The sequence below is a fragment of the Microbacterium sp. KNMS genome (assembly GCF_053851835.1).
Window position 1 is genome coordinate 56,798 of record NZ_JBSQBP010000008.1, and the last position, 55,756, is coordinate 112,553.

The 55,756-nt window shown below is 70.6% G+C and carries 49 protein-coding genes, 1 tRNA gene, 1 pseudogene and 1 riboswitch (1 of these 52 only partly in view); of the genes and pseudogenes, 30 read left to right on the top strand and 21 right to left on the bottom strand.

Annotated elements, in window-relative coordinates:
• Positions 1–13 precede the first annotated feature (13 nt).
• Positions 14–1,672 (bottom strand): malate synthase A, encoded by a 1,659-nt coding sequence (gene aceB, locus ACWXWW_RS06800; RefSeq protein WP_455969417.1) that lies wholly within the window; start codon positions 1,670–1,672, stop codon positions 14–16.
• 49 nt (positions 1,673–1,721) lie between these two features.
• Positions 1,722–3,038 carry an isocitrate lyase gene (gene aceA / locus ACWXWW_RS06805; RefSeq protein ID WP_271173645.1) on the bottom strand — a complete coding sequence of 439 codons (1,317 nt, stop codon included), beginning with the start codon at positions 3,036–3,038 and terminating at the stop codon, positions 1,722–1,724.
• Positions 3,039–3,183: 145 nt separating this feature from the next.
• Here aceA and ACWXWW_RS06810 point away from each other — a divergent pair, with 145 nt between their 5' ends.
• The 6 genes from ACWXWW_RS06810 (at position 3,184) to rplA (ACWXWW_RS06835) (ending at position 7,627) form a co-directional block, all read left to right on the top strand.
• Positions 3,184–4,653 carry a helix-turn-helix domain-containing protein gene (locus ACWXWW_RS06810; RefSeq protein ID WP_455969418.1) on the top strand — a complete coding sequence of 490 codons (1,470 nt, stop codon included), beginning with the start codon at positions 3,184–3,186 and terminating at the stop codon, positions 4,651–4,653.
• A 148-nt stretch (positions 4,654–4,801) separates the two neighbouring features.
• A tRNA-Trp gene (locus ACWXWW_RS06815) sits at positions 4,802–4,874 on the top strand.
• A 35-nt stretch (positions 4,875–4,909) separates the two neighbouring features.
• The gene (secE, locus tag ACWXWW_RS06820; RefSeq protein WP_455969419.1) at positions 4,910–5,173 is read left to right on the top strand and encodes a preprotein translocase subunit SecE; all 264 of its coding nucleotides are present in this window, start codon (positions 4,910–4,912) and stop codon (positions 5,171–5,173) included.
• Between the two features lie 98 nt (positions 5,174–5,271).
• Positions 5,272–6,282, top strand: a complete 1,011-nt coding sequence (gene nusG / locus ACWXWW_RS06825; protein ID WP_455969420.1) for a transcription termination/antitermination protein NusG — start codon at positions 5,272–5,274, stop codon at positions 6,280–6,282.
• 206 nt (positions 6,283–6,488) lie between these two features.
• Positions 6,489–6,920 (top strand): 50S ribosomal protein L11, encoded by a 432-nt coding sequence (gene rplK / locus ACWXWW_RS06830; RefSeq protein ID WP_271173641.1) that lies wholly within the window; start codon positions 6,489–6,491, stop codon positions 6,918–6,920.
• A 14-nt stretch (positions 6,921–6,934) separates the two neighbouring features.
• On the top strand, positions 6,935–7,627 hold the full coding sequence (gene rplA, locus ACWXWW_RS06835; RefSeq protein ID WP_271173640.1) for a 50S ribosomal protein L1: 693 nt from the start codon (positions 6,935–6,937) through the stop codon (positions 7,625–7,627).
• Between the two features lie 63 nt (positions 7,628–7,690).
• Here the strand turns inward: rplA (ACWXWW_RS06835) and ACWXWW_RS06840 are convergent, their stop codons facing one another.
• A complete protein-coding gene (locus ACWXWW_RS06840; RefSeq protein ID WP_455969421.1) occupies positions 7,691–7,966 on the bottom strand; it encodes an acylphosphatase in 276 nt (91 codons plus the stop codon).
• A 177-nt stretch (positions 7,967–8,143) separates the two neighbouring features.
• On the opposite strand from ACWXWW_RS06840, the gene ACWXWW_RS06845 reads away from it, so the two are divergent.
• From ACWXWW_RS06845 to ACWXWW_RS06865, 5 genes are all read left to right on the top strand, one after another.
• Positions 8,144–9,196 carry a LacI family DNA-binding transcriptional regulator gene (locus ACWXWW_RS06845; RefSeq protein ID WP_455969422.1) on the top strand — a complete coding sequence of 351 codons (1,053 nt, stop codon included), beginning with the start codon at positions 8,144–8,146 and terminating at the stop codon, positions 9,194–9,196.
• Positions 9,197–9,303: 107 nt separating this feature from the next.
• On the top strand, positions 9,304–10,260 hold the full coding sequence (locus tag ACWXWW_RS06850) for an ABC transporter substrate-binding protein (protein WP_455969423.1): 957 nt from the start codon (positions 9,304–9,306) through the stop codon (positions 10,258–10,260).
• Positions 10,261–10,300: 40 nt separating this feature from the next.
• On the top strand, positions 10,301–11,815 hold the full coding sequence (locus ACWXWW_RS06855) for a sugar ABC transporter ATP-binding protein (protein ID WP_455969424.1): 1,515 nt from the start codon (positions 10,301–10,303) through the stop codon (positions 11,813–11,815).
• On the top strand, positions 11,808–12,818 hold the full coding sequence (locus tag ACWXWW_RS06860; protein ID WP_455969425.1) for an ABC transporter permease subunit: 1,011 nt from the start codon (positions 11,808–11,810) through the stop codon (positions 12,816–12,818). Before ACWXWW_RS06855 ends, ACWXWW_RS06860 begins: the two co-directional genes overlap by 8 nt.
• Before the next feature lie 29 nt (positions 12,819–12,847).
• Positions 12,848–14,200 carry a hypothetical protein gene (locus ACWXWW_RS06865; RefSeq protein ID WP_455969426.1) on the top strand — a complete coding sequence of 451 codons (1,353 nt, stop codon included), beginning with the start codon at positions 12,848–12,850 and terminating at the stop codon, positions 14,198–14,200.
• A gap of 28 nt (positions 14,201–14,228) precedes the next feature.
• Here ACWXWW_RS06865 and ACWXWW_RS06870 read toward each other — a convergent pair whose 3' ends face one another.
• A complete protein-coding gene (locus ACWXWW_RS06870; protein WP_455969458.1) occupies positions 14,229–15,854 on the bottom strand; it encodes a choice-of-anchor G family protein in 1,626 nt (541 codons plus the stop codon).
• 100 nt (positions 15,855–15,954) lie between these two features.
• On the opposite strand from ACWXWW_RS06870, the pseudogene rplK (ACWXWW_RS06875) reads away from it, so the two are divergent.
• The 7 genes and pseudogenes from rplK (ACWXWW_RS06875) to ACWXWW_RS06905 form a co-directional block, all read left to right on the top strand.
• Positions 15,955–16,302, top strand: a pseudogene (gene rplK, locus ACWXWW_RS06875) (50S ribosomal protein L11); the annotation flags it as partial.
• 14 nt (positions 16,303–16,316) lie between these two features.
• Complete coding sequence (gene rplA, locus ACWXWW_RS06880; protein ID WP_271173640.1) at positions 16,317–17,009, top strand: 50S ribosomal protein L1; 693 nt, start codon at positions 16,317–16,319, stop codon at positions 17,007–17,009.
• A 174-nt stretch (positions 17,010–17,183) separates the two neighbouring features.
• The gene (locus ACWXWW_RS06885) at positions 17,184–17,786 is read left to right on the top strand and encodes a SipW-dependent-type signal peptide-containing protein (RefSeq protein ID WP_455969427.1); all 603 of its coding nucleotides are present in this window, start codon (positions 17,184–17,186) and stop codon (positions 17,784–17,786) included.
• A 4-nt stretch (positions 17,787–17,790) separates the two neighbouring features.
• The gene (locus tag ACWXWW_RS06890; RefSeq protein WP_455969428.1) at positions 17,791–18,417 is read left to right on the top strand and encodes a SipW-dependent-type signal peptide-containing protein; all 627 of its coding nucleotides are present in this window, start codon (positions 17,791–17,793) and stop codon (positions 18,415–18,417) included.
• Positions 18,418–18,427: 10 nt separating this feature from the next.
• The gene (locus ACWXWW_RS06895) at positions 18,428–19,030 is read left to right on the top strand and encodes a signal peptidase I (RefSeq protein ID WP_455969429.1); all 603 of its coding nucleotides are present in this window, start codon (positions 18,428–18,430) and stop codon (positions 19,028–19,030) included.
• Positions 19,027–19,656, top strand: a complete 630-nt coding sequence (locus ACWXWW_RS06900; RefSeq protein ID WP_455969430.1) for a hypothetical protein — start codon at positions 19,027–19,029, stop codon at positions 19,654–19,656. Before ACWXWW_RS06895 ends, ACWXWW_RS06900 begins: the two co-directional genes overlap by 4 nt.
• A complete protein-coding gene (locus tag ACWXWW_RS06905; RefSeq protein ID WP_324014095.1) occupies positions 19,653–20,210 on the top strand; it encodes a hypothetical protein in 558 nt (185 codons plus the stop codon). The genes ACWXWW_RS06900 and ACWXWW_RS06905 overlap by 4 nt, the downstream gene beginning before the upstream one ends.
• Positions 20,211–20,221: 11 nt before the next feature.
• Here ACWXWW_RS06905 and ACWXWW_RS06910 read toward each other — a convergent pair whose 3' ends face one another.
• The 3 genes from ACWXWW_RS06910 to ACWXWW_RS06920 all read right to left on the bottom strand — a co-directional run bounded on the left by ACWXWW_RS06910 (position 20,222) and on the right by ACWXWW_RS06920 (position 23,516).
• Positions 20,222–20,755 (bottom strand): MarR family winged helix-turn-helix transcriptional regulator, encoded by a 534-nt coding sequence (locus tag ACWXWW_RS06910; RefSeq protein WP_455969431.1) that lies wholly within the window; start codon positions 20,753–20,755, stop codon positions 20,222–20,224.
• A gap of 22 nt (positions 20,756–20,777) precedes the next feature.
• On the bottom strand, positions 20,778–22,454 hold the full coding sequence (locus ACWXWW_RS06915; protein ID WP_455969432.1) for an MDR family MFS transporter: 1,677 nt from the start codon (positions 22,452–22,454) through the stop codon (positions 20,778–20,780).
• Positions 22,455–22,829: 375 nt separating this feature from the next.
• Entirely contained in the window at positions 22,830–23,516 is a 687-nt protein-coding gene (locus tag ACWXWW_RS06920; RefSeq protein WP_271173632.1) for a YqaJ viral recombinase family protein, read from the bottom strand.
• 334 nt (positions 23,517–23,850) lie between these two features.
• On the opposite strand from ACWXWW_RS06920, the gene rplJ reads away from it, so the two are divergent.
• From rplJ to ACWXWW_RS06945, 5 genes are all read left to right on the top strand, one after another.
• Positions 23,851–24,366, top strand: a complete 516-nt coding sequence (rplJ, locus tag ACWXWW_RS06925; protein WP_271173631.1) for a 50S ribosomal protein L10 — start codon at positions 23,851–23,853, stop codon at positions 24,364–24,366.
• A 51-nt stretch (positions 24,367–24,417) separates the two neighbouring features.
• Complete coding sequence (gene rplL / locus ACWXWW_RS06930) at positions 24,418–24,807, top strand: 50S ribosomal protein L7/L12 (RefSeq protein ID WP_271173630.1); 390 nt, start codon at positions 24,418–24,420, stop codon at positions 24,805–24,807.
• Between the two features lie 172 nt (positions 24,808–24,979).
• Positions 24,980–26,314: an ABC transporter substrate-binding protein gene (locus ACWXWW_RS06935; RefSeq protein ID WP_455969433.1), complete on the top strand. Its 1,335-nt coding sequence runs from the start codon at positions 24,980–24,982 to the stop codon at positions 26,312–26,314.
• A gap of 9 nt (positions 26,315–26,323) precedes the next feature.
• Positions 26,324–27,457: a carbohydrate ABC transporter permease gene (locus tag ACWXWW_RS06940; RefSeq protein ID WP_271173628.1), complete on the top strand. Its 1,134-nt coding sequence runs from the start codon at positions 26,324–26,326 to the stop codon at positions 27,455–27,457.
• Positions 27,457–28,392: a carbohydrate ABC transporter permease gene (locus ACWXWW_RS06945; RefSeq protein ID WP_271173627.1), complete on the top strand. Its 936-nt coding sequence runs from the start codon at positions 27,457–27,459 to the stop codon at positions 28,390–28,392. Before ACWXWW_RS06940 ends, ACWXWW_RS06945 begins: the two co-directional genes overlap by 1 nt.
• 55 nt (positions 28,393–28,447) lie before the next feature.
• Here ACWXWW_RS06945 and ACWXWW_RS06950 read toward each other — a convergent pair whose 3' ends face one another.
• Positions 28,448–29,122, bottom strand: coding sequence for a DUF305 domain-containing protein (locus ACWXWW_RS06950; RefSeq protein WP_455969434.1), 675 nt, complete (start codon positions 29,120–29,122; stop codon positions 28,448–28,450).
• 2 nt (positions 29,123–29,124) lie between these two features.
• On the bottom strand, positions 29,125–29,838 hold the full coding sequence (locus ACWXWW_RS06955) for a DUF3105 domain-containing protein (RefSeq protein ID WP_455969435.1): 714 nt from the start codon (positions 29,836–29,838) through the stop codon (positions 29,125–29,127).
• A gap of 333 nt (positions 29,839–30,171) precedes the next feature.
• On the opposite strand from ACWXWW_RS06955, the gene ACWXWW_RS06960 reads away from it, so the two are divergent.
• The 3 genes from ACWXWW_RS06960 (at position 30,172) to ACWXWW_RS06970 (ending at position 34,190) form a co-directional block, all read left to right on the top strand.
• On the top strand, positions 30,172–31,407 hold the full coding sequence (locus ACWXWW_RS06960) for a multidrug effflux MFS transporter (protein WP_455969459.1): 1,236 nt from the start codon (positions 30,172–30,174) through the stop codon (positions 31,405–31,407).
• 46 nt (positions 31,408–31,453) lie between these two features.
• Positions 31,454–32,110: a phosphatase PAP2 family protein gene (locus tag ACWXWW_RS06965; RefSeq protein WP_271173624.1), complete on the top strand. Its 657-nt coding sequence runs from the start codon at positions 31,454–31,456 to the stop codon at positions 32,108–32,110.
• Positions 32,111–32,246: 136 nt separating this feature from the next.
• Positions 32,247–34,190 (top strand): helicase HerA-like domain-containing protein, encoded by a 1,944-nt coding sequence (locus tag ACWXWW_RS06970; RefSeq protein ID WP_455969436.1) that lies wholly within the window; start codon positions 32,247–32,249, stop codon positions 34,188–34,190.
• Positions 34,191–34,247: 57 nt separating this feature from the next.
• Here the strand turns inward: ACWXWW_RS06970 and ACWXWW_RS06975 are convergent, their stop codons facing one another.
• The 5 genes from ACWXWW_RS06975 to ACWXWW_RS06995 all read right to left on the bottom strand — a co-directional run bounded on the left by ACWXWW_RS06975 (position 34,248) and on the right by ACWXWW_RS06995 (position 41,931).
• The gene (locus ACWXWW_RS06975) at positions 34,248–35,312 is read right to left on the bottom strand and encodes a hypothetical protein (RefSeq protein ID WP_421075427.1); all 1,065 of its coding nucleotides are present in this window, start codon (positions 35,310–35,312) and stop codon (positions 34,248–34,250) included.
• 4 nt (positions 35,313–35,316) lie between these two features.
• Entirely contained in the window at positions 35,317–36,300 is a 984-nt protein-coding gene (locus ACWXWW_RS06980) for a malate dehydrogenase (RefSeq protein WP_455969437.1), read from the bottom strand.
• Between the two features lie 9 nt (positions 36,301–36,309).
• A complete protein-coding gene (locus ACWXWW_RS06985) occupies positions 36,310–37,131 on the bottom strand; it encodes an alpha/beta fold hydrolase (protein ID WP_455969438.1) in 822 nt (273 codons plus the stop codon).
• Positions 37,132–37,169: 38 nt separating this feature from the next.
• Positions 37,170–40,400 (bottom strand): sigma-70 family RNA polymerase sigma factor, encoded by a 3,231-nt coding sequence (locus tag ACWXWW_RS06990; protein WP_455969439.1) that lies wholly within the window; start codon positions 40,398–40,400, stop codon positions 37,170–37,172.
• Positions 40,401–40,764: 364 nt separating this feature from the next.
• Positions 40,765–41,931, bottom strand: coding sequence for an N-acetylglucosamine-6-phosphate deacetylase (locus ACWXWW_RS06995; protein WP_455969440.1), 1,167 nt, complete (start codon positions 41,929–41,931; stop codon positions 40,765–40,767).
• Positions 41,932–41,988: 57 nt separating this feature from the next.
• Positions 41,989–42,072, top strand: a riboswitch (ZMP/ZTP riboswitch).
• A 34-nt stretch (positions 42,073–42,106) separates the two neighbouring features.
• Between ACWXWW_RS06995 and glyA the strand changes: the two genes are divergently transcribed.
• The 3 genes from glyA to ACWXWW_RS07010 all read left to right on the top strand — a co-directional run bounded on the left by glyA (position 42,107) and on the right by ACWXWW_RS07010 (position 46,121).
• Positions 42,107–43,405 carry a serine hydroxymethyltransferase gene (gene glyA, locus ACWXWW_RS07000; protein ID WP_324014105.1) on the top strand — a complete coding sequence of 433 codons (1,299 nt, stop codon included), beginning with the start codon at positions 42,107–42,109 and terminating at the stop codon, positions 43,403–43,405.
• Between the two features lie 120 nt (positions 43,406–43,525).
• On the top strand, positions 43,526–44,407 hold the full coding sequence (locus ACWXWW_RS07005) for a bifunctional methylenetetrahydrofolate dehydrogenase/methenyltetrahydrofolate cyclohydrolase (RefSeq protein ID WP_282979446.1): 882 nt from the start codon (positions 43,526–43,528) through the stop codon (positions 44,405–44,407).
• Between the two features lie 133 nt (positions 44,408–44,540).
• The gene (locus ACWXWW_RS07010) at positions 44,541–46,121 is read left to right on the top strand and encodes an AMP-binding protein (RefSeq protein WP_455969441.1); all 1,581 of its coding nucleotides are present in this window, start codon (positions 44,541–44,543) and stop codon (positions 46,119–46,121) included.
• A 3-nt stretch (positions 46,122–46,124) separates the two neighbouring features.
• Here the strand turns inward: ACWXWW_RS07010 and ACWXWW_RS07015 are convergent, their stop codons facing one another.
• From ACWXWW_RS07015 to ACWXWW_RS07025, 3 genes are all read right to left on the bottom strand, one after another.
• On the bottom strand, positions 46,125–46,565 hold the full coding sequence (locus tag ACWXWW_RS07015; protein WP_282979444.1) for a hypothetical protein: 441 nt from the start codon (positions 46,563–46,565) through the stop codon (positions 46,125–46,127).
• Between the two features lie 32 nt (positions 46,566–46,597).
• Positions 46,598–46,777, bottom strand: a complete 180-nt coding sequence (locus ACWXWW_RS07020) for a hypothetical protein (protein ID WP_455969442.1) — start codon at positions 46,775–46,777, stop codon at positions 46,598–46,600.
• 204 nt (positions 46,778–46,981) lie between these two features.
• Entirely contained in the window at positions 46,982–48,430 is a 1,449-nt protein-coding gene (locus ACWXWW_RS07025) for a helix-turn-helix domain-containing protein (protein ID WP_416383290.1), read from the bottom strand.
• Positions 48,431–48,550: 120 nt separating this feature from the next.
• Between ACWXWW_RS07025 and ACWXWW_RS07030 the strand changes: the two genes are divergently transcribed.
• Positions 48,551–50,407, top strand: a complete 1,857-nt coding sequence (locus ACWXWW_RS07030; RefSeq protein WP_455969443.1) for a phosphoenolpyruvate carboxykinase (GTP) — start codon at positions 48,551–48,553, stop codon at positions 50,405–50,407.
• Positions 50,408–50,512: 105 nt separating this feature from the next.
• Here the strand turns inward: ACWXWW_RS07030 and ACWXWW_RS07035 are convergent, their stop codons facing one another.
• From ACWXWW_RS07035 to ACWXWW_RS07050, 4 genes are all read right to left on the bottom strand, one after another.
• A complete protein-coding gene (locus ACWXWW_RS07035) occupies positions 50,513–51,586 on the bottom strand; it encodes a winged helix DNA-binding domain-containing protein (protein WP_455969444.1) in 1,074 nt (357 codons plus the stop codon).
• Between the two features lie 43 nt (positions 51,587–51,629).
• Positions 51,630–53,687 carry an ABC transporter ATP-binding protein gene (locus ACWXWW_RS07040; RefSeq protein ID WP_455969445.1) on the bottom strand — a complete coding sequence of 686 codons (2,058 nt, stop codon included), beginning with the start codon at positions 53,685–53,687 and terminating at the stop codon, positions 51,630–51,632.
• 76 nt (positions 53,688–53,763) lie between these two features.
• Positions 53,764–55,194 (bottom strand): MFS transporter, encoded by a 1,431-nt coding sequence (locus ACWXWW_RS07045; RefSeq protein WP_421075437.1) that lies wholly within the window; start codon positions 55,192–55,194, stop codon positions 53,764–53,766.
• Positions 55,195–55,430: 236 nt separating this feature from the next.
• Positions 55,431–55,756, bottom strand: the 3' portion of a protein-coding gene (locus ACWXWW_RS07050) for a Fe-S protein (protein ID WP_324014114.1). The gene runs 25 nt beyond the window's last position; the window shows 326 of its 351 coding nt (coding positions 26–351); its start codon lies off the right edge, out of view; it ends in the stop codon at positions 55,431–55,433.

Consider the following 55,756-nt stretch of genomic DNA (forward strand, 5'->3'; position numbering starts at 1 on the left):
CGGGTGCAGGACGTCAGTCCCGCTCGACGAGATGGTCGGCGTAGGCCTTCGTCGTGAGGAAGGCGCGGAACGTCGGGCTCAGGGCCACGTCGCGGAAGACCTCGGCCGCCTCGTCGAAGCGGTCGCCCTCCGAGCGCTCGACCTCGCCGAGCACCCGGTCGACGAGCTCCGACACGTACTCGCGGGTGATCGGCGTGCCCTGCTCGGTGACCTGCTCCTGCCGGATCCACTGCCAGATCTGCGAGCGCGAGATCTCGGCCGTCGCCGCGTCCTCCATGAGGCCGTCGATCGCCACGGCCCCGAGCCCGCGCAGCCAGGCCTCGATGTAGCGGATGGCCACGGACACGTTCCCGTGGACCCCCTCGTCGGTGATCGCGCGCCCGATCCACAGGTTGAGCAGGTGGCGCTCGCGCACCCTGACGTCGTCGCGGGTGCGCTCGAGCTGGTTCGGCCGGTCTCCGAGCACGGCGTCGAACTCCGCCTGGGCGACGGGGATGAGATCGGGGTGCGCGACCCAGGTGCCGTCGAAGCCGTCCGCTGCCTCGCGCTTCTTGTCGGCCGCGACCTTCTCCATCGCCCGCGCATTCGCCTCGGGGTCCCTGCGGTTGGGGATGAACGCGCTCATGCCGCCGATCGCGTACGCGCCGCGCCGGTGGCACGTCTGCACGAGGAGCTCGGTGTAGGCGCGCATGAAGTCGACCGTCATCGTGACCTCGTTCCGGTCGGGCAGCACGAAGCGCGATCCGCGGCCGCGGTAGGTCTTGATGATCGAGAAGATGTAGTCCCAGCGGCCCGCGTTGAGCCCCGCGCAGTGGTCGCGCAGCTCGTAGAGGATCTCCTCCATCTCGAACGCGGCCGGCAGCGCCTCGATCAGCACGGTCGCGCGGATCGTGCCGTGCGGGATGCCGAGGTACTGCTCCGAGAACGAGAAGACGTGGTCCCACAGGCGCGCCTCCTCCGCCGACTCGATCTTCGGCAGGTAGAAGTACGGGCCTGCGCCGTTGGCGATGAGCTGCTCGGCGTTGTGGAAGACGTAGAGGCCGAAGTCGACGAGCGAGCCCGAAGCGGGCATCGTGCGCCCGTGGCGGTCGGTGAAGAGCAGGTGGTGCTCCTCGAGGTGCCAGCCGCGGGGGCGCATCACGATCGTGGGCGTGCGCTCGGCGGTGACCTCGTAGCGGCGGCCGTCCGGGCTCGTGTACGAGAGGTCGCCGCGGATCGCGTCGCGCAGCGAAAGCTGCCCGCCGATGACATTGCGCCAGGTCGGGCTCGTCGCGTCCTCCTGGTCGGCGAGCCACACGCGGGCCCCCGAGTTCAGGGCGTTGATCGTCATGCGCGGATCGGTCGGGCCGGTGATCTCGACGCGTCGGTCCTCGAGACCCGGCCCGGGGCCCGCGACGCGCCAGGAGGCGTCTTCGCGGATGCGCGCGGTGTCCTCGCGGAAGCGCGGGTCCCGGCCGTTGCCGATCTCGTAGCCGCGCCGCATTCGATCGGCGAGACGGTCGTAGCGCGCGCCTGCGAAGAGCTCGTGCAGCTGGGCGAGGAACGCGAGCGCCTCGGGGGTGAGGATCTCCTCGAAGCGCTCGTGGAGGCGGCCGGCGACCTCGATCGACGGGGCGGTGCGTGCGCGGTAGCGCTCGTCGGCGGCGGGCGGGGCGATGTCGGTGATGGTCATGATGACTCCTGAAGGGAAGAGAAGCGGATGGCCTGAGCCGGGTGCGGCATCAGTGGAACTGCTCGGCCTCGGTGGAGCCGACGAGAGCGAGGGTGGCGCTCGAGGGGTTGAGGGCGGTCGACACGTGGTCGAAGTAGCCGGTGCCGACCTCGCGCTGGTGCTTGGTGGCGGTGTAGCCGTCGGCCTCGGCGGCGAACTCGGCGTCCTGCAGCTCGACGTAGGCGGTCATCGCGCGCTCGGCGTAGCCGCGCGCGAGCTGGTACATCGAGTGGTTGAGGGCGTGGAAGCCGGCGAGGGTGATGAACTGGAACCGGTAGCCGAGCTCGGCGAGCTCCTCCTGGAACGACGCGATCTGGCTGTCGGACAGCGCGCGGTGCCAGTTGAAGCTGGGCGAGCAGTTGTAGGCGAGCATCTTGCCGGGGTGCTCGGCGTGGATCGCCGCCGCGAACTCGCGGGCGAGCTCGATGTCGGGGGTCCCCGTCTCGACCCAGAGCAGGTCGGCGTACGGAGCGTAGGCGAGCCCGCGGGAGATCACCGGCTCGATGCCGTTGCGCACGCGGTAGAAGCCCTCGTCCGTGCGCTCGCCGGTCGTGAACGCGCGGTCGCGCTCGTCGACGTCGCTCGTCAGGAGGTCGGCTGCGAGGGCATCGGTGCGCGCGATCTGGATGGTCGGCACGCCCGCGACGTCGGCCGCGAGCCGCGCGGCGTTGAGCGTGCGGATGTGCTGCTGCGTCGGCACGAGGACCTTGCCCCCGAGGTGCCCGCACTTCTTCTCGCTCGCGAGCTGGTCCTCCCAGTGGATGCCGGCGGCGCCCGCCTGGATCATCGCGTGCGCCAGCTCGTAGGCGTTGAGCGGGCCGCCGAAGCCGGCCTCCGCGTCGGCGACGATCGGGGCGAGCCAGTCGCGGGTCACCTCGCCCTCGGCGTGCTCGAGCTGGTCCTGGCGGAGGAGGGCGTTGTTGATGCGGCGCACGACGGCCGGAACGGAGTTCGCGGGGTAGAGCGACTGGTCGGGATACGTCTGCCCGGAGAGGTTCGCGTCTGCCGCGACCTGCCATCCGGAGAGGTAGATCGCCTTGAGCCCTGCACGGACCTGCTGGACCGCCTGGTTGCCGGTGAGCGCTCCGAGCGCGCGGATGTACTCGTCCGAGTTCAGGCGCTCCCACAGGACCTCCGCGCCGCGGCGGGCGAGGGTCGCCTCCTCGCGGACGGTGCCGCGCAGGCGGATGACGTCCTCGGCCGTGTAGTCGCGCGTGATGCCGTTCCAGCGGGGATCGGCGCTCCACTCGAGGCGGAGCTCCTCGGCCGTCTGGGTCTGGTCGCCCGGGCGGCGACCGGCGGTCGTGTTCTCTTCGGGGGTGCTCATCATCGTGCTCCTCGTGGTGAGCGGCGGGTGCCGCGTGCTGTCGTGAACACAACGATCCGAGAAAGTCGAGCGATTCGGGGACGGTTCGTGAGGAGAAGTTCACGAGATCTTCTGCAGATCGGATGTCCTGTGGCATCATCGGCGCATGGTCGCCGCAGAAGAAGTCGAAGAGGATGGGCCCGACGCGCTCGCCGTGGGGCGCCGCATCCGCCAGCTCCGCGCCGAGCGGGGCATGACGCTCGATGCGCTCGCGGCGGCGGTCGGGCGCGCACCGAGCCAGCTCTCGATGATCGAGAACGGGCGGCGCGAGCCGCGCCTGTCGATGCTGCGCACGATCGCGAAGGCGCTCGGCGTGGGCATCGACGCGCTGCTCGAGGCCGACGCGCTCGACGAGCGGGCGGGTATGGAGATCGCGCTCGAGCGGGCGCTGCGCTCGCCGCGCATGCAGACCCTCGGGATCGAGCCCTTCCGCATCCCCAAGGCCGTCCCCGATGACGTGCTCCGAGCCATCCTCCGCCTGACCGGCGAGATCGACCGCCTGCATGACGAGCGCTCGGCGACGCCCGAGGAGGCGCGCCGCGCGAACGTCCAGCTGCGCCGTCTCATGCGACGGCAGGACAACTACTTCCCGGAGCTCGAGCAGAAGGCGCGCGAGCTCCTCGCGGCGATCGACCACCCGGGAGGGCCGCTCACGCAGCGCGCCGCGAGCGACATCGCGGCGCATCTCGGCTTCACGCTCCACTACGTGCCCGACCTCCCGCAGACCACGCGCAGCGTCGCCGACCTCCGCCACGGGCGGCTCTACCTGTCCGACCGGGTGAGCGGCGACCCGCGCACGGCGGTCCTGCAGGCTCTCGCCAGCCGCGTGCTCGGGCACTCGGCGCCTTCGGACTACCGGGAGTTCCTGCGGCAGCGCGTCGAGCAGAACTACCTGACCGGCGCCCTGCTCATCCCGGAGGATCACGCGGTGCCCGTGCTGCGCGACGCGAAGGCGCGACGCGCGATCTCCATCGAGGACCTCCGCGACGCCTATGCGGTGTCGTATGAGAGCGCGGCGCACCGGTTCACGAACCTCGCGACGCGGCACCTGGACATCCCCGTCCACTTCCTCAAGGTGCACGAGTCCGGCACGATCACGAAGGCGTACGAGAACGACGACGTCAACTTCCCGACCGACCGGCTCGGGTCGATCGAGGGGCAGCTGTGCTGTCGGCTGTGGACGAGCCGCGTCGTCTTCGACGTCGACGACCGGTTCAACCCGTACTACCAGTACACCGACACGGGCAACGGCACGTACTGGTGCACGGCGCGCGTCGAGCACTCGAGCCAGGGAGCGCACTCGGTGAGCGTCGGCGTGCGCTTCGACGACACGAAGTGGTTCGTCGGTCGCGACACGCCCCAGCGCGGCGTCTCGCGGCACGCGGTCGAGACTTGCTGCCGGCGCCCGCCGGCCGAGCTCGAGTCGACGTGGCGGGATGGCGCCTGGCCGAACGTGCGGACGCCGCGGACCCTGCTCGCGACGCTCCCGAGCGGCTCGTTCCCCGGCGTCGACACGACCGACGTGTACGCGTTCCTGGAGGCCCACGCGCCGCGTGAGGACGCGGCAACGCGGTGAACGGCCGGCACGCGGGCGGCGCGCCCCGGTTCGCGGTGCCCATCGGCATGCCGTATGCTGGACGAAGCAGTGCTCCTCTGCATTCTTCCGCTGTGCCTCGTGTGCGGCGGCGGTCGGGGAGGGGCATTCCTGAGATCGCATGATCTCTAGGGCGGTAGCTCAATTGGCAGAGCAGCGGTCTCCAAAACCGCAGGTTGCAGGTTCGATTCCTGTCCGCCCTGCGCGTCAGCGACAGCTGGCTCACGAAAGGTAACCCATGGCCCACGACGCTTCGGGCGGCGAGATCGTCGCGGCGGCTGGTACGACCGGCGGCAAGAAGGCCGGCTTCTTCTCGCGGATCGTGATCTTCATCCGCCAGGTGATCGCCGAGCTCCGCAAGGTCGTCACGCCCACGCGCAAGGAGCTTCTGAAGTTCACCGCGGTGGTGCTGGGCTTCGTGGTGATCATGATGGCCCTCGTCTACGGCCTGGACTACCTCTTCTCGTGGGTCACGACGGTGGTCTTCGGCGTCCCGAGCTGATCCAGCCGGTCGGATGACGCGCATGCCCTCTCCGCGCCACAATGGAGAGAGCAAGTCTGCGTGACGCCTCTCGGCGTCCGGAACGGAAGAGAAACCACGTGTCTGAGAAGTATGCCGACGACGTCGACCTGGCGACGGCTGCTGAGCAGTCGAGCGAAGAGGACGAGGCTCAGGAGGGCAACGTCCTCGCCGAGGAGGAGCGCTCGAGCTCGTCCGCCGAGCACAACGCCATGCACGTCGAGGACGACTTCGACGAGGACTCTGACGAGGACATCGACATCGACGACCCGGAGGCCGACGCGATCGTGAACGACGCCCTGAACATCGACGAGGCCGCAGAGGTCGAGGCCGCCGCCGAGGTGCTGACCGACTCCGCCGCCGAGGAGGCCGACGAGGCCGCCGCAGCGGCGGCCGACGAGGTCGCCCCCTACGACGGCCCCGAGGTCGGCGAGGACGCGGACGACGAGGAGTCGGACGCCGAGGACGACCCCTACGAGGCCTTCCGCCGCGAGCTGCGCTCGCTCGAGGGCAAGTGGTACGTCATCCACTCGTATGCGGGCTTCGAGCGCAAGGTGAAGGCCAACATCGAGCAGCGCAAGTCGACGCTCGAGGTCGAGGACGACATCTACCAGGTCGAGGTCCCGATGGAGGACGTCGTCGAGATCAAGAACGGCCAGCGCAAGATGGTCACGCGCGTGCGCATCCCGGGCTACGTGCTCGTGCGCATGGAGCTCAACGAGGACACCTGGTCGGTCGTGCGCCACACGCCCGGCGTCACGGGCTTTGTGGGCAACGCCCACAACCCGACGCCCCTCCGCTTCGAAGAGGCCTTCAACATGCTGAAGCCGCTCGCGGAGCTCAAGGAGGCGCAGGCGCAGGCCGCCAAGGGCGCGTCGAAGAAGGGCCAGGCGGCCCCCGCTCGCGTCATCCCGGCCGAGGTCGACTTCGAGATCGGCGAGACGATCACGATCAAGGAGGGCTCGTTCGCCGGCCTTCCCGGTTCCATCAGCGAGATCAAGCCCGAGAGCGGCAAGCTCACGGTGCTCGTGTCGCTCTTCGAGCGCGAGACGCCCGTCGAGCTCTCGTTCGACCAGGTCACCAAGATCTGACCCGCTTCGCGCGTCGCGAGCGCCCCGTCGGCTCCCGCCGGCGGGGCGTTCGCCGTTCAGCGGGCGTGCTGCGCGGCGTCGCCGAATCCGGTAGACTTGTGTGGTTTGCGTGCGCTTTCGCGCGCGCCGACACACCGCCATCCGGATCCGCCGGATGCGCGGGAGAGCGGATGCATCCGGCATCCACTCGATGAGAGGAAGAGGAAATGGCACCGAAGAAGAAGGTGACCGGCCTGATCAAGCTTCAGATCAACGCCGGTGCAGCCAACCCGGCGCCGCCGATCGGACCCGCCCTGGGTCAGCACGGCGTCAACATCATGGAGTTCTGCAAGGCGTACAACGCGGCGACCGAGTCGCAGCGCGGCAACGTCATCCCCGTGGAGATCACCGTCTACGAGGACCGCAGCTTCACGTTCGTCCTGAAGACTCCGCCGGCAGCCGAGCTCATCAAGAAGGCGGCTGGCGTCGCCAAGGGCTCGTCCACGCCGCACACGGTCAAGGTCGCGAAGCTCACCAAGGAGCAGGTCGCCGAGATCGCCAAGACGAAGCAGCCCGACCTCAACGCGAACGACCTCGAGGCCGCCTCGAAGATCATCGCCGGCACCGCCCGCTCCATGGGCATCACGGTCGAGGACTGAGGGGGATAACGAACATGGCTACCAAGTCCAAGGCTTACCAGTCCGCCGCCGAGAAGATCGAGGCCGGCAAGTTCTACACGCCCGCTGAGGCCGTCGCGCTCGCGAAGGAGACGGGCTCGAAGAAGTTCGACTCGACCGTCGAGGTCGCGCTCAAGCTCTCGGTCGACCCGCGCAAGGCGGACCAGATGGTCCGCGGCACGGTCATCCTGCCGCACGGCACGGGCAAGACCGCCCGCGTCATCGTCTTCGCCAACGGCCCGGCCGCCGAGGCCGCCATCGCCGCCGGTGCGGACGAGGTCGGCGGCGCCGAGCTCATCGAGAAGGTCGCCGCCGGCTGGACCGACTTCGACGCGGCCGTCGCCGTGCCGGAGCTCATGGGCCAGGTCGGTCGACTCGGCAAGGTGCTCGGCCCCCGTGGCCTCATGCCCAACCCGAAGACCGGCACCGTCACCCCCAACACGGCCAAGGCCGTCGAGGAGATCAAGGGCGGCAAGATCGAGTTCCGCGTCGACAAGCACGCCAACGTGCACTTCGTCGTCGGCAAGGCCTCGTTCTCGGCCGAGCAGCTGAACGAGAACATCGGCGCAGCGCTCGAGGAGATCGTCCGCCTCAAGCCGTCGAGCTCGAAGGGCCGCTACATCCAGAAGGGCGCCGTGTCGACCACGTTCGGCCCCGGCATCCCGCTGGACGTCAACGCCATCGCGTAACGCGCGCCGCACCGAGAAGGGCCCCGTCTGCGGACGGGGCCCTTCTCGCGTCAGGGTGCGCTCTCAGGTCGTGTCGCGGATGGCGAAGCCGGGCTGCCCCGTGGGGGCGAGGTCGTCGACGTCGTAGCTTGTGACGCGCGCACCGGGCGGGCCGTGGCGCATCCACTCGGCGACTCGCCCGACGGCCTGCGCCGGGCCCTCCAGCTCCGCTTCCACGCGGTCGGCGCCGACGTTGCGCACCCAGCCGGCCAGGCCCGCCTGCTCGGCCTCGCGCTCGACAGCCCACCGGACCCCGATCCCCTGAACCGTCCCGCCCACCGTCACCCGTACGCGTCGCATGCCTCCATGTGTCGTGGAGAGGGCGGGAAGGGAAGAGGCGCGGCGCCTCCGAGAGGGCAGCGGCCGTGGGGTGGAGGTGGGCTTGACACGCTTCGGGGAGGGACCCTATGCTCGTCCTAATCGTTTAGGGGAGACAACGAATCTTCGCACCGGCAGCCTAAACGTTTAGGAGATGACATGGGAACGAAACCGACCCTCGCCGACGTCAGTGCGGCCTCGGGCGTCTCGGTGTTCACCGTGTCACAGGCCCTCAATGACAAGCCCGGTGTCGCCGCTGCGACGCGGGAAGCGGTCCTGCGCGCGGCCCGCGAACTCGGCTATGTTCCCAACCGCGCCGCTCAGGAGTTGCGGCGCAGCACCCGCGACACCGTCGCGGTGATGACCGCGAGCACCTCGAACGCGTACTACCTCGACATGATGGCGGGTGTGCAGAGCGTGCTGCGCGAATCGGGCCGCACCGCCATCGTGGCCGACCTGGCCAGCGACGGCATCCCCTCTCCAGAGATCGAGGACGCCACGGTGCGCGGCCTCGTCCAGTCCCGCGTGGCGGGGGTGATCTCGACGATGACGCTGAGCGCCCGCAACGTCGCTCTGCTGCGCGACTGGGAGATCCCGCTCGTCTTCGTCGACTCCGCTCCACCGGCCGAGGTCGCCGACATCGCGAGCGTGACGACGGACAACGTCGCCGCGAGCGGCCTCGTCGGCGACCACCTCGCGAGCCACGGCTACGACGAGTGGCTGCTCCTCATCTACCCCGCGCTGTGGTCGACGCGCATCGATCGCGAGCGCGGGATGCGCCTGGCAGCGGCAACGCACGGTGCATCGCTTACTCTCTTGGAGAGCCCGAACAGCGCCGAAGCGGCCGCGCGTGTCCTCGGCGAGCACCTGGACCGCACCGGCCGCGCCCCCCGCGCACTCATCGCCGGCAACAACCCCATGCTCCGCGGCGCGCTGGAGGCGCTCCGTGCTCGGGAGACGCGCGTGCCCGAGCAGACAGCGGTCGTCGCCTTCGACGAGTTCACCTGGGCGCCGCTGCTGAACCCGCCGGTGACGGTCCTCAACGAGGACAGCCAGCGGATCGGCGAGATCGCCGCGACGACCATCTGCCGTCTCATCGACGAGCAGATCGAAGCCGAGCGCGCGGGCAGGCGCCCCGCGCCGGCCTACCGTCCTGACGACCGTACGGAGGTGGAGGCAGAGCTCATCGTCCGCAGCTCGTGCGGCTGCTGACGCGCACCGACGCAGTTCTCGCTCCCCGTCACGCACCGGCCCACCGACCCAGGTGGGCGGATCACCCCTGCCCGCACGCGGGCACCACGCATCACAAAGGAGTCATCGTGAACAAGAACACTCGCTCGCTCTTCCTGCTGGCTGCGGCCGCCGCGGCCGTGACCAGCGTCACCGGCTGCACCTCGGGAGACGCCGAGACCGCAGCGGGCCCTGAGGAGATCGCCTCCATCGGGCTCATGGTGCAGGACATGTCGAACCCCTTCTTCGCCGCCATGGAGAAGGGCGCGAAGGAGGCCGCCGAGGAGATCGGCGCCACCGTCAACGTGCAGGACGCGCAACTCGATCTCGCCAATCAGAACACGCAGATCGACGCGTTCATCCAGCAGAACGTCGACCTCATCGTCATCAGCGCGGTCGACGAGGCCGGTATCGAACCGGCCATCGAGCGCGCCAAGCGGGCGGGGATCATCGTCATCGCCGTCGACACGCCTGCGAAGGGCGCGGACGTCGTGGTCATGACCGATGCCGTCGAGGCCGGCGAGATCTCCTGCCGCTACCTCTTCGAGCAGATGGGCGGCAGCGGCGAGCTGCTGATCGTGGACGGCACGCCCATCCAAACCATCACCGACCGGATCACCGGCTGCGAGAAGGCGCTGGAGGACTACCCCGACATCGAAGTCGTCGGTCACCAGAACTCGAAGAACGATCGCGCAACCGGTCTCGCCGTCACGACCGACATGCTCACGGCCACGCCCACCGCGACCGGCATCTTCGGGATGAACGACCCATCGGCCCTCGGCGCGGTCCTCGCCGTGGAGCAGGCGGGCCTGACCGACCAGGTCGTGGTGACCGGCGTCGACGGCAGCCCGGAGGCCGTCGATGAGCTGCAGCGCGACGGATCGCCGTTCGTGGGGACTGCCACGCAGAACCCTGCGGAGATGGTGCGTCAGGCGGTGGCCGTCGCGCAGGGCATCGTCGCGGGCGAGGAGCCCGAGGAGAGCACCGTGCTCATCCCGAGCGAGCTCGTCACGCGGGAGAACGTGTCGGACTACCCCGGCTGGTGAGCGGCTTCTCGCTCGTCGACGACTGGAAGCGGAGAGGCACATGACCGAGAAACCACTGCTGGCCCTGGAAGGCATCACGAAGCGCTACGGCGGAACGCTCGCGCTCAACGGGGCACGGTTCGACCTGCGCGCGGGCGAGGTGCACGCGCTGATGGGTGAGAACGGCGCGGGCAAGTCCACGCTCATGAAGATCCTGGCCGGCAACGTGGCCCGAGACGCGGGGGAGGTGTTCATCGACGGCGAGCGCGTCGAGATCACTTCCCCGGCTGACGCGAGAGCCCATCGGATCGCGATCATCCATCAGGAGCTCAACACGGTCCCGGCCATGACGGTCGCCGAGAACCTCGCTCTCGGCGCAGAGCCGCGCACGAGGTTCGGGGCACTGGACCGAGAGCGGATGATCGCCGACGCGCGGCGGAAGCTCGGCCTCGTCGGCGCCGGTATCGACCCGCGTCGCCCGCTGGGCGAGCTCAGCGTCGGGATGCAGCAGCTCGTCGAGATCGCCAGGGCGGTGAGCGAGGAGGCACGCATCCTCGTGCTCGACGAGCCGACGGCCGCCCTGTCGCGCGCCGAGTCGGAGCAGTTGTTCCGCCTCATCGCCGAGCTGCAGGAGCGCGGGGTCGGACTCATCTACATCTCGCACCGGATGGAGGAGGTCTGGCGACTGGCCGACCGGATCACGGTGTTCCGCGACGGGGCCTATGTCGGCACGCGCGACCGGGCGGCGGTGGATCCGGCCGAGATCGTGCGCATGATGGTCGGGCGTGCGGTCGACGACCTCTATCGCCACGGCGACCGCACCCGCGGTGACGTCGTCCTGCAGGTCGACGACCTCGTCGGGGATGACGTCGGACCGGTGTCGCTCACCGTCCATGCGGGCGAGGTCGTGTGCATGGCAGGGCTCATCGGCTCGGGGCGCACCGAGACGGCGCGCCTCGTGTTCGGAGCGGACCGCCTCCTGTCCGGCAGCATCTCGATCGACGGCTCCCGGGTCGTCCCGACCGACCCGGGAGCCGCGATCGCCGCGGGGATCGGGATGGTGCCTGAGAGCCGCAAGGAGCAGGCGCTCTTCCTCGGCCACACGGTCGAGGACAACATCGCGATCAGCAGTCTTGCGGAGTTCCGCAGGCTCGGAGCGCTGCGGCGCGGGATCCTGCGCCGCAGGGTGCTCGGGGTCATGGAGCGGCTGCGGCTGCGCGCGAACGCGGTGACCCTGCCGGTCGGGGCGCTCTCCGGCGGAAACCAGCAGAAGGCGGCTCTGGCCAGATGGCTGATGCGCGAATGCCGGCTGTTGATCCTCGACGAACCAACGCGCGGCGTCGACATCGGCGCGAAGCGCGAGATCTATGAACTCATCGACGAGCTGGCGGCCGCCGGCAAGGGCGTGCTCGTCATCTCATCCGACCTGCCCGAGGCCATCGGGATCGGAGACCGTGTGCTCGTGATGCGGGGCGGGCGGATCGTCGCCGACCTGCCCGCCGCGCGGGCGACGGAGGAGACCGTGATGTTCCACGCAACGGGAACAGCGATCAGCAACGGAGGACCCCATGACTGACACCGAACGGACGCGCCCGGACGGCGCCACGACACGGTTCGACTTCGCCCGCTGGTGGGACCGCGTCGGCATCCTCATCGTGCTCGTGGCGCTGATCGTGCTGATGTCGGTGATCGCCCCGAACTTCGCGAGCCTGGACAACCTCTCGAACATCCTGCGGGCCATCTCCGTCAACGCCATCCTGGCGGCGGGTATGACCTTCGTCATCATCACCGCAGGGATCGACCTCTCCGTCGGATCGACGGTGGCGGTCTCGGGAGTCGTCGCCGTCCTCGCGGCCGCCGCGGGCGCCCCCGCCCCGATCGCCGTCGTCGCCGGGGTGCTCGCGGGCGGCCTGGCCGGCCTCGTGAACGGTCTGCTCACGGCGTACATGGCGCTCGCCGCCTTCATCGTCACCCTCGCGACGATGACCTTCCTGCGCGGCTTCGCCTACACGATGACCGGCGGACAGCCGATCGTCGACAACATGCTCGGCTTCCGCGACATCGGCAACGGATACGTCGCAGGCATCCCGGTGCCCGTCGTCATCATGGTGGTCGTATACGTGGTGTCGTGGTTCGTGCTCGAGCGCACGCGCTACGGCCGGCACGTCTACGCCGTCGGAGGCAACCCGGAGGCCGCACGGCTGGCCGGCGTGAAGGTCAAGCGGGTCCTCACCTCCGTCTATGTCATCGCGGGCCTGTGCGCTGGGCTGGCCGGCGTGATCTTCGCCGCGCGTGTGGTCTCCGCCCAGCCCACCGCGGGGCAGGGGTACGAGCTCGACGCCATCGCTGCGGTCGTCCTGGGCGGGACCAGCCTGATGGGCGGGCGCGGCCGGATCGTCGGCACCCTCATCGGGTCGGTGATCCTCGGCGTGCTCAGCACCGGGCTCATCCTCATGAACGTCCCGTTCTTCACGCAGCTGCTCATCAAGGGCGTCGTCATCATCCTCGCGGTCTCGATCGACGGCCTCAAGCAGCGCACCTTCCGCCTCCGCAGGCGACCGGCCGCCGCCACGGCGTGACCGACGCACGATCGACAGTAAGGACCACCATGACGCATGTCGTGACGATCACCGATCCGCTCCCCGGCAGCAGGCAGGGACAGCCCGTCTTCTTCTCCGTACCCGGAACGCATCCCGAACCTCTGCGTGAAGCACGGATCGACACCGGGGAACGTGTCCTCTGCCAGCGAGTGGGTTCGGCGAACGGGGAGACGCAGTACGTCGCCGTCGTCTCCTTCACCGGGGCGGTGCGTCTGACGATCGGCGACCCGGTGGAGGATGCGGCGGGGCGAGGGATCGTCGAACTGCCGGCTCGCGAGGCCGATGCTCACGTGCGACTCGACACGGGGTGGTTCGACCTGGAGCTGTGCCGGGGGACCGCCCTTGGCACGGGGGCGTCGAAGTGGGGGCTGCGGCACTTCGCCGGTCCGGACGGGATCGACCTGTTGCCATCGGGGAACAACGCGATCGGAGGCTTCTACGGCCCGTTCTTCACACCGGAGAACGGGCTCATCAACCCGCCCGAGCACACCGTCGCAGAGATCGAGACGGTCGCGCGCGGGCCGGTCATGCACCACTACCGCCTGAGCGGCGTTGTCCCTGACGGTCTGCTCGACGAGCTGAGGGGCAAGGCGTTCCGCATCGACTGGCGGTTCTTCCACGGCGCCCCGTTCTTCGAGCGGGTCTACGACGTCGACCCCTTCCGCACCGTGATCAACGGACGCTCGGTCGTCGACAAGATCACGGTCGGCGACGAGTTCGAGGGCGGTCGTGGCGAGCTCGTGTTCGACCGCTTCGCCGCCGCGCACGGAACGGTGTACCGTGCGGGCGATCCTTACGCGGAGGAGCTGGCGAAGCTCGTCGAGGCGACCATCGGCGATGCGCCCGAGGGGACCGAGAAGTTCGAGCAGTTCCGACGGCAGCTCGTCGACGGGATGGAATCGGCGCACTGGGACCTGTATTGGCGGTTGTTCTGCACGTGGGAAGGCGCGCTGTCGGATGAGGAGATCCGCGAGCGCCTCGCACAGGTGCGCGCGGCATCCCATGTCCGGGCGGATGAGCCGGAACGCGCCTGGCACGTCGCCGCGGAGACCGTCGACGTCTCGATGGAGGAGGACGCCACGATCTTCGCGGGCCCGGCCGACAAGACCGCCGAGTTCCACTCCGAGCACGGCCGCGCCATGGTGTGGTGGACGAGCGCGCCATCGGGAGCGTTCCAGATCGTGCAGCGGCGGCCGTCCGGATGGGTGAACTGGGGGACGAACGGCGAGAACGAGTGCCCCGAACTGCCCGTCGGCGTGGTCATCCGCACCGCTTACGGCCCCTTCGCCGACCGTTGGATGCAGGTCGCCGACGGTCTGGAGACGGTGCCGACGGTCGACGTCGCAGACGTGACCCCATAGGGGCGGGCGCCGGGCGCGGGCCGTGGGGTCAGCGCCCGGCGCAGCCCGGGGCGCCGACGGCGCAGATCGGCCCGACCGATCCGCGGCCGAGATAGAGCCGGACGCCCGCCTGGCCGGCGGCGTCGAGGACTCCCACGCGCAGCGCGGCGACGTCGTAGCGGCCCTCCTCGAGCGACGACCAATCCGCGGGTTCCGCGGAGCCTGCGGTCGGATCGTTCTGCGCGTTCGCGACGACGGACACGACGCCGTCGACGAAGAGCCGGCTGTAGAGATTCGAGACCAGCGTGACGATCGGCGACGTCAACCCGTTCAGCCGCGTCGGCAGGCCGGACACGGCGGGCAGCACGCCGTCGACCGCGCCACCGATGATGCCGCCCACCCCGCCGATGAGGGTAGAGAGGAGCAGGTCGATCACCGGTTTGAGCAGGCCCTTCGTGAGGAGGTCGGTGAGCGCGCCGAGCAGACCGGAGAGGAGCTTCAGTTCGGTGTGCACCGTCCCCGGTGCGTTGACGCGGAGCTGGGCGAGGGTGCCGTCCACGCTCACCGCGATGTGGCCGACGTCGGTGAAGGGGGTGATGGCGAGCAGCCGGGCACGGAGGTCGACCTTCAGCGTCGCCGTGATCCTCGTGTTGTCGATGGCCTGCACGAGGCTCGTCTCCACGCGCGTGAGCCACTCGCTCAGCACGGTTGTCAGGCTGCTCGTGAGCGCGTTCACGATCGCCGGGTCCGCGGGCAGGTTCGTGTTGGGCGGTAGGCCGTTCAGCCCTTGCCCGTACTGACCGGGATAGGCCTGCTGCAGCAGCGCGGCGGTGTCGACCGTGACGGTGCCGCCCGCCGGGTCCACGGTGAGGACGCCGCCGGAGTCGCTGAAGGGGGTGCTCAGCTGGGCCCGGACGGGGGCGAGGTCGATCGTCGCCGAGAGCGCCTCGACGTGAACCGACCCGAGGGACAGCAGGGGCGTGTTGAGGACCCCGTTGAGCAGGGTGAGGACGCCGCTGGCGATCCCCTGGGTGACGGCCTGATTGCCGATGAGCCCGTTCAGGGTGGTCTCCGTCGAGTCGACGAGGCCGTTCACGCCGGTGAGCAGCGCGCCCACCGTCGGCGAGGCGATCCTCGTCTCGAGATCGGCCGCGAGGTACTCGCGCACCAGTGCCGTGGTCGTGTCGCCGCTCCACAGCGCGTCGCAGCCGTCGACGGCGGCGCGGCCGGCGACGGCGCCGACACCGAGCGAGACGTCGGTGACGTTCCCCAGCAGATCGGCGACTGCGGGGTTGATGCTCGCGACCAGCGTCCGGAGATCGACCGTCGCCAGCTCGGGATAGCCGTTCGCCGGCTCGAGGCCGATGCCGCCGGTGTCGGTGACGAACCCCGCGGCACCGGCGGCGACCCCCGTAGGCACCCCGGGGGTGAGCCCGTCGCTGTCGGCCTGGCCGTACTGGCCGACGAGCCCCGTCGCGGTGTCGAGCGGGAGCTGCAGGAGTCCGGTGAGGTCGAGGGCGACGGCCGCGTCGAGCGCCTGCACGTTGAGGGGGTTGGCGTAGGCGGCAGCGCCCACCTGCCTGGCCGACGGCGGGTCGACGGCGACACGCTCGCCATCGGTGGTGACCTCGACGCCCGACGCCTCGACGAGGCTGTCGAGATCGGCGCCGAGCAGCGAGCCGCTGAGCGCCCGTCCTTCGCCGCGCGAGGCGAAGGTCCCGAAGGGCTCGGCGCAGTCGACGGTGGAGACGGGAGCCGCGTGCGCCCACTCCTCGTCGTTGGGTCAGCACGGCGTCAACATCATGGAGTTCTGCAAGGCGTACAACGCGGCGACCGAGTCGCAGCGCGGCAACGTCATCCCCGTGGAGATCACCGTCTACGAGGACCGCAGCTTCACGTTCGTCCTGAAGACTCCGCCGGCAGCCGAGCTCATCAAGAAGGCGGCTGGCGTCGCCAAGGGCTCGTCCACGCCGCACACGGTCAAGGTCGCGAAGCTCACCAAGGAGCAGGTCGCCGAGATCGCCAAGACGAAGCAGCCCGACCTCAACGCGAACGACCTCGAGGCCGCCTCGAAGATCATCGCCGGCACCGCCCGCTCCATGGGCATCACGGTCGAGGACTGAGGGGGATAACGAACATGGCTACCAAGTCCAAGGCTTACCAGTCCGCCGCCGAGAAGATCGAGGCCGGCAAGTTCTACACGCCCGCTGAGGCCGTCGCGCTCGCGAAGGAGACGGGCTCGAAGAAGTTCGACTCGACCGTCGAGGTCGCGCTCAAGCTCTCGGTCGACCCGCGCAAGGCGGACCAGATGGTCCGCGGCACGGTCATCCTGCCGCACGGCACGGGCAAGACCGCCCGCGTCATCGTCTTCGCCAACGGCCCGGCCGCCGAGGCCGCCATCGCCGCCGGTGCGGACGAGGTCGGCGGCGCCGAGCTCATCGAGAAGGTCGCCGCCGGCTGGACCGACTTCGACGCGGCCGTCGCCGTGCCGGAGCTCATGGGCCAGGTCGGTCGACTCGGCAAGGTGCTCGGCCCCCGTGGCCTCATGCCCAACCCGAAGACCGGCACCGTCACCCCCAACACGGCCAAGGCCGTCGAGGAGATCAAGGGCGGCAAGATCGAGTTCCGCGTCGACAAGCACGCCAACGTGCACTTCGTCGTCGGCAAGGCCTCGTTCTCGGCCGAGCAGCTGAACGAGAACATCGGCGCAGCGCTCGAGGAGATCGTCCGCCTCAAGCCGTCGAGCTCGAAGGGCCGCTACATCCAGAAGGGCGCCGTGTCGACCACGTTCGGCCCCGGCATCCCGCTGGACGTCAACGCCATCGCGTAACACGCCCATCCTGCGAAGGCCCCGTCTCCGGACGGGGCCTTCGTCGTCGCCCGCCCCGGACGCACGTGGGTGTCCGGCCCCCAGCCTGAGGGCTATGCGCGCGGCGTTCCATGTGCGACGCTGGAACGGCGTGAATACCGATATCCGCACGCGCAGCACCACGAGGGGGCACACATGAGCACGACCGACACCCGTCGCCGCAAGGTCTTCGCCGTCCTCGCCGGAGGACTCGTCCTCGGCGTCGGCGCCGCCGTCACGCTGGCCGCCTGGAACGACTCCGAGTTCGCGACGGGGACCTTCGGGGCCGGCGCGTTCAACCTTGAGGGCTCGACGACGAGCGCGACGGACGGCTACGCGGACCACGAGACGGCACCCGGCGCGGACCTCGCCTTCACGCTGCCGCTCGCCGAGAACCTGTCGCCGACCGACGTCGTCTACGCGCCGTTCTGGGTGCGGCTCGATGACACGACGACCTCCGACGCGACGCTCGTCGCCGACACCGTCGCGGCCACGGGCGCGAACGCGGCGAACCTGTCGTACGAGGTGTACGCGATCGCCGCCGACGCGACCTGCAGCGCGGCGACCGCGACGGGCGCGCTCGTCGCCTCGGGCGCGACGCTCGATGCGCTGACCGCAGGTGCCGACGTGGCGCTCACCGCGGGAGACGCCGCGCCCGGTGCACCCGTGCAGCTGTGCTTCGAGGTGACGGCCGGGGCGGGGCTCGAGGAGGGCGGCGACGCGACGGCGACCTGGTCGTTCACGGCGACGTCGGAGTAGTCCCGTGGCGCGCAAGGCCACGCGCGACGCGCGGCGGCGGGCGCTGCGGTGGCGCCGCCTGCGGGCGGTGCTGGCAGGCGGCGTCGTGCTCGGCATCGGCGCCGCCGCGACGCTGGCGGCGTGGAACGACACCGAGCACACGACGGCGACGCTCACGGCGGGCACGTTCGGGATCGTGGGTGCGACGAACGGCACGACCTTCACCGAGCACGCGAGTGCGGGCGCGGCCGCCGTCCTGAACTTCCAGGTCGCCCCCACGGCGATGGCTCCGGGCACGACGACCTACGCGCTGTTCAGCGTGCGCACGGTGAATCCCTCGATCGCCGGGAGCGTCCTCCTCACCGCGACCGACGCCAACGCCACGACAGGGCTCGGCCAATACCTCACGTACGGCGTCCGCACGGTTCCCGCGGCGCAGTGTGACGCGACGACGTTCGGAGCATCGACCGCGACCGTGATCCCGCCGGGCTCGCCGCTCGGTGCCGACGCCGCGTCGTCGCAGAGCCTGTCTGCCAACGGAGCGAGCACCGTCAACTACTGCTTCGCGGTCACGCTCCCGTCGACCGCGCCCAACGCGGCGCAGGGAGCCTTCGTGACGCCGACGTGGCAGTTCACGGCGACGTCCTCGTGAGCGTCCTCGCATGAGCGCTCCTCCGCAGACGCGTCGCGACGCCCGCGCCCGCCAGCGCGCGGGCATCCGTCGGCGGACGCCCGCGCGCTTCGTCGGCGACGTGCTCCTGACCCTCGCGGCGATCGCGGGCACGGTCTGCATCGTGCTCGTGGTGCTCGCATACCTCTTCGACATCACGCTCATCATGTTCCGCACGGGATCGATGGCTCCGACCATCCCCTCCGGCTCCGTCGCCGTGGTGCAGCGTGTGCCGGCCGCGTCGCTCGACGTGGGCGACGTCGTGACCGTGGACCGCGAGGGCCAGCTGCCCGTGACGCACCGCATCACCTCGATCACCCCGGGGGCGAGCGCTGACGAGCGCGTCATCACGATACGCGGCGACGCGAACGAGCAGGACGACGTCGCGCCGTACGCGATCACCACGGTGCGGATCGTGCTCTTCTCCGTGCCCGGGATCGCGCCGGTCATCGCGTCCTTCGGCGATCCGCGTGTGCTCGGCGGGCTCTCGATCGGGGCGGCCCTGCTCGTCGGCTGGGCCTTCTGGCCGCGTCGGGCGGATGGCGCCGAGCGCGCGAGGGAAGAGCCAGCGCCTGACGGCCGGGGGACCGGATGACCCCGCGTCGAGCTCTCTGCCTCGCGGCGGTCGTCGCAGCCGTCGCGCTGCCGACGGCGGCCGTCGCCGCTCCGACGACGCGGGTGATCGAGGGCGAGCACATCCGGATCGAGTCGACGGCGGACTGGGAGCGGATGGCGCGGCTCGCGCCGGGGGAGAGCGTCGCGTGGACGCTCGCGATCTCCGTGGACGCGCCCGACCCCGGGACGCTCGACATCGGCGTCCGCGGCACGGGCGGGCTCGACCTCGTCGCCGACATCGCCACGTGCGGCGTCGCATGGCAGGGAGCGGAGTGCCCCGAGGGAGCGGAGGTCCTGCGCGCCGACTGGGCGCTGCCGCTCGACGGCGCCACCGACTGGCTGCGGAGCTCGGGCACCGAGGATCCCGTCTTCGTGCGGCTGGACGTGAGCCTGGCGCCTTCGGCCGTCGAGTCGGCCGAAGCGGAGGTCTCGGTCCACGTGCGCGCGGCGGGCGACGAGGTCTTCGTCGATCAGGACGACGAGCGCGACCTGTCGCCGACGGGCGGCTCGGCCGCGCCGCTGTTGCTGGCTGCGGGAGCCGTGCTCGTGGGCGGAGGCGTCGCCGCGCTCGCCCGCGGCCGCCGCGCACGGAGGTCGCCGCGATGACCCGGCTCCGCAGGCGGATCGCCGCGCTCGCCCTCGCCGCCGCGCTCGGCGGCGCCGCGCTCACGCCTGCCGCGACCGCGACGGATGCAGCATTCACGGACACGGAGCACGCGAACGCGACGCTGACGGCGTTGCGCCTGCAGCCGCCGACGATCACGGGGGTGACGTGCTCGCGTCCTGCACTGCTCAACCCCGGGGCGGTCTACCTCACGATCACGTGGCGCTGGCCCGACGCCGGAGCGCCGTACTCGGGATACTCTGCAGCGAACGCGTCCTGGACGACGACCGCGATCACACCGGTGGCGGGCTCGCCCACCCCCGCGGCGCCGACGACCACCGTGGCGAACGGCGTCTACACGACGACGTTCACGGGCACCCTTCTCGGGAACCTTCTGGGCGGGCTCAGCAACCTCCTGCTCGGGTCATCCTTCTCGGCGGACGTCGTCACGACCGGTGTCGTCGGAACGGGGACGACCACCTGGACGTCGCCGACGCGCAGCGGTGTGACGATGACGATCCCGCCGCTGGCGGGGGCGAGCTGCTCGGTGAACTGAGAGCCCGACGCTCAGCGGGGGTCGGGCGTCGTCCCGTTGTTGAGCGCGTGGAGGAGGCCAGCGAGGTCGCGGACGCGCTCGACATCCCAAGCGAGCAGGGTGTCGTAGAGCAGGCTCTCGTGATGGGAGCGGGCCTCCTCGAGGCGCGCGATGCCGAGCGGGGTCGCCTCGAGCAGATGCGCCCGTCGATCGCTCGGATCCGGTGTGCGGGCGATGAGGCCGAGATCCTGCAGGTCCTTCACGGTGCGGCTCAGCTGGCCCTTGTCGAGCATCATCCGCTCGACGAGCGTCGACGCCTTGAGGGGGCCGTGCCGGACGATCGCGGTGAACACCTTGTAGGCGCCGGGGTTGAGCCCGGGGGACACGCGGTCTGCGTTCTCGTGGATGATGCGCCGCACGTGCGTCATCAGCTCGCTGAACTCGGCCTCGACCGACTTGATGGCCTCCGCCTGCTCGGGGGAGACGCCCTCGGCGGGCGTCGTCCCCGCAAGCGGGAGCCCGGGTCCGCGCGGGGGCGCGGCGTCCTGGGCGGTGTCGGCGGTCACGGGATCATTCTCTCGGATCGCCTCAGCGGCTGCGCGCAGATGACGCGTCGCCGTCATCTGCGACGTGCACGGGGATGGAGCCCGTCTCGGCGGTCGCGACCGCGAGATCGCCCTCGAGACGCTGCGCGCGCATCCGCTCGATGTTGTTCTGCCGGGTGAGGGGCTTGTTCGGGAGGAAGGCGATCGCCACGAGGCTCAGGACGGCCAGAGGCACGCCGATGAGGAACGCGTGCGAGATCGCCTGAGCCGAGGCGTCCTCGATGATGACGGCGATGGCCTCGGGCATGTCCCGCGTGACCGGGAGAGCGCCCGACTGGAGCTGGGCGAGGATGGCCTGGCCCTGCTCGCCCAGGCTCATCACGGCGGCGCCGATCTCCTGTGCGCGATCCGTCAGCTGCTGGGTCATGCTCGCCGCCAGCACCGACCCCATGACGGCGACGCCGGCGGTGCCGCCGACCGTGCGGAAGAAGTTGACGCCCGAGCTGGCGACGCCGATCTCCTGCGGCTTCGACGTGTTCTGCACGACGAGGACCAGGTTCTGCATGGTCATGCCGGTGCCCGCTCCGAGCAGGAACATGTACGTGCCGACCAGCCACAGGGACGTGTCGTACGCGAGCGTCGACAGCAGGCCCGTTCCGGCGATCATGAGCACGGCGCCCACGACGAGGTAGCTCTTCCAGCGGCCGAAGCGCGTGACGAGCTGCCCCACGACGGCCGACGCCACGAGCATGCCCGCCGCCATCGGGATCGTCAGCAGACCCGCCTCGGTCGGGCCGTAGCCGCGGGAGATCTGCATGTACTGGCCGAGGTAGACGGAGGTGCCGAACATCGCCACGCCGATCGAGATCGACGCGAGCACCGCGAGCGTGAACGTGCGGTTGCGGAAGAGCGTGAGGGGGATGAGCGGCTCGGCGACGCGGAGCTCGACGAGCACGAACGCGACGGCCGCGATCAGCGCGATGCCGACCATCCACGCGGTCTCCCAGCTGATCCATCCGTAGTCCGACACGTTCGTGATCCAGACGAGCAGCACGCCGGCCGAGACGCTGAGGAGCACGATGCCGAGGTAGTCGATGCGCACCTTCGCCGCGCGGATCTGCTCAATCCGCAGCGTCCGCAGGAGCACGGCGAACGCGATGACACCCAGCGGGACGCCGACGTAGAAGTTCCAGCGCCATCCGATCGTGTCGGTCATGACGCCGCCGAGCAGCGGGCCGCCGACCGTCGCGACAGCCATGACGCCCGCGAAGAGGCCCATGTACTTGCCGCGCTCGCGCGGGCTGATGATGTCGGCCATGAGCACCTGGCTGAGTGCGGCCAGACCGCCGCCGCCGAGGCCCTGGAGGGCGCGGAAGGCGATGAGCATCTCGGCGCTCGTGGACATGCCGGCACCCGCGCTCGCGAGCACGAAGACCGCGAGGGCGATGAGCATGAGGGTCTTGCGGTTGACGAGGTCGGCGAGCTTGCCCCAGATCGGGGTCGAGATCGCCGTGGTGAGGAGGGTGATCGTCACGACCCAGGTGTAGGACTCCTGGGTGCCGCCGAGCGCCGGGACGATGATGGGCAGCGACGTGCCGACCACGGTCGTGGAGACCATGGAGCAGAACATGGCGAGGAGGAGGCCCGAGAGGGCCTCGAGCACCTGGCGGCGGGACATCCGCGCCGCGGGCGCCTGTGCGGGGGTGGGTTGCGCGCTCATACGCACCTTTCGCGATCGTGTCCGGATTGGCATGACGGCGTCGGCATGCAGAAGTTGAAGAAAGTCAACGATATCGAAAACGTTGACAAACCGCAACTAATTCCCCGGATGTCGGTGCGTGTGTTTTTGGCGTGGGGTGCGGTGCGCGCGTTCGGTGCGTGCGCGCGGTGCATGTCTCGGCTGGTGTGGGTATGGGCTGCCGATTGCCGCGGCGGGTGAGACATGCCTGGTTCCGGTACCGGTGCGTGTCTCGCTTGGTGCCGGTATGGGGTGCCGATAACGACGGCGGGTGAGACATGGCGGCGCGGCGCGTGAGATATGGCAGCCCCCCGCGGCCACCCGGCACACCGCCACCCGGGCGTGCGACGCGACGCGTCAGTCGGCGAGTGCCAGTGCCCGATATGCGGAGCGCTGGAGTGCGCGCTCGCGCGGAGTGAGCGGCGCGGTCACGGCGGCCTCGGGCCGGCGTGGCGGCTCGTTGCCGGTCGTGCGTCGGTACAGCTCGTCGATGAGGGCGGTCGCGAGCTTCACGAGCCGCGAGATCTCCGCGTCGTCGCGGTCGATCCAGACGCACTTCGGCTCGTCGTGCAGCGGCTGGAAGTCGCGGTGCTCCTCCCAGGCGAAGAGCGTCCGCTCGGCGCCGAGCACGTGCTGCTGCCACCACACCTGGCGGAGGTACGAGCGCGGGATGGTGCGCCACGTCTTGTTCGTCGTCTTGATCTCGGCGAGCAGGATGCGGCCGCTCTGGTCGACGGCGATCCCGTCGGGGGTTGCGAGATGGCGCTTCTCGATCGTCGCGTGGAAGAGGGCGCTGGACGGCTGGATGCCGTGGGTCGCGGCGACCCACGAGGCGATCTCGGGCTCGCGGCGCCGGCCGTGGTCGGTGTACGCGTTGCCGCCGAACGACGAGCCGCGCAGCTTCTGCTCGGCGGCGCGGGGGATGACCCGCTCGCTCGTGATCGTCGCGATGTCGGTCGCGGTGATGCCCTGCGACCGCGCCCGGAGCCAGGCCACCCTGTCGCGGGAGTCCGCGACGATCCGGGCGGCGAGTTCGGGGGTCACCTCTCGACCCTAACCCCGCCCCCTGACGGCGTCCCGACCGGACATGCGGGTTCGGCGGACTCGGTGCGGAAGGTCCGCTCCGTCGATTTGGCCCAGGCCCTCGAGTCGGGTACGCTGGTCCGAGCCGAAGACCGCCGGTCATCGCCGTGTGCGCAAGCACGTGACGATCGAAGCTCTGCACTGCAGGGGCCCGCGCAGGTGTCACGAACGTATCCCGTGAGAACGGGAACCGAGCTCCGTGCGCTTGCGCCGGAGCTCTTTCTCATGTTCGGGGCGGGTGGCGCGGCCGGTGCCCCACCTCCGTGGAGCACCTCAGGACAATCAAGGAGTGGCCATGGCGCAGAAGGAAGCATCGGTCGCCGAGCTCACGAAGCAGTTCGAGAGCTCGACCGCCGTTCTGCTCACCGAGTACCGCGGTCTGACGGTTGCCGAGCTCAAGGAGCTCCGCAACGCGATCCGTCAGGACGCGGAGTACGCCGTGGTGAAGAACACGCTGACCAAGATCGCCGCGAACAACGCGGGGATCACGGCGCTGGACGACGACCTCAAGGGTCCGTCGGCCGTCGCCTTCGTGCACGGCGACCCGGTCGCCGTCGCCAAGGGTCTGCGCGCCTTCGCCAAGGCACACCCTCTTCTCGTGGTGAAGGGCGGCTACTTCGATGGCACCGCCCTCAGCCCTGAGGAGGTCAGCAAGCTCGCTGACCTCGAGAGCCGCGAAGTCCTGCTCGCCAAGGTCGCGGGCATGATGAAGGCCTCGATGTCGAAGGCTGCCGCCCTCTTCCAGGCGCCGCTGTCGAAGACCGTTCGCACGGTCGAGGCGCTGCGCGAGAAGCAGGAGACCGCAGCCTGATCAGGCTGCGCGGAAGCAACCCCGAAACCCCGAAAAAGTAGGAGAAACATCATGGCGAAGCTCAGCACCGAAGAGCTGCTCGACGCGTTCAAGGAGCTCACGCTCATCGAGCTCAGCGAGTTCGTGAAGGCCTTCGAGGAGACCTTCGACGTCACCGCTGCTGCCCCGGTCGCCGTTGCGGCCGCTGGCGCCCCGGCTGCGGGCGGCGACGCTCCGGCCGAGGAGGAGAAGGACTCGTTCGACGTCATCCTCGAGGCTGCCGGCGACAAGAAGATCCAGGTCATCAAGGTCGTCCGCGAGCTCACCTCGCTCGGCCTCGGCGAGGCGAAGGCTGTCGTCGACGGCGCTCCCAAGGCTGTCCTCGAGGGCGCCAACAAGGAGACGGCCGACAAGGCCAAGGAGGCCCTCGAGGGCGCCGGCGCGACCGTCACCCTCAAGTAAGTCTTCTTCTCGAAGCTTCTTCGCGAAGGCCCCGGGTTCGTCCCGGGGCCTTCGTGCGTCTGCGGACGTTACGGGTCCGTGACTGTCAAGTGATTGTGGAAGCGCTCCTATGGCTCCTAGCTTGGAGGGCACAGCCTTTCCACAGAGAAGATGCTCGAGATAGGAGCAGACGATGAAGACTGCAGGACGCAAGCGGATCCTCCTCGCGGCGAGCGGGCTGGGGATCGCCGGTCTCGCTCTCGCGGGATGCACGAGCGGCCCCGGAGCATCGGATGGCGGCGGAGACGGGGGCGGTGGCGACGGCGGAGACGCCCAGGTCACGGTCTACGGCACGATCGTCGACGCGGAGGCGGAGCTCCTCGAGCAGTCCTGGGCGGACTGGGAGGAGGAGAGCGGCATCGACATCGTGTACGAGGGCTCGCAGGAGTTCGAGGCGCAGATCGCCGTTCGCGCGCAGGGCGGCAACCCGCCCGACCTCGCGATCTTCCCGCAGCCCGGCCTGCTGTCCGACATGGCGAGCCGCGGCTACCTCATGGAGGCGCCCGAGGGAGTGGTCTCGAACCTCCGCGAGTACTGGGCCGAGGACTGGGAGACCTACGCCTCGCACGACGGCACGATCTACGGCGCGCCGCTCATGGCGAACGCGAAGGGCTGGATCTGGTACCAGCCCGGCGTGTTCGAGGAGCACGGCTGGGAGGTCCCGACCGACTGGCAGGGCCTGCTCGACCTCACGCAGCAGATCCGCGACGAGACGGGCGAGCCGCCGTGGTGCGCGGGCTTCGGGTCCGACGCCGCGACCGGATGGCCGGGCACCGACTGGATCGAGGACCTCGTCCTGCGCCAGGCCGGCCCCGAGGTCTACGACCAGTGGGTCGCGAACGAGATCCCCTTCACCGACCCGCAGATCAAGGAGGCCTTCGACGCGACGGCCGAGATCCTCCTCAACCCCGACTACGTCAACGCGGGCTTCGGCGACGTGGCCTCGATCGGCTCGACGCCCTTCGGCGACGTGGCGAACGCGCTCGTCTCGGGCGACTGCCTCCTGACACACCAGGCGTCGTTCCTCGACGGCTTCATCGTCGAGGCCGGCGGCGAGGTCGGCGAGGATGGCGATGTCTGGGCATTCATGCTGCCCCCGGTCGACGCGGGCGCCGGACAGATGATCACGGGCGGCGGCGAGATCGTCGGCGCGTTCAGCGACGACGAGAACGTCGTCAAGGTGCAGGAGTACCTGTCGAGCCCCGAGTGGGCGAACTCCCGCGTCTCGCTCGGCGGCGTGATCAGCGCGAACAACGGGCTCGACCCCGAGAACGCGCAGAGCCCGATCCTCAAGGCGGCCATCGAGATCCTCCAGGACGAGGAGACGACGTTCCGCTTCGACGGATCCGACCTCATGCCCTCCGCAGTCGGCGCCGGCACGTTCTGGACGGGCATGCGCGACTGGGTGAACGGCGCCTCGACCGACGACGTCCTGGAGCAGATCGAATCGGGCTGGCCGGAAGAGTAACGGCCGGACATGAAAGCGTTTCTCGACTGGCTGAGCACGCTCTCGCCGTGGCTGGAGATCCCGATCATCATCGGGGTGTTCCTGCTCGCGGTCGGCATCCTGCTCTTCTTCATCGAGATCGCGCCGCGCGCGGGCCGGGTGTACACGTACATCCGGCTCGCCGCGTGCGTGCTCTTGCCCCTGGCCGTGATGTGGATGCTCCAGTCCTACTGGTGGGCGATCATCGCGGCCGGCGTCCTCGGCCTGCTGTTCTTCTGGCTCGACTACCGGTCGAAGCAGGGAGCCGGCTATCTGTTCCAGCTCGTCGGATTCCTCGCGCCCGCCCTGATCCTGCTGCTCGTCGGCCTCGTCTTCCCCGTCATCCAGACGTTCGGGCAGTCGATGTTCAATGCGAGCGGCTCGCGGTTCATCGGACTCGACAACTTCATCTGGATCTTCACGCAGCCGCAGGGCATCCGCACGATCGTGAACACGATCGTCTGGGTGCTCATCGCCCCGATCGTGTCGACGGTCGTGGGCCTCGTGTACGCGTACTTCATCGACAAGACGCGCGGGGAGAAGGTCTACAAGATCCTCGTGTTCCTGCCGATGGCGATCTCGTTCGTCGGTGCGTCGATCATCTGGCGCTTCATGTACACGGCCCGGCCCGCAGACGCGGAGCAGATCGGCTTCGTCAACCAGATCATCGTCTGGTTCGGCGGCAGCCCTGTCCCGTTCCTCCAGGTGGAGCCCTGGAACACGCTGTTCCTCATCGTCGTGTTCGTGTGGATCTACACCGGATTCGCGATGGTCGTGCTGTCGGCGGCGATCAAGGGCGTGCCGACCGAGCAGCTCGAGGCGGCTGAGCTCGACGGAGCCAACGCGTACGAGCGCTTCATGAACGTCGTCGTGCCGGGCATCCGGCCCTCCCTGATCGTGGTCCTCACGACGATCGCGATCGCGTCCATGAAGATCTTCGACATCGTCCGCACGATGACCGCGGGCGCGAACAACACCTCGGTGCTCGCGAACGAGATGTACTCGCAGTTCCGCAGCTTCGAGGCCGGACGGTCCGCGGCGTACGCCGTGATCCTGTTCGTGCTCGTGCTCCCGCTGGTCATCTACAACGCGCGACAGCTCAAGGCACAGAGGGAGGTGCGCTGATGACCGCGACCGAGCTCGTGACGACGGCGGGCAAGCCGTCGAGGAAGCGCGCGCTGAGCGACACCAAGCGCCGCCTGACGAACCCGTGGGCCACGGTTGCCGCGCTCGTCATCGCGGTGCTGTGGACCATCCCGACGTTCGGCGTGTTCGTGTCGTCGTTCCGTCCGCGTGTGGAGATCCAGACGACCGGATGGTGGACGGTCTTCCAGAACTGGGGCTGGACGTTCGACAACTACGTCGAGGCGCTGAACACCTCGACGGGCGGCCTCACGATGCTGGGCTCGTTCGTGAACTCCTTCGCGATCACGCTCCCGGCGTCGATCATCCCGCTCATCATCGCGACGCTCGCGGCGTACGGGTTCGCCTGGATGGACTTCCGCGGCAAGAACCTGCTGTTCGTGCTCGTGTTCGCGCTGCAGATCGTCCCGATCCAGATGGCCTTCATCCCGCTCCTGCAGCTGTTCTCGCGCGGAGAGCTGTTCGGGGTCCCGGTCATCCAGGCGGTGGGGTCGTCGGGCTACGCGCAGGTGTGGATCGCGCACACGATCTTCGGCCTGCCGCTCGCGATCTTCCTGCTGCACAACTTCATCGCGCAGATCCCGGCGGATGTCATCGAGGCGGCCCGCGTGGACGGCGCGGGGCACGGGCAGATCTTCTTCCGGATCGTGCTCCCGCTCAGCATGCCGGCGATCGCGTCGTTCGCGATCTTCCAGTTCCTGTGGGTCTGGAACGACCTGCTCGTGGCCTTGATCTTCGCGGACGGCAACGTGGCTCCGATCACGAAGCTGCTCGCGCAGATGACCGGGTCGCGCGGTCAGGACTGGCACCTGCTCACGGCCGGCGCGTTCATCGCGATCATCGTGCCGCTGCTGGTGTTCCTCTTCCTGCAGCGCTACTTCGTCCGCGGCCTGCTGGCGGGCTCGGCGAAGGGATGACCCGCATGATGAAGGGCCCGCCGGACGACGGGCCCTTCGTCATGCGTCGGCCCGCTCAGCCGGTGCAGCCGAGGCGCGCCTGGATCGACTGCATGGCCGCGATCTCGGCCGTCTGGCCCTGACCCATGCTGCGCGCGGTCTGGATCACGCGCTCGTCGCTGCCGAGCTCCACGACGGCGTCCGTCATCTCGATCACGCCCGAGTGGTGACGGATCATGAGCTCGAGGAAGAGGCAGTCCCGAGCCGAGCCCTCGAGCGAGGCGAGCCGGTCGATCTCCTCGGCCGTGGCCATCCCCATCGCCGCTTCGAGCTCCTCGGCGGATGCCGTCGCGCTCGCGCCGTGGTCGTGTCCGGTTCCCGACATCCACGACATGAGCGGGTCGCCCGCCTGGGGCAGGCCCCACGCCACGAGCCATCCGTACATCTCGCCGCGCTGCGCCGCCTGAGCCGTCGCGATGTCGTACGCGAGGGCGCGGAGCTCGTCGTCGTCGGTCGCGCGGTACTCGATCATCGCCATCTCGACGGCCTGCGCATGATGCACCTGCATGTCGCGCGCGAAGCCGGCATCCGCGGCGTTCGGCCCGCCGCCCGAGCCGGTCGCGTCGGAGAGGTCGTCGAACGTCGTGAAGCGGCCGATCGCGAACGCGAGGCCCGCCACGAGCACGACCGCGATCACCACGAGCGGCCAGGGGATGCCCGTGCGCGCGGTCGGGCCGTCGGACTCCGTCATGCTCAGCTGAGCTTGCCGGGGCCGTCGATGGCGCCGGTGCATGCGGCGCCCGGCTCCGGCACGTTCTGGTTGCGCCAGTACTCCTCGAAGAACTCAGCGATGCGCTCGTCGTCGACCGAGTCGACCTTGAGCTGCGCGTTCCAGGCGCTCACGGCGACCGGCGTCCCGAGGTCGGGGTACGGCGAGAGGATCGCGTAGCTCGACGGCAGGTAGCCCTTGAGCGTCTCGAGCTCCTCGTCGCTCACGAGCTCGGGGTCGTACGTGACCCACACCGCGCCGTGCTCGAGGGAGTGCACCGCGTTCTCGTTCTGCTGCGGCTCACTGTAGACGCCGCAGTTCAGCCAGTACACGTTGTGCGGGCCGCCCGCGGGAGGGGTCTGCTCGTATTCGACGGTGCCCTCGACGTGCGTGTTCGTGTTGGAGAAGGTCTCGACCCCCTCGATCTCCGTCCCGTCGCCGCCGATGCCGTACTCGGCGACATTCGGACGCGGCGTGAAGACGAACGACGCGATGATCGCCCCGATCACGGCGACCGCCGCGACCGTGCCGACCGTCCACCAGACGAGCTTCCCGCGCTGGCGCTTCTTGAGCTGCCGCTGGTACTCGGCGAGCTTCTCCTGACGCCGGGCCTCGCGCTGCTGCTTGACCGTCTGCTCGATCTCGGCCTGGCGGGCGGGGTTGCCGCTGGACTTCTGGGGGCGCTTCTGCGTCGACACGCTCCGATCCTATGCGGCTGAATGCGCGCGCCGCTGGGAGAATCGGACCGGGAACCTGGGCTTCCGCCTTGCGCTGCCCGTCCCCCTCGACCCTAGGATTGAGGGCGTCCCCTTCGCGCGGATCCTCCGGGCGTCGTCTGGGACTTCTTTCTTTCCCCGCACCCCTCGTCCGCGAAAGCAGCGACGCTCACGATGACTCACGAAGACCGTTCCCCGCGCGACGAGCACGGGCACCACCCGCACACGGGCAGCATCCCCACCGCCACGGGCCTCATCCCGGTGCCCACGGGGACGATTCCGCTGCCCGATGCCGCGCGCGCGGCAGCGGGGGAGATGCCGCGCACGCATCGCGGTGACGCGCTCTCGAGCGGCCGGCGCCTCGCGTACGTCCTCCTGCTCGGCGCGCTGACGGCGCTCGGCCCGTTCACGATCGACCTCTACCTGCCCGCGTTCCCCCTGCTCGAGCGCGATTTCGAGACGACGAGCGCGGCCATCCAGCTCACGCTCACGGGCACGATGATCGGCTTCGCGCTCGGCCAGCTCGTCGTGGGCCCGCTGAGCGACAAGTTCGGCCGGCGGGTTCCGCTGCTCATCGTGACCGCTCTGCACGTGCTCTCGAGCCTCGCGGCGGCCTTCGCGCCCACGCTCGAGCTGCTGGGCGCCGCGCGCGTGCTGATGGGGATGGGTGCGGCCGCGGGCGGCGTGGTCGCGATGGCCATGGTGCGCGACCTGTTCGGCGGGCGCCGCCTCGTCATCATGCTGTCGCGGCTCGCGCTCGTGACGGGGGTCGCGCCCGTCGTGGCGCCGCTCATCGGCTCAGCGCTGCTCACGGTCATGCCCTGGCACGGGATCTTCCTCGTGCTCGCCGCGTACGGCACGGTCATGCTCCTGTGCGCGATCTTCGCGCTGCCCGAGACCCGCCCCGCCTCCGACCGCATCTCGCACGAGACGGTGTCCGTCTGGCACCGCTATCGCGTCGTGCTCACCGACCGCGTGTACCTGGGCGTGCTCGTGATCGGAGCGATGACCTTCTCGGGGCTCTTCTCGTACCTGTCGGCGTCGTCCTTCCTGTTCCAGCAGTCGTACGGCTTCACCGAGGTGCAGTACGGCCTGCTCTTCGCCTCGAACTCGGTCGGCCTCGTGCTCGGCAACCAGGTCGCGGCCCGTCTCGCGGCACGGTTCGGGCCGCAGTGGGTGCTCGCGTACGCGACCGCGGTGCTCGTGCTCGCCTCTGCCGGCATCATCGTCGGCGACCAGCTCGGGCTCGGCGTGTGGGGCGTCGTGATCCCGCTGTTCGTCTTCATGACGACGTGCGGCTTCACCTTCCCCTGCGCGCAGGTGCTCGCGCTCGACCGGCACCCCGAGGCGGCCGGCACGGCGGCCTCGGTGCTCGGCGCGACGAACAACGGGATCGCGGGCGTCATCTCGCCGCTCGTCGGCGTGATCTCGGCGGCCTCGGGCATCACGGGCACCACGATGGCGTCGGTGATGCTCGGCTGCTCGGCCATCGCCGTCCTCTCGCTCTGGCTCGTCGTCCGCCCGCGCTCGCTCGGCCTGCTCGCCGACTGACCGCACGCCTGCGCCCGAACGGCGCGGGCGTGGGCAGAATGGGGCGATGGGGATGTCGCGTCGGGCCATGCTGTGGTGGGGGATCGGGCTCATCGCGGCGGCCGCGCTGCTCGGCTGGGCCACGGTGCTGCACCGCGATCCCTTCCCGATCGACACGTGGTGGGCAGGAGTGCTGCCCGAGGCCGATGCGGGCGTCCGCCTGTGGTTCTCTCTCCTCCTCGACCGGATCGGCGGAGGGTGGTGGGCCATCCTCGTCTTCCCGCTCGGGATCGGGGCCTTCCTCCTCGCAACGCGCCACCGATGGGGAGCCCTGTACTTCCTCGTCGCGACGGCCGCCAGCGCGGGATTCGTGCAGCTGCTCAAGCAGCTCTACTCGCGGCAGCGCCCCGAGGACATCCTCGTCGTCGTCGACCACGGTTCATTCCCGTCGGGGCATGTGGCCAATGCCGCCACGGTCGTGTTCGCCCTGTGGGTGCTTTTCCCGCGATGGTGGATGGCCACGGTCGCGGTGATCTGGACGCTCTCGATGGCGTTCGCGCGCACGTATCTCTCGGCGCACTGGGCGAGCGACACCGCGGGCGGCGCGCTCGTCGGGGCGGGGGCGGCGCTGATCGTCGCCGCCCTCCTGAATGCGCGTCTCCTGCGAGATCGCGACCGCATCGCCGAGCGGCGGGAGCAGTCGGAGAGGCTCGCCCGGTCGTAGGCGGGACACAGCGCAGGAGTCCGGTCGCAGGCGGAGCCTGCTGCCCGCGCGATCCTGGGGGTGAGCGCGCGCCGGGCCCGGGGAGTTCCTGCGTCGTGTCCCGCGTCGGGCGACCCGCGCTGGCTAGGCTGTGGCCATGAGCCCCGAGAACGCTCCTGACGCCGCTGCCGCCGAACTCGAGAGACTGCGCGCGGAGGCCGCGGCCGCCGAAGCCGCTCTCAAGGCCGCGGAGGCCCGCGCGAAGCTCGCCGCCGCAGAGGCCGCCGCGGCGCGTGCCGGAGGGTCGGATGGCGACGAGCCGGCCGCCGAGGACGATGCCGAGCCGCCCGCCGAGGACGCGGACGAGCCATCTGCGCAGCCCGAGCCATCCGCGGAGCCCGAGCCCGAGTCCGCGCCGGAGACCGAGCCATCCGCGGAGCCCGAGCCCGAGCCATCCGAGGAACCCGCGAAGCCCGCGGCGTCTGACGGGCCGCTCGACGCGGGCGACGTGCAGCGCATCGTCGACGGCTACGCCTTCGAGGGGGAGACGCTCGACATCGGCGCCCTCGTGAACGGGGAGCCGCTCGCCGACGCGCAGATCCGGATCCCGCTCGCGATGCTCAACCGGCACGGCCTCGTCGCCGGAGCGACGGGAACGGGCAAGACCCGCACTCTGCAGGGGCTCGCGGAGCAGCTCGCCGCGAAGGGTGTGCCCGTGTTCGCGGCCGACATCAAGGGCGACCTCACGGGCATGGCGACGCCGGGGGAGCCGAGTGACAAGCTTCTCGCCCGCACGAAGGGCATCGGCCAGGACTGGAAGCCCGAGGCGGCGGCGGTCGAGTACTTCGCACTCGGCGGGATCGGCACGGGCGTGCCCGTGCGCGCGACGGTGACCGGCTTCGGGCCTCTCCTGCTGTCGAAGGTGCTCGGTCTCAACGACACGCAGGAGTCGAGCCTCGGGCTCGTCTTCCACTACGCCGACGAGAAGGGCCTGCCGCTCGTCGATCTCGCCGACCTCCGCGCGGTGCTGCAGTACCTCACGAGCGACGAGGGCAAGGCCGAGCTCAAGGGGCTGGGCGGCTTGTCGTCGGCGACCGCCGGCGTCATCCTGCGCGAGCTCATCACGTTCGCCGAGGGCGGCGCCGACGTCTTCTTCGGAGAGCCCGAATTCGATGTGCAGGACTTCCTGCGGACGGCCAAGGATGGCCGTGGCATCGTCTCCCTGCTCGAGGTGCCGGGCGTCGCCGATCGACCGGAGCTGTTCTCGACGTTCCTCATGTACCTCCTCGCCGAGCTCTTCGAGCTGCTGCCCGAGGTCGGCGACGTCGACAAGCCCAAGCTCGTGTTCTTCTTCGACGAGGCGCACCTGCTCTTCAAGAACGCGTCGGAGGACTTCCTCGCGGCGATCACGCAGACGGTGCGGCTCATCCGCTCGAAGGGCGTCGGCGTCTTCTTCGTCACGCAGACGCCGAAGGATGTCGATGGCGACGTGCTCGCGCAGCTCGGCTCCCGCGTGCAGCACCAGCTGCGCGCCTTCACGCCGGATGACGCCAAGGCGCTTCGCTCGACGGTCGGGACGTATCCGAAGTCGGGCTACGACCTCGAGCGGGTGCTGCAGGAGCTCGGCACCGGAGAGGCGATCGTCACCGTCATGAGCGAGAAGGGTGCGCCCACGCCCGTCGCGTGGACGCGCGTGCGCGCACCGCAGGGGCTCATGGACGCGTCGCCCGCCGCTGTCGTGGAGCAGGCTGTCGCGTCGTCGACGCTCCTGCCCAAGTACGGCGAGCCCGTCGATCGCGAATCCGCGTACGAGATGCTCACGGCGAAGATGAACGCCGCCGCCGAGGCCGCGGAGGCCGAGGAGAAGGCACTCGAGAAGGCGAAGGCCGACGCCGAGTACGAGAAGCAGAAGGCCGCGATCGAGAAGAAGGCGCAGCAGGAGTACGACCGCCTGCTGAAGTCGACCAAGAGCCGCACGACGACGCGGCGCACCACGCGGTCGAGCAGCGACCGCGTGGTCGAGCGCGTCATCGGATCGGCGGCGACGACGCTCGTGAACAGCGTGATCCGGGGTCTGTTCGGCAACAGCCGCCGGCGCTGAGGATGAAAGCCCTGCCCGCCCCCGTGTCGGGCGGGCGAGGGCAGCGGAAGCGTCAGGTCAGATCCGCGACCACGTGTACGGGGCCGTTCCCGCGTCGACACGCCAGTCGACGCGGCCGCCTTCCCCGACGCTCGCGCTGTCGGTGAGCCAGAAGGTGACGTCGGGCGTCCACCCGGCGATCACGCTCGCCCACTCTGCGTCGACGGCGATGGGACGCGTCGCCGACGTCAGGTAGCACTCGACCGTCAGATGCACGGCGTCCCAATCGGACGCGACACGGGACCAATCGGGGATGAGCCAGCGGCCATCGCGACCGGTGGCGCGGAACCAGTCGTGTCGACGCGACGCGGTGACGTCGAGCGGGTATCGGCGGCAGAGCTCGGTCCAGTCTTCCTCCCGCGCGATCTCGTACGTCCGACCATCGCCGATTGCGGGGATCGCCGTCGCGCTTTCGAACCCGAGGAAGTCCTCGACGAGGCGCAGGCCCGCGGGCACGCCGTCGTCCATCTCGCCCGTGGTCGCAAGAACATCACGAGGAATGGAATCCCACTCGCCGCTCAGGGGCGCGGCCAGCTCCGTCGGGCGCTCTCGACGCGCACGCTCCTCATCGGCGAGCACATGCGCACGCCAGCGACGCAGTGCATCGGCGGCCGGGCGTGCGGGAGGCGCAGGGCCGCCCGCATCCTGCCAGTCGATCGTCCACTGGATGTGCCGTCGGGGCGATGACCACCACGACGGTGCCGCGCGTTCCACCTCGTCGGCGGTTGCACGCAGCGAGGCGCGGACGCCTTCGAGCCCGGCGACGTCGTCCTCCGTCCGCGGAGGCTGCCAGTACACTGCCGAGTCGACGCTCGTGACCAGCGCACTCGCGAGCTCCTCCGTTGTCCAGCCGGAACGCTGCGTTCGCTCGATGGCTTCAGCGAGATCGCTCGTGGGCCGCAGGGCGACCTCGCCCTTGTCGCGCGAACGTGCAGCCTCGAACAGCGCCGACCACACCGCGTCGTCGCGTGCGGCGAGCTCCAGGCACAGGCGTCTGCCACGAGGACCGGTGAGGACGGAGCTTCGCCAGCGCCCGCCCGCCTCCGGGGGCCGCGCCCCGCTCGTCTCGGGAGGAACCACCATCAACTCAGGATGGGATGAGCCCGAGCTCGCGCACGGCCGTGCGCTCGTCGGCGAGCTCGGCGACCGACGTGTCGATGCGGGCGCGCGAGAAGCCGTCGATCTCGAGGTCGGGCACGATCCGCCATCCGCCGTTCTCCGTCTGCACGGGGAAGGACGACACGAGTCCCTCGGGCACGCCGTAGGACCCGTCGGAGACGACCGCCATCGAGGTCCAGTCGCCTTCGGTCGTGCCGTTCAGCCAGTCGCGCGCGGCATCCACCGTCGCACTCGCCGCGGACGCTGCGGACGACGATCCGCGCGCCTCGATGATCGCCGTGCCCCGGTTCGCGACGGTCGGCAGGAACTCGCTCTCGATCCACGGACGGTCGACGAGCTCGAGCGCGGGCCGGCCTGACACCACGGCGTGCGACAGGTCGGCGTACTGCGTCGCGGAGTGGTTGCCCCAGATCGTCATGCGCGAGATCTCCGACACCGGCGCGCCCGTCTTGAGCGCCAGCTGCGCGAGAGCGCGGTTGTGGTCGAGACGGGTCAGGGCCGAGAAGCGCTCGGCCGGGATGTCGGGCGCGTTCTGCTGCGCGATCAGCGCGTTGGTGTTCGCGGGGTTGCCCGTGATGAGCACGCGGATGTCGTCGCCTGCGACGTCGTTCAGCGCCTGACCCTGGGCCGTGAAGATCGCTCCGTTGGCGGAGAGGAGATCGCCGCGGGTCATCTCGGCCGTGCGCGGGCGGGCGCCGACGAGGAGCGCGAGGTCGGCTCCGTCGAACGCGCGCCGCGCATCGTCGGTGATGTCGATCCCGGAGAGAAGGGGGAACGCGCAGTCGACGAGCTCCATCGCGACGCCCTCCGCCTTCGGCAGCGCGGGCGTGACCTCGAGCAGGCGGAGTTCGACCGGGCGGTCGCCGAGACCGCCGCTCGCGAGACGGAAGAGGAGGCTGTAGCCGATCTGACCGGCCGCGCCCGTGACGGCGATGCGAAGAGGTGTGACCATGACTCGACGCTACCGGTCGGCCGGTGCCTCCGGCAGGGCCGAGCGCAGCGGGCGGCGCAGGAACCGGTCGGCGATCTGCATCCCGATCCCGCCGTCGAGCAGCACGCCGTGCTTGGCGCCCTTGATCACGGTCAGTCGGGCGCCCGGGATGCGCGCGTCGAGGACCCGGGCGTTCTCGACCGGCGTCAGGGCGTCGAGCTCGCCGTGCAGCACGAGCGTCGGGGCCGTGATGTGCGGCAGGTCGGAGAGCGTGTCGTGCGCGCGGCTGGCGCGGTGGTGCCGGGCGAGGGCGGTGCGGTCGCGGCCGACGGCGAGGAGCCGCACCAGGTCGTCTTGCGCCTCGTCCCAGAAGACCGACGCGACCTCCTTCCGGTCGCGCGAGCGGATGGCGCGGTCGGCTTCGTCGGAACGCCGCGGGCCGTGCGCGTCGCCGGCCGATGTCGAGACGAGCACGAGCTTGCGCACGCGCTCGGGATGGTCGATCGCGAGCCACTGCGCGACGCGGCCGCCCATCGAATGCCCGACGACGTCCGCTCGTTCGATGCCCGCATCGTCGAGGATGTGCACGATGTCGTCGGCGAAGAGCCGCGTCGTGAAGCGCTCGGCCTCGCCCAGTTCGCTGTCGCCGATGCCGCGGTGGTCGAAGATCACGATCTGCCGATCGCGGAGGAGCCCCGGCCCCACGATCTGCCACGACCGGTGATCGACCGCCTGACCCGCGATGAGCACGAGCGGTGCGCCTTGCCCCGCGGTCCAGTACGCGAGTCGGATGCCGTCGGCCGCGGTCGCATCGTGCCGCACCCACTCGGGCCCGTAGGGATTGTCCGTCACTCGGACGAGGGTAGCCGGGTCAGAGGAGTGGGATGGTGCTAACGACCCCCGGCGGCAAGGTCGAGGAACGCGCCCAAAGGTGGGAGCTGCCCGTACAGGTCTGGGTAGACAGAGAACATCAGGCCTTCGACAGGCGATCCGTACGCCGGGTTGTCGTAGGTGATGCGCAGCTCGTCTGCAAAGTCCCAATACTCGGCTTCAAGCTGAGCTCGGTTACGTGAGAACGTGAGCACACCGTTGCCGTCGTCGCCGAGCACGGTTGATGCAGTCACCTCACCTTCGTAGGTCGGCAGGTGTTCTGTGGCGTCGCCATCGCCTGTCGCATATTTAAGGGTGACGGATGCCCTTGCTTTGCCGACGACATGCAGCGTGATCGTGGTGCGTTCGACCCCGTCGGAGCCTGCCACGCTTGTGGTCGCCTCGAGGTCGACTGGGATCAGGCTCTCGACACCGAGCTCGGAGAGCGTGGTTGGCATGGCCGCAGCGCCCCACACCGATGCGTCGCCGTAGCGGATCACCACGGTGTCATTTGAGGCGAGGCGATTTCCGTCGAGCTCAGGGACGACGGTTACTGAACCTCGCCCGGCAGCATCGAGAGGTTCCGAAGGCACTTCGACGCCGCCGATCTCGACGATTAGCGGAGCATGAGGTTCGCCGCTGATCGGCAGGATCACGGTGAATTGCTCTGCCTGGTCGTCCAGCAGCGCGGTGCTGATGCTGAGGTCGACATCGAGTAGCGTGCGAAGCCCGAGATCCTCGAGCGTTCGCGAGACAGGCGCAGCTGTCGCGTGCGACGAAGCATATGCCACGCGAATCTCTGCGTTCCTCTGTACGAGGTCATGAGTGAGGGGAAGGGCCACGACCGCGGTGCCCCCGGTAAGAGGCAGCGACGCAACTGTTGCGCCCCCAAGCTGAAGATTCACCTCGGCGTCGCGCTCGCCGGAGATGCTCACGCTGGCGCTATTCGCCTTGTCGTTGATCTCTACTCCAGCGACGTCGAGCTCGTCGTTGATCGCGACATCCTCGATATCGATCAGCTCGCCCAGCGTCGTGCGGTCCTCGAGGCCCGCGAGGGCGCCATCCCGATAGCGCACCTCGATCGGCAGATCGTCTCGGACCTCGCCCGGGCCGAGCGCGATGGTGAGCGTGGCCTTCCCCTCAGCATCGAGCGTTCGCGAGTCGTCGGACGAGGTCGACCCGTTGACGTACACGGAAACCTGCTTGCTGGCCTCGCCGGTCACAGCGAACTCGACGGTTCCGGCGTTCTTGTCGACATCGACCGCCGCGCCGATGTCGATCCGCTGCGGGGGCACCGGCGTCTCAGTCGGCGTCGGTTCCGGCGTGGGCGTCGGGCTCGCGGTCGGCGTCACCGTCGGAGTCGGAGTCGGAGTCGGAGTCGGCTCGGGCTCGACGGCCTCGAGCAGCGGATCGCGCACGCCCAGCGTCGACAGCGACGCGACGAACGACTCGCCCTCGACGTCGCGATAGGCGATCTCGAGCGTGACGTCGTCCATCACCTGGACGGCGGTGAGGGCGAACTGGAGCTCCGCGACGCCGTCGGCCGAGAACTCGCCCTCCGCGAGGGCATCCGCGTCGACCGCCGTGAAGAGGAGCATCGCAGAGGCCGCAGCGGGTGCCGAGCTCGACTCGGTCACGGCCACGGGCTCACCGGGCTCGCCGGTCACGTCGACCTGGACGATGCGCTCGCGTGCATCGACGACGGACGCACGCTCGAAGCCGATGGGCGCGGGGCTCTCGACCTCGGGCGCGGGCTCCGACGGCTGCGGCGTCGGCTCGGGCGACGGCTCGTCCGATGGGCTCGGCGCGGGCTCCTCCGACGGGCTCGGCTCGGGCGACGGCGCCTCTGACGGCTCGGGCTCGGCGGTCGGCTGCGGCTCGAGCGTGGGCTCGGCTGTCGGCTGGGGCTCGGCGGTCGGCTGAGGCTCGGCCGTCGGCTGGGGCTCGGCGCTCGGCTCGGGAGCCGGCGCCGGAGTGAGCGTCGGCGTCGGGGTCGGCGAAGCGGATGGCGCGGGCTCGTCGACCGGGGGAGCGATCGGCTCCTCGGGAGCCGGGGTCTGCGCGAGCAGCTCGTCGGAGGCCTCGATCGACGCGTCGGGCTGCGCGGCGTCCTCGAATGCCGACGCGGCCTCGTTCGCGGATCCCGCGAAGCCGCCCGTGAGCGTCGCCGCGAGCACCGTGCCCGCGACCGCGGCGGCCGCGATCCCGGCGCCGACGAGCCCGCCGATCGTCCACGCGGAGCTCGACGCCGACCCGCCGGCGGAGCCGCCCGATCCGCCCGTCCCGCCGCCCGCCGCAGCGAACCCGACCGACTTGGCGGCGCCATCCGCTGCCGCGCCCGTGGCCGCTCCGGCGCCGACGGCTCCGCCCGCGACCGCCACAGCGCCCTCGTATACCGACGACGGCATGGCCGCGAGCGCGACGAGCGCCGACTCGTCACGCTGGAGCGATGCGAGGTAGCCGGCGGTGCCGGTGACGCCGATCGTGAGCGGCAGGAGCACGAGGGCGAGTCGGCTGCCGACCTCCTTCGCCTCCGAGGCGACGATCGCGCAGCGCGCGCACTCGCCGAGGTGCGCGTCGACCTTGGCCTGGTCGCGCGCTCCGAGGTTGCCTCGCGTGTACGCGCCGAGGCGCTCGATCGTCCAGGCGTGCGCGGACCCGTCCTCGACGGAGGCGATGTGCGCCTGGATCCACGCCTCGCGCAGCCCCTCGCGAGCGCGGAACGCGAGCTGCGAGACGGCGGCCGCCTTCATGCCGAGCAGCGGCGCGATCTCCGCGGGCTTCATCTGCTCGATCTCGGTGTACCAGAGCACCTCCTGCCAGCGCGTGGGCAGGCTGCGGAAGGCGGTGTGGGTGAGGCTGCGGTCGAGCGCCTCGTCCGTGGCGACCTCGGTCGACTCCGGGTCCTCGACCTCCTCGAGCGCGTCGCTCGTCGCCTCCGTGCGCGCGCGGCCCCACGACGCCGCCACATTGCGGATAGTCGTGAAGAGGTAGGCGCGGAACGAGCCGGTCGGCCCGTTGCCGCGCTGGATCGACTGGAAGATCTTCGCGTATGACTCCTGCACGAGGTCGTCGGCGTCGAGGCTCGACGTGATCGACCGCGCGGCGACGATGCCCGATCGGTAGTGGCGTCGCCACAGCTCGCCGAACGCGTCGTGGTCGCCCGAGCGGGTGCGTAGGACGAGATCCGCGTCGGGGGTCGCCGATGCCGGCGCCTCGCCGTCGCTGAGGTTCTCGTCGTCTGTGGTCATAGGTGCGGGTCCGTGTCGGTGGGCACACCCCTCGTCGCATCGGTGGCGGCGGGTGCGCGTGCGGCCGACGTCGGGTCGTCAGGCCGGTGAACATCCTCCCGCGGATCGGGCGGCTCCGCCACCCCGATGTAGGGATTCACGGGGGATTTTCCGCCCGATGGCACGGTCACATCCGGAGTTCGACAAATTTCTCGGAAGTCGCGTAATGAAACCGCCCCACCGCCGTCTCATGCGGTGAGGGACGTTCCGCCCAGCTGCTGGGGAGCTTCGGGTCGGAGGTCTCGCGAGGCGGCATCGCCGCTCGCGACGAGGGGCTCGGACACTCGGGGGAGGGGTCCGGGCCCCTGATCTCTCTCCGGACGCCTCAGCGCACGGCGCCCGCCGTCCAGACGCGCGCGACCTCGAGCTCGCGGCTCCACAGAACCGCATCGGCGATCGCCCCGGTGCGGAGCGTGCCGAGGTCGTCGCGGCGCAGCACCTTGGCGGGTGTCGCCGTGAGCGCCCCGACCGCGTCGGGCAGCGGGACGCCGAGCCCGAGGACGCGGCGGAGCGCCACGTCCTGCGTGAGCGTGGAGCCCGCGATGGTGTCGGTGCCGCGCACCGTCGCGACGCCCTGCTCGACGACCACGTCGAGGGCGCCGATCGCGTAGTCGCCGTCGGCCATGCCGGTCGCCGCCATCGCGTCGGTCACGAGCGCGACCCGGCCCGGCGCCGCCCGGAGCAGCATGAGCATCACGGCGTCGGCGACGTGCACACCGTCGGCGATGAGCTCGAGCACGACCCGGTCGTCGCGCGCCGCGGTGGGGATGGGCCCCGGCCGGCGGTGGTGGATGCCCGGCATCGCGTTGAAGGCGTGCGTCACGAGCGTCGCACCGGCGTCGACGCCCGCCGCGGTCGCGTCGGCGTCGGCGTCGGTGTGCCCGATCGCCGCGATGACCCCCGCCGCTGAGATGGCGCGGATCGCGTCGATCGCGCCGGGCAGCTCGGGGGCGATCGTGATCTGCCGGATGGTCTGGGTTCCGCCGATCTCGCCTGCCGCGAGCAGGCGCGCGACCGTGTCGGCGTCGGGGTGGCGCAGGAGCTCGGGGTCATGCGCGCCGTGATGGCCGGGGTCCAGGAACGGCCCCTCGAGATGGCTGCCGAGGATGTCGTCCTCGTGCTGGGCGAGGCGCCCGATGGCGGCGACGCGCGCCTCGAGGTCGTCGACGGAGCCGGTCACGAGCGAGATGACCGCTCGCGTCGTGCCGTGCGCCCGGTGCAGAGCGCGTGCCGTCCGGATGGCGTCCGCCCCGTCCTCGTGGGCGGCGCCCGCACCGCCGTGCCCGTGCAGGTCGATCAGCCCCGGCGTGAGCACGGCGCCGTCGCCCGCGATCTCGGCCGCGTCGATGACGACATCGCCCGTCTGCGTTGCGGCGCGCCATCCGTCTCCGTCGCCGCGCGACGAGACGCGTCCGTCCTCGAAGCGGATCCAGCCGTCGCGCTCCGCGCGGCGGTCGGAGACGAGCAGCGTCGAGTGGATCACGGTCCCCATGCTCCCGACCCTCCCACATCCACCCGACCGCGGCCATCCGACTCGGGTCGGCTATGCTGTTCGCGTCGCGACTGGCGTTGAGGTGGTGCACCACCGGGAAGCGACCGAGACGGCATTCGACCGCACGCCTGGGCCGATGCGATGACCCCTTTTCGTCTGTCGTCTGGAGATCGCCATGACCGATCCGCTGTTCAACGCCCCCCTCGCCGAGGTCGACCCGGAGATCGCGGAGGTGCTGCAGCGCGAGCTCGATCGCCAGCGCGGCTTCCTCGAGATGATCGCGTCGGAGAACTTCGTGCCCGTCTCGGTGCTGCAGTCGCAGGGCTCCGTGCTCACGAACAAGTACGCCGAGGGCTACCCGGGCCGCCGCTACTACGGCGGCTGCGAGGAGGTCGACGTCGCCGAGGAGCTCGCGATCGCCCGCGCCAAGGAGCTGTTCGGCGCCGAGTTCGCGAACGTCCAGCCGCACTCGGGCGCCACCGCCAACGCCGCCGTGCTGCACGCGATCGCCCGCCCCGGCGACACCATCCTCGGCCTCTCGCTCGACCACGGCGGCCACCTCACGCACGGCATGAAGATCAACTTCTCCGGCCGTCTCTACGACATCGTCGCCTACGGCGTGAACCCCGAGACCTCGCTCGTCGACATGGACGAGGTGCGCCGCCTCGCCCTCGAGCACAAGCCGAAGGTCATCATCGCCGGCTGGTCGGCGTACCCCCGCCAGCTCGACTTCGCCGCGTTCCGCGAGATCGCCGACGAGGTGGGCGCGTACCTCTGGGTCGACATGGCGCACTTCGCGGGCCTGGTCGCCGCGGGTGTCCACCCGAGCCCCGTCCCGCACGCGCACGTCGTCTCGTCGACCGTGCACAAGACGATCGGCGGCCCCCGCTCGGGCTTCATCCTCACGAACGACGCCGACATCGCGAAGAAGATCAACTCGGCCGTCTTCCCGGGTCAGCAGGGCGGCCCGCTCATGCACGTGATCGCCGCCAAGGCGACCGCGTTCAAGCTCGCCGCGACGCCCGAGTTCAAGGACCGTCAGGAGCGCACCGTCCGCGGCGCGGCCATCCTCGCCGATCGCCTCTCGCAGCAGGACGTGAAGGACGCGGGCATCGCGGTCCGCTCGGGCGGCACCGACGTGCACCTCGTGCTCGTCGACCTGCGCGACGCCGCGATCAACGGCAAGGAGGCCGAGGACCTCCTGCACGACATCCGCATCACGGTCAACCGCAACGCCGTCCCGAACGACCCGCGCCCGCCGATGGTCACGTCGGGCCTGCGCATCGGCACGCCCGCGCTCGCGACGCGCGGCTTCGGCGACGCCGAGTTCACCGAGGTCGCCGACATCATCGCCCTCGCGCTGCTCCCCGGCGCCGACGTCGACGCCCTGCGCGAGCGCGTCGCGAAGCTCGCCGACGCGTTCCCGCTCTACCCCGGCCTCGAGCAGGTCGGCCAGGGCTACGCAGGCGTCTGAGGCGCCCCGATCCGTCGAGACTAGCCCCGGTCGTCGAAGCCAGCGCTCCCCGCGCTGGCCTGGACGACGGGCACTAGTCTCGACGGGTTCTGACCCACGAACGAGGGAAGACGAAGACGGATGACCGCACAGATTCTCGACGGCAAGGCGGCCGCGGCCGCGATCAAGGCGGAGCTCGCGGAGCGGGTCGCCGCCCTCGCGGCGAAGGGCGTCACGCCCGGCATCGCGACCGTGCTCGTCGGCGCCGACCCCGCGTCGCAGCTGTACGTCGGCATGAAGCACAAGCAGTCGGTGGCGATCGGGATGAACTCGATCCAGCGCGAGCTGCCGGCCGACGCGACCCAGGCCGACGTCGAGGCGCTGATCGACGAGCTCAACGCCGATCCGACGTGCCACGGCTACATCGTGCAGCTGCCGCTGCCCAAGCACATCGACACGGACGCGGTGCTCGAGCGCATCGACCCCGCGAAGGACGCTGACGGCCTGCACCCGACGAACCTCGGCCGTCTCGTGCTCAACGTGAACGCGCCGATCGCCACTCCGCTGCCGTGCACGCCCCGCGGCGTCATCGAGCTGCTCGTGCGCAACGGGTACGACCTGAACGGCAAGCACGTCGTGGTCGTCGGCCGCGGCGTGACGATCGGCCGCCCCATGGGGCTCCTGCTCACGCGGCGCGACGTCAACGCGACGGTCACCCAGGTGCACACGGGCACGCCCGACATGGCGCCGTACCTGCGTGAGGCCGACGTCATCGTCGCGGGCGCCGGCGTCAAGCACCTCATCCGCGCGGAGGACGTCAAGCCCGGCGCGGCCGTGCTCGACGTGGGCGTCACACGCGAGACCGACCCCGAGACTGGGAGGCAGCGGGTCTTCGGAGACGTGCACCCCGACGTCGCCGAGGTCGCGGGTTTCCTGTCGCCGAACCCCGGCGGCGTGGGCCCGATGACCGTGGCGCTGCTCATGACGAACGTCGTCGAGGCGGCCGAGCGTTCCCTCGCCTGAGTCGCGTCCGCCGACACGAACCCCGGTCCGCTCTCGTCGGGCCGGGGTTCTTCGTGAGAGACTCCCCGCATCCGGTCGACGGCGACCGGAGGGGCCGTCGGAGGGGCGGCCCTGAAGGGGACGAGAGGCCATCATGCACGCTCCGGAGCCCGAGCTCACCATTCCCGACGCACCCGTCTACGACCTCCTGTTCGCGGATCTCCGCGACGACGAGCGCGACCTCGTCGCTTTCATCGACGGCCGGACCGGCGACCCGCTGACCTACGGAGCGCTCGTCGACGCGATCGACGCCTTCGCGGGCGCGCTCGCCGCGCGCGGCATCGGCCCCGGAGACGTGGTCTCGCTGCACGCGGTCAACACCCCGGCCTTCGCGATCGCCTTCCACGGCATCCTCCGCGCCGGCGCGACGGCGACCACGGTCAACGCGCTCTTCACGCCGGGCGAGATCGAGAAGCAGCTGCGGATGGCCAGGGCCGTCGCGCACGTGACGGTCTCGCCGCTCGCGCCCGGCTCGGTGCCCGCAGCGCAGGCGACCGGCATCCCGGCCGAGCGCATCGTCGTCCTCGACGGGTGGGACGCGTTCCCGACCCTCCGCGACCTGCTGGCCGAGGGCCATCCCGCCCCCGACGTGACCCCGGAGGCGCGGAGCCAGGTCGCCGTGATCCCGTTCTCGTCGGGCACGACGGGCCTGCCCAAGGGGGTCATGCTCTCGCACCGCAACCTCGTCGCGAACGTGCAGCAGTGCGTCGCGCGACTGCACGTGTCGCCGCAGGAGCGCCTGCTCGCGGTGCTCCCGTTCTTCCACATCTACGGGATGACCGTGCTCCTGAACCTCGCGCTGCGCGCGCGTGCGACGCTCGTCACGATGCCGAGGTTCGATCTCGAGGAGTTCCTGCGCGTCCTGCAGGACCACCGCGTCTCCTACGCGTTCATCGCCCCGCCGATCGCGGTCGCCCTCGCGAAGCACCCGCTCGTCGACCAGTACGACCTGAGCGCCCTGCGCACGGTCTTCTCGGGAGCCGCGCCCCTCGACGAGCGACTCGGCCGCGCGGTCGCCGACCGTCTCGGCGTCGAGGTGCTGCAGGGCTACGGCATGACCGAGCTCAGCCCCGTCTCGCACGCCATGGTCCGCGGCGCGAGCGACGGCGTCCCGCTCTCGTCGATCGGGCCCGCCGTGCCGGGCACCGAGGCGCAGATCGTCGACATCGAGACGCACGCGGTGATCGAGGTGCCGGAGGAGGGGCGCTCGCGCTCGGGCGAGCTGTGGGTGCGCGGGCCGCAGGTGATGCTCGGGTACCTCGACAACCCGGAGGCGACGGCCGCGTGCCTGACGGAGGACGGGTGGCTGCGCACGGGCGACATCGCCGCGTACGACGCGAGCGGGGCCGTGTTCATCGTCGATCGGCTCAAGGAGCTCATCAAGCACAAGGGCTACCAGGTGGCGCCCGCGGAGCTCGAGGCGCTCCTGCTCGCGAGCGACCGCGTCGCGGATGCGGCGGTCGTGGGCGAGCCGCTCGAGGACGGCGACGAGGCGCCCGTGGCCTTCGTCGTCCCGCAGGGCGAGCCCCACGCCGACGCCGTGCTCGCCGAGCTCAACGGCCAGGTCGCGCCCTACAAGAAGCTGCGCCGGGTCGAGTTCGTCGACGCCATCCCGAAGTCCGCATCGGGCAAGATCCTCCGCAAGGATCTCAAGGCCCGCCTGGCGGAGGAGTGAGGATCATCCGCGGCGCTTGATGCGCGCCCGGGCGTCGTCGAGCATCCGCGTCGCCCGGCGCTCGAAGCGGTCGTCGATGAGGTCGTAGACGACCCACGCGACGAGCAGGTAGAGCGGCGGGAGGACGTAGCCCCAGAACCAGCCGCGCACGTCGACGTCCGACAGGGCGACCACGAGCATCCAGATGACGAGCTGCACGAGGAACGTCGCGAGGTACTGGACGAGCTTCTCGCCGATGCGCGCCCGCCGCGCGAGCGAGGACGCGGCGCCGCGGAAGATCCGTGCGAGGAGCGGCTTGAGCCAGATCGTCGCCAGCGCGAGCACGAGGGCCGCCCACCACGCGGCCCAGCCGACGGAGACGAACGGGACGAGCCATCCGACGACCGCGAGCACGAGCACGTCGAAGAGGTAGAGGCAGACGAGCCGGATGAACCACGCTTTCATGGCCTCAGCCTGCCACGCCGGCCGCTCGCCGGCTACGAGGCGGATGGCTCGCCCGCGAGGCGCAGCGTGCTCACCGACACGGTCGACTCCGTGCCGAGGAAGACGAGCGAGCCCGCGGCGATGCGCAGGGCGCTGTACGCGGGGTCGACGAGCCCCGTGCGGCGCGATGCGCTCGGGGGCTGCGAGGGCGAGGGGATGGCGGTGGCCGGCATGACGGCTCCTCGGGTCGGCGGCTGGTACTGCTCCAGCTTCCGCCCGGCGGGGCGTCGCGCACATCCCGCTGGGGGATGAACCCGGGTCATCCCAGGGTCCTCCTCCGGGATGACCCCGTCCAGGTTCTGCATGTCTCACACGGGGTGTGAAAGGGGCCGCCGAAACCACGGCGAGTGAGACATGCAGAAGGGGGGCGGGGGAGGTCAGTGCTCGCTGTGGCGGTCGAGGAACTCGTAGACCTCGAGGTCGTCGACGCCCGGGAAGGCGCCGCGGGGCAGCGGCGAGAAGATGTGCGTGTGGACGCGCGCGCTCGGCCACGCCTTGCCGCGCCACGGCGACTCCGCGACGCTCGGCGGCCGCCGGCAGCACGACTCGTCGGGGCAGCTCGACGACGCGCGCACCTGCGTCTCGCGTCCGCGCCACCACTTCGCGTCGTCGAACGGGACGCCGACGGTGATCGAGAACTCGCCCGAGCTGCGCGAGCCCGTCTGCGTCGCGCACCAGAACGTGCCGGCCGGGGTGTCGGTGTACTGGTAGTGCTCGGTCGTGCGGTTCTGCTGCTCGAAGGCGTTGCGCGCCGCGAACTTGCGGCACACGATCTGGCCCTCGATCGCACCGGTCACATCCTCGGGCAGCGGCAGGCCGTCATTCTCGTACACGCGCTCCACCTGGCCCTGGCTGCCCACCCTGAGGAAGTGCAGCCGCATGCCGAAGTGGGTCGTGAGCAGGTTCGTCATCCGCATGCCCGCCGCCTCGTGCGTCACGCCGAACGCGTCGCGGAAGTCCTCGACGGCGAGATTGCGGTCCTTGCGCGCCTGCTCGAGGAACGCCACCGCGGCGGTCTGCGGGATGAGGCAGCAGGCGGCGTAGTAGTTGATCTCGAGCCGCTGCTGGAGGAAGTCGGCGTAGTCGGTGGGCCGCTCGTGCCCGAGCAGCCGGTGAGCCATGGCCTGCAGAGCCATCGAGCGGAGACCGTGGCCGCCGGGGATCGACGCCGGGGGCAGGTAGATGCGGCCGTTCTCGAGGTCGGTGATCGAGCGCGTCGACGAGGGCAGGTCGTTCACGTAGATGAGCTCGAAGCCGAGCTGCTCGGCCATGATGCTCACCGTGCGGTGCTTGAGGGCGCCCGAGGTGTGGCCGGCCGCGCGCAGCTGGCGCTCGGCGAGCTCCTCGATCTCGGGCAGGTAGTTGTTGGCCGCGCGCTGCCGCAGGCGCAGCTCGGTGTTGGCGCGCCGCGCCTCCTCCGGGGTGGCGATCGCCTCGTTCTCACGGCGCTGCAGCTCGCGGTGCAGGCCGATGATCGACTCGATGGTCTCGTCGCTGAGACCCTTGGTCACCTTGATCGGCGGGACGCCGAGCTGGCGGAACACCTGGCTCGACTGCGCCCGCTCGAGCTCGATCTCGAGGGCGGCCCTGCGGTTCGGCGGCTCTCCTGAGATGAGGTCGGTGACGTTCGTGTCGACGGCGTCGGCGATGGCCTGCAGCAGCGAGAGCTTCGGCTCGCGCTTGCCGTTCTCGATGAGGCTCAGCTGGCTTCCGGCGACCCCGACGAGCGCGCCGAGCTCGTCGAGCGTCAGCCCCCGCTGCACGCGGTGATGGCGGATGCGGTGGCCGAGGGTCTTGAGCTCGAGGCCGGTCTTCTGGTCGCTCATCGGAGGCATTCCTTGATGATAGCTAAAGATCCATCATTCTTTCGACTTCGGATGGCCGAAAAGGCGGCAGAACCGAGAGAACCTGGCATGGCGACCACGTCTCACCCACAAGGAGCTCTGATGGCAATCGCCGAACCCCTCGCCCCTCACACGACGGACGCCCTCGCCGGCTTCGGCGCACGGCCCGCCTACGACGGCGCCGGCATGCGCGAGCTCGCCGCGTGGGTCGACGAGATCGCCCGTCTCACCCAGCCCGATCGCATCCACTGGGTCTCGGGCTCCGCGGAGGAGAACGCCGCGCTCATCGCCGACATGGTGGCCTCGGGTACGCTCATCCCGCTCGACGCCGAGAAGCGCCCGAACTCGTTCCTCGCGCGATCGCACCCCGGCGACGTCGCGCGCCTCGAGTCGCGCACGTACATCTGCTCGGAGCGCGAGGAGGACGCCGGCCCCACGAACAACTGGGCCGACCCCGCGCAGATGCGCGAGACGCTGAACCCGCTGTTCCGCGGCTCCATGCGCGGCCGCACGATGTTCGTCGTGCCGTTCTCGATGGGCAAGGTCGGCGGTCCGATCTCGCAGATCGGCGTGCAGGTCACCGACAGCCCGTACGCGGTCGCGTCGATCGAGATCATGACCCGCGTCGGCGACGACGTCACGCGCCTCATCGCCGAGGGAGCCGACTGGGTGCGCACGGTGCACACCGTCGGAGCCCCGCTCGAGCCGGGCGAGGCCGACGTCGCGTGGCCGTGCAACGACGAGAAGTACATCGTGCACTTCCCCGACACGCTCGAGGTCTGGTCGTTCGGCTCGGGCTACGGCGGCAACGCCATCCTCGCGAAGAAGTGCTTCGCGCTCCGGATCGCCTCGGTGCTCGGGCGCGACCAGGGCTGGATGGCCGAGCACATGCTGCTCATCCGCGTCATCGACCCCGCCGGCCGCGCGTACCACGTGGCCGCGGCCTTCCCGTCGGCCTGCGGCAAGACGAACCTCGCGATGCTGCGCCCCACCATCCCCGGATGGAAGGTCGAGACCCTCGGCGACGACATCACGTGGATCCGCCCCGGCGCCGACGGCCGGTTCCACGCGATCAACCCCGAGGCCGGGTTCTTCGGGGTCGCACCCGGCACGGGCGCGTCGACGAACGTCACCGCGGTCGAGACGCTGTGGGGCAACGTGCTCTTCACGAACGTCGCGCTGACCGACGACGGCGACGTCTGGTGGGAGGGCCTCACGGACGAGACGCCCGCGCACCTCATCGACTGGCAGGGCCAGGACTGGACGCCGGACGCGGGCCGCCCGGCCGCCCACCCGAACTCGCGCTTCACCGTGGCCGCCGATCAGGCGCCGTCGATCGCGGACGACTGGGAGGAGGCGGTGCCGCTCGATGCCATCCTCTTCGGGGGCCGTCGCGCGACGAACGTCCCGCTCGTCGTCGAGGCGTTCGACTGGGAGCACGGCGTCTTCCTCGGGTCGACGATCTCGTCGGAGCGCACCGCGGCGGCCGAGGGCACCGTGGGCGAGCTGCGTCGCGACCCGTTCGCGATGATGCCGTTCTGCGGGTACAACATGGCCGACTACTTCGGGCACTGGCTCGAGATGGGCGGCAAGGCCGAGCAGCTCCCGCGGATCTTCCAGGTCAACTGGTTCCGCAAGGGCGCTGACGGCCGCTTCCTCTGGCCCGGGTTCGGCGAGAACTCGCGCGTGATCGACTGGATCATCCGTCGCCTGCAGGGCGAGGTCGAGGCTGTGCCGTCCGCCATCGGCCTGCTGCCGGTCGTCGCCGACCTCGACCTCGACGGCATCGATGTGCCCGCAGCCGACCTCGAGGAGCTCTTCGAGGTCGACCCGACGTCGTGGCTCGCCGAGGCGGCGCTCACCGAGGAGTTCTACGACACGTTCGGCGACCGCGTCCCGACCGCGCTGCGGGCGCAGCTCGCGGCTCTTCGCGAGCGTCTCGAGTCCGCGAAGGCCTGATCCGCACAGACGGCCTTCCGCCGCGTCCACCCGGACCGCACGCCGGGTGACGCACCCCAGCGGCCCGCCCCCTTCCGATCCGGGGCGGGCCGCTTCATGCTCGGCTCACGCGCGCAGGATGGCCATGGCCCGGTCGACCGCGGTGCGCGCGTCGGATGCGTCGATCGGAGCGTCGGCGAAGAGCTCGATCTGCGCGTCGCCCGTCGCCCGCTGCGCCATCGCGGGCGGCTTCCACACGCCGACGATCTCGCCGTCGTGCACGATGAGGGGCCGCACCATGCCGTTGGCGCCGGGACCTGCGGCCGCGAGCGCCTCGGGGGATGCGGTCACGGTGCGGTCGGCGTAGGCGATGTAGAACTCCTCGAACGTCGGCAGGGCGAACGTCCGCGCGGCGTCGGGAGCGGTGCGCGGCCGCGCGGGAGACGCGTAGAGCGGCTCGTCGGCGTCGCGGACGACCCTCACCCGATCCGCCGCGGCGGCAGCGGCCGCGCGTGCCGTGGTGAGCGGGAGCCCGGCCCACCAGGCGAAGTCGCGCGCCGTGGCCGGTCCGTGCCCCGCGATGTAGCGCGCGAAGAACTCGGCGAGCGGGTCGGCGGGCGATGCGGACTCGCGGATCCACTCCTCGGCGAGGACGAGGTGCTGCTCGCGCGGCTCGACCCCGTCGCGATGGACGACGGGGCCCCAGACGAGGACGCGGTGGAGCGCGAGCGTGACGATGAGGTGGTAGCCGCGCTGACCGGCCGTCGAGATGCCGCCCGACTCCCAGACCGCGGCGATCTCCGCGCGGGTCAGGCGGCCGCCGCCGCGCAGGGCGCCCACGGCGAGCGTCTCGGCGCGCGCGATGTCGTCGTCGGCGATGCCCAGGTCGCGCAGCCGCTTCGCGTCGGCCTGCAGCATCCGCGTGGCGGTGACCGACAGCATCCAGCCGAGGTCCTCGGCCGCGACGGTGTGCAGCGTGCCGCGCTGGGTCCACGCGCGCACGAGTGCGCCGCGGTCGTAGGCGCGGTCGACGGCCGACACCCCTGCGCCGCGCGTCCGTGCGGCGAGAGCCAGCCGGCCGCCCCAGAAGTCCTGGGACTGGGTGGCGGTCAGATGGCGGGCGGCGTCGACGGGCGTGCGCGCGGGAGCGACGAGCCGGTGGTGGCGCAGGCGCGCTCGCCGCAGGGCCGGGAGATCCATGCCGCCCATCCTGCCCGTGGCCGCCGACATCGGGGAAGGCGACTCACACGAGCAGCTGGTGCTTCGCGAGATCGCGGTAGAGCGGCACGCTCGCGACGAGCTCCGAGTGCGTGCCCTGGCCGATCACCCGGCCGCGATCGAGCACGATGATGCGGTCGCTGTCGACGACGGTCGAGAGGCGGTGCGCGATCACGATGAGCGTGCGCCCCTCGGCGACCGCGTCGATCGCCTCGCGCATCCTCTGCTCGTTGACGCCGTCGAGGGACGACGTCGACTCGTCGAGGAGCAGGATGGGCGGAGCCGCGAGCAGCGCGCGGGCGATCGCGAGCCGCTGGCGCTCGCCTCCGGACAGCATGACGCCGTCCTCGCCCACCGGGGTGTCGATCCCGAGCGGGCTGCGGTCGACGATCTCGCCGAGGTTCACGGCGCGCAGCACGCGGTCGCAGTCGGCGTCGCTCGCGTCGGGCGAGGCGAGGCGGAGGTTGTCGGCGAGAGTGCCGGCGAGCGTCGGCGCGTCCTGCTCGACGTATCCGAAATGCGACCGCAGCTCGGCACGGGCCAGATCGCGGATGTCGACGCCGTCGAGGAGGACCGCGCCGCCCGTCGGGTCGTAGAAGCGCTCGATGAGCGAGAGGATGGTCGACTTGCCCGCGCCGGACGGGCCGACGAGCGCCACGCGCGCGCCGTGCGGCACCTCGAAGGAGACGCCGCGGAGCACCTCGCGGTCGGCCTCGCTCGGCGCTTGCGCCGCCTCCTCGTCGAGCGGCCCCGCCTCGAGGTGCGCGCGCTCGATCGCCCGCTGCGCCTCGCGCGCCGCCTCCTCGCGTGCCGCGACCGCGGCCGCGGGGTAGGCGAAGCGCACGTCGCGGAAGGCGATCGCCGGCGCCGCGCCATCCGCGGTCGCCGGCGCCGCGCCATCCGCGGTCGCCGGTGTCGCGCCATCCGCTGCCGTCGCGCCCGTGCCATCCGCTGCAGGAGAATCCGCCCGCTGCAGGAGGATTCCCGCGGAGGGGTCCTGCTCTCGCGCGTCCGTCCTGCCGCCGCGCGGGGTCGCCGGCGCGGCGTCGGCGCGGACGCGGTCGTCGGCGTCCTCGGTGGGGAGGTCGAGGACCTCCTGGATGCGCCCGAGCGCGCCGAGCGCCTGGCCGACGCTCGCGATGGCCCCGAACGCCGAGGCGAGGGGCATGATGAGGAGGAAGAGGAACATCACGAACGTGACGAGGCTCGCGATGGTGAGCGCTCCCGATGCGACGCGCATGCCGCCGACGCCGAGCACGACGAGCAGCGAGACCTGCATCGCGATGCCCGCGACCGGGACGACGAGCGCAGACGCCTTCGCGACGCGGATGCCGGCGTGGTACGCGGCGGTCGCCATCGCGCCGACCGACTCCTGCTCGCGGTCGGTCGCTCCCGCCGCGCGGATGGTGCGGATGGATCCGATCACGCGCTCGACGCCGCTCGAGAGCTCGCCCACGCGCTCCTGCTGCGCGGCCGATGCGGCGCGGATGCGACCGGACAGGAGCCCGACGGCGGCACCGGAGACGCCGATGACGCCGACGATCGTCAGCAGCAGCACGGGGTCGATGAAGAGCATCGCCACGAGGGCGCCGACGAACAGGAGGGCGTTGCCCACGCTGTCGGCGAGGCCCTGGGTGAGGACGGCGTAGAGCAGCGTCGTGTCGGTGCCGACGCGCGAGACGAGGTCGCCGGTGCGCCGCGCGTCGAACTCGCTCACCGGGAGGTGGAGGATGCGCGCGATGAGGCGGCGCCGGCTCGAGTGGACGACCGCGGTGCCCGTGCGCTGCAGGAGGTAGTGCTGGTACGCGCCCACGGCGCTCGAGGCGAGGACGAGGAGGACGAGAGCCCACAGCAGCCACCCGAGAGGTGAGCTGGCCTGGACGCGGTCGATCACCTGCCCGATGAGGAGCGGCTGGACGAGCGTCGCGACCGCCTCGACGATGCTCAGCACCGCGACGACGACGAGCACGCCGCGGTGCTCCAGGAGGAAGGGGAGCAGCTGCCGGAACGACGCGCGCGGTCCTTCCTCTGCACGCGGTCGCGCGAAGAGCGAGCGGCGTGCGCGCGGGGCGGTCTGGCTCACGGGGTCTCCTTCCGAGGTGCGCGGGGGATCGCCGAGCGCACCTCAGCCAGCCTAGGCAACCGCCCCGCGCATCGGCTCAGCGTCGGGAGGCCGCTGCGACCGCCGCGTCGTCGTCGAGGTCGACGTCCTTCGTCTCCTTGCCGATGAGGAGCGCGACGAGCGTGAGCACGCCGGCCGCGGCGAGGTACACGCCGACGAGCCAGGGGTTGCCGCCGCCGAGGGCCCACAGACCCAGCGCGATCGAGGGCGCCACGGCGGCGCCGAGGATCGATGCGACGTTGTACGACACGGCCGAGCCGGTGTACCGCACGTTGGTCGGGAACAGCTCGGGAAGCAGCGCGCCCATGGGCCCGAACGTCATGCCCATGAGGAGGAATCCGAAGATGAGGAACGCCTGCACGAGCGCACCCGTGAACTTCTCCTGGCCCTGCGGCAGGAGGAAGACGACGAAGAGCAGACCGAACACGATGATCGCGGTCGTGACCCAGATGAGGAGACGGCGGCGTCCGACCGAGTCGGCGAGCGGTCCCGAGAGCAGCGTGCAGAGGCCGAAGAACACGACGCCGATGATCTGCATGAGCACGAAGTCGACGTACGTGAACCCGAGCCCGGGCACGAAGGTCGCGGGGTCGACGCCCTCGGGGGCGGTCGCCGGGCGGGTGCCGTACGCGAGCGTGAAGCTCGTCATGAGGTAGAAGAGCACGTAGGTCGCGAGCATGTAGAAGGTGCCCAGGATGAGCGGGCGCCAGTGCGTGCGGACGGTCGCGCCGAGCGGGAACTTCTGGATCGCGCCGGTCTTCTCCGCCTTCGTGAACGAGTCCGACTCGACGAGCTTGAGGCGGACCCAGAGGCCGATGATCACCATGACGGCGGAGAAGAGGAACGGGATGCGCCAGCCCCACGCGAGGAACGCCTCCGATGCGAGGCCACCCTCGCCGGGCAGGGCGAAGTTGATCACGAGGAAGAGGGTGTTCGCGATGATGAAGCCGATCGGCGCGCCGAGCTGGGGGAACGTCCCGTAGAGGGCGCGCTTGCCGGCGGGCGCGTTCTCGGTCGCCACGAGCGCGGCGCCCGACCACTCGCCGCCCAGCGCGAAGCCCTGCGCGAGCCGCAGGATGAGCAGGAGGAGCGCTGCCCACGCGCCGATGAGCTGGTAGGTCGGCAGCAGGCCGATGAGGAAGGTCGCGATGCCCATCGTGAGCAGCGATGCGACGAGGGTCGCCTTGCGTCCGAACCGGTCGCCGAAGTGGCCGAAGACGATCGCCCCGACCGGGCGCGCGAGCATCGCGGCGCCGAAGGTCGCGAACGACGCGAGCAGCGCCGTGGTCTCGTTGCCCGTCGGGAAGAAGAGAGCAGGGAAGACGAGGACGGCCGCCGTCGCGTAGGCGTAGAAGTCGTAGAACTCGATCGTCGTGCCGACGAGGCTCGCGGTGATGACGCGGCCGCGCGTGTTCGCGGGCGTGGCGGCGGCGGGGGCGTCGGGGCTCTGTGCTGCGGTGGATGTCATGGAGATGCCTGTCCGGAGGGAAGACGGCGGCGCGGAGGGCGCTCGCCGGGGAGACGGCGTCGGCGTCGTCGCCGGCTGGATGGCCGTCTCGACGCGCGGACGCGATCGTCAAGTCTACGCGCCCTCAGCAATACGGAGACCGCGACGGCCCCTCGCGCGAAAGGTGCGCAGAGGGGCCGTCGTGCGTGCCGGAGCCGGTGGGCGGAATGCTCAGCGGCCCGAAGGCTCGGATGCGGTCACCAGATGACCGCGATCGTCGCGTTCGCGAGCGTGAGGATGCCGACCATCCAGAACAGCGCGGGCGGCGTCTGCGCGCCGCGCTTCTGCCGTGCGGAGAGGATGCCGAGGAGCGCGCCGATCACGAGGAGCACGACGAGCTTGACGCCGATCTTGGCGTAGTTCAGGTCGCCGTCCACGCCCCACGGGGCGGCCAGAGCGAGACCCGCGAGACCGGCGATCGCGAGCCCCCAGTGCATGAGCCGCGTGACGTGCGTCCGCCGGTTCGCGACCTCGACGAGCCACGAGCCGAAGAGCGTCGCGAAGCCGACGAGGTGGATGACGA

What these genes read in the sequence shown, in the direction of transcription:
- ACWXWW_RS06905 (WP_324014095.1), top strand. Translation starts at nt 19,653, where the DNA reads ATGACCCGGCTCCGCAGGCGGATCGCCGCGCTCGCCCTCGCCGCCGCG.
- ACWXWW_RS06970 (WP_455969436.1), top strand. Translation starts at nt 32,247, where the DNA reads ATGAGCCCCGAGAACGCTCCTGACGCCGCTGCCGCCGAACTCGAGAGA.
- ACWXWW_RS06855 (WP_455969424.1), top strand. Translation starts at nt 10,301, where the DNA reads ATGACCGAGAAACCACTGCTGGCCCTGGAAGGCATCACGAAGCGCTAC.
- ACWXWW_RS06995 (WP_455969440.1), bottom strand. Translation starts at nt 41,931, where the DNA reads ATGGGGACCGTGATCCACTCGACGCTGCTCGTCTCCGACCGCCGCGCG.
- ACWXWW_RS07030 (WP_455969443.1), top strand. Translation starts at nt 48,551, where the DNA reads ATGGCAATCGCCGAACCCCTCGCCCCTCACACGACGGACGCCCTCGCC.
- rplL (WP_271173630.1), top strand. Translation starts at nt 24,418, where the DNA reads ATGGCGAAGCTCAGCACCGAAGAGCTGCTCGACGCGTTCAAGGAGCTC.
- ACWXWW_RS06895 (WP_455969429.1), top strand. Translation starts at nt 18,428, where the DNA reads ATGAGCGCTCCTCCGCAGACGCGTCGCGACGCCCGCGCCCGCCAGCGC.
- ACWXWW_RS06975 (WP_421075427.1), bottom strand. Translation starts at nt 35,312, where the DNA reads ATGGTGGTTCCTCCCGAGACGAGCGGGGCGCGGCCCCCGGAGGCGGGC.
- ACWXWW_RS07005 (WP_282979446.1), top strand. Translation starts at nt 43,526, where the DNA reads ATGACCGCACAGATTCTCGACGGCAAGGCGGCCGCGGCCGCGATCAAG.
- glyA (WP_324014105.1), top strand. Translation starts at nt 42,107, where the DNA reads ATGACCGATCCGCTGTTCAACGCCCCCCTCGCCGAGGTCGACCCGGAG.
- ACWXWW_RS06950 (WP_455969434.1), bottom strand. Translation starts at nt 29,122, where the DNA reads ATGACGGAGTCCGACGGCCCGACCGCGCGCACGGGCATCCCCTGGCCG.
- rplK (WP_271173641.1), top strand. Translation starts at nt 6,489, where the DNA reads ATGGCACCGAAGAAGAAGGTGACCGGCCTGATCAAGCTTCAGATCAAC.
- aceB (WP_455969417.1), bottom strand. Translation starts at nt 1,672, where the DNA reads ATGACCATCACCGACATCGCCCCGCCCGCCGCCGACGAGCGCTACCGC.
- ACWXWW_RS06945 (WP_271173627.1), top strand. Translation starts at nt 27,457, where the DNA reads ATGACCGCGACCGAGCTCGTGACGACGGCGGGCAAGCCGTCGAGGAAG.
- ACWXWW_RS06900 (WP_455969430.1), top strand. Translation starts at nt 19,027, where the DNA reads ATGACCCCGCGTCGAGCTCTCTGCCTCGCGGCGGTCGTCGCAGCCGTC.
- aceA (WP_271173645.1), bottom strand. Translation starts at nt 3,038, where the DNA reads ATGAGCACCCCCGAAGAGAACACGACCGCCGGTCGCCGCCCGGGCGAC.
- ACWXWW_RS06965 (WP_271173624.1), top strand. Translation starts at nt 31,454, where the DNA reads ATGGGGATGTCGCGTCGGGCCATGCTGTGGTGGGGGATCGGGCTCATC.
- ACWXWW_RS06915 (WP_455969432.1), bottom strand. Translation starts at nt 22,454, where the DNA reads ATGAGCGCGCAACCCACCCCCGCACAGGCGCCCGCGGCGCGGATGTCC.
- ACWXWW_RS06960 (WP_455969459.1), top strand. Translation starts at nt 30,172, where the DNA reads ATGCCGCGCACGCATCGCGGTGACGCGCTCTCGAGCGGCCGGCGCCTC.
- ACWXWW_RS06810 (WP_455969418.1), top strand. Translation starts at nt 3,184, where the DNA reads ATGGTCGCCGCAGAAGAAGTCGAAGAGGATGGGCCCGACGCGCTCGCC.
- rplJ (WP_271173631.1), top strand. Translation starts at nt 23,851, where the DNA reads ATGGCGCAGAAGGAAGCATCGGTCGCCGAGCTCACGAAGCAGTTCGAG.
- rplA (WP_271173640.1), top strand. Translation starts at nt 6,935, where the DNA reads ATGGCTACCAAGTCCAAGGCTTACCAGTCCGCCGCCGAGAAGATCGAG.
- ACWXWW_RS06845 (WP_455969422.1), top strand. Translation starts at nt 8,144, where the DNA reads ATGGGAACGAAACCGACCCTCGCCGACGTCAGTGCGGCCTCGGGCGTC.
- ACWXWW_RS06980 (WP_455969437.1), bottom strand. Translation starts at nt 36,300, where the DNA reads ATGGTCACACCTCTTCGCATCGCCGTCACGGGCGCGGCCGGTCAGATC.
- ACWXWW_RS07035 (WP_455969444.1), bottom strand. Translation starts at nt 51,586, where the DNA reads ATGGATCTCCCGGCCCTGCGGCGAGCGCGCCTGCGCCACCACCGGCTC.
- ACWXWW_RS06990 (WP_455969439.1), bottom strand. Translation starts at nt 40,400, where the DNA reads ATGACCACAGACGACGAGAACCTCAGCGACGGCGAGGCGCCGGCATCG.
- rplA (WP_271173640.1), top strand. Translation starts at nt 16,317, where the DNA reads ATGGCTACCAAGTCCAAGGCTTACCAGTCCGCCGCCGAGAAGATCGAG.
- ACWXWW_RS06935 (WP_455969433.1), top strand. Translation starts at nt 24,980, where the DNA reads ATGAAGACTGCAGGACGCAAGCGGATCCTCCTCGCGGCGAGCGGGCTG.
- ACWXWW_RS06940 (WP_271173628.1), top strand. Translation starts at nt 26,324, where the DNA reads ATGAAAGCGTTTCTCGACTGGCTGAGCACGCTCTCGCCGTGGCTGGAG.
- ACWXWW_RS06860 (WP_455969425.1), top strand. Translation starts at nt 11,808, where the DNA reads ATGACTGACACCGAACGGACGCGCCCGGACGGCGCCACGACACGGTTC.
- ACWXWW_RS07015 (WP_282979444.1), bottom strand. Translation starts at nt 46,565, where the DNA reads ATGAAAGCGTGGTTCATCCGGCTCGTCTGCCTCTACCTCTTCGACGTG.
- ACWXWW_RS07010 (WP_455969441.1), top strand. Translation starts at nt 44,541, where the DNA reads ATGCACGCTCCGGAGCCCGAGCTCACCATTCCCGACGCACCCGTCTAC.
- ACWXWW_RS06885 (WP_455969427.1), top strand. Translation starts at nt 17,184, where the DNA reads ATGAGCACGACCGACACCCGTCGCCGCAAGGTCTTCGCCGTCCTCGCC.
- ACWXWW_RS06865 (WP_455969426.1), top strand. Translation starts at nt 12,848, where the DNA reads ATGACGCATGTCGTGACGATCACCGATCCGCTCCCCGGCAGCAGGCAG.
- ACWXWW_RS07045 (WP_421075437.1), bottom strand. Translation starts at nt 55,194, where the DNA reads ATGACATCCACCGCAGCACAGAGCCCCGACGCCCCCGCCGCCGCCACG.
- ACWXWW_RS07025 (WP_416383290.1), bottom strand. Translation starts at nt 48,430, where the DNA reads ATGAGCGACCAGAAGACCGGCCTCGAGCTCAAGACCCTCGGCCACCGC.
- ACWXWW_RS07020 (WP_455969442.1), bottom strand. Translation starts at nt 46,777, where the DNA reads ATGCCGGCCACCGCCATCCCCTCGCCCTCGCAGCCCCCGAGCGCATCG.
- ACWXWW_RS06840 (WP_455969421.1), bottom strand. Translation starts at nt 7,966, where the DNA reads ATGCGACGCGTACGGGTGACGGTGGGCGGGACGGTTCAGGGGATCGGG.
- secE (WP_455969419.1), top strand. Translation starts at nt 4,910, where the DNA reads ATGGCCCACGACGCTTCGGGCGGCGAGATCGTCGCGGCGGCTGGTACG.